Annotated in this window: 50 protein-coding genes (1 of these 50 cut by a window edge); 17 read left to right on the top strand and 33 right to left on the bottom strand. The window is 68.3% G+C overall.

All coding sequences use genetic code 11. The annotated features are described in order from the left end of the window. From bcsP to IMZ29_RS10955, 7 genes are all read right to left on the bottom strand, one after another. The coding region (bcsP, locus tag IMZ29_RS10985) for a cellulose biosynthesis protein BcsP (protein WP_216183663.1) at positions 1–648 on the bottom strand (648 nt) is incomplete at its 3' end. A 47-nt stretch (positions 649–695) separates the two neighbouring features. Continuing rightward, positions 696–1157, bottom strand: a complete 462-nt coding sequence (gene bcsD, locus IMZ29_RS10980) for a cellulose biosynthesis protein BcsD (protein WP_216183661.1) — start codon at positions 1155–1157, stop codon at positions 696–698. Between the two features lie 156 nt (positions 1158–1313). Then, on the bottom strand, positions 1314–1805 hold the full coding sequence (locus IMZ29_RS10975) for a 2-amino-4-hydroxy-6-hydroxymethyldihydropteridine diphosphokinase (protein WP_216183659.1): 492 nt from the start codon (positions 1803–1805) through the stop codon (positions 1314–1316). Further along, on the bottom strand, positions 1802–2974 hold the full coding sequence (pcaDC, locus tag IMZ29_RS10970) for a bifunctional 3-oxoadipate enol-lactonase/4-carboxymuconolactone decarboxylase PcaDC (protein WP_216183657.1): 1173 nt from the start codon (positions 2972–2974) through the stop codon (positions 1802–1804). The genes IMZ29_RS10975 and pcaDC overlap by 4 nt, the downstream gene beginning before the upstream one ends. A 19-nt stretch (positions 2975–2993) precedes the next feature. Continuing rightward, on the bottom strand, positions 2994–4373 hold the full coding sequence (locus IMZ29_RS10965; protein ID WP_216183655.1) for a lyase family protein: 1380 nt from the start codon (positions 4371–4373) through the stop codon (positions 2994–2996). A 10-nt stretch (positions 4374–4383) separates the two neighbouring features. After that, positions 4384–5025 carry a 3-oxoacid CoA-transferase subunit B gene (locus IMZ29_RS10960; protein ID WP_216183654.1) on the bottom strand — a complete coding sequence of 214 codons (642 nt, stop codon included), beginning with the start codon at positions 5023–5025 and terminating at the stop codon, positions 4384–4386. A gap of 10 nt (positions 5026–5035) precedes the next feature. Continuing rightward, the gene (locus tag IMZ29_RS10955; protein WP_216183652.1) at positions 5036–5698 is read right to left on the bottom strand and encodes a 3-oxoacid CoA-transferase subunit A; all 663 of its coding nucleotides are present in this window, start codon (positions 5696–5698) and stop codon (positions 5036–5038) included. A gap of 183 nt (positions 5699–5881) precedes the next feature. Here IMZ29_RS10955 and ribBA point away from each other — a divergent pair, with 183 nt between their 5' ends. The 7 genes from ribBA to IMZ29_RS10920 all read left to right on the top strand — a co-directional run bounded on the left by ribBA (position 5882) and on the right by IMZ29_RS10920 (position 10763). After that, on the top strand, positions 5882–7081 hold the full coding sequence (gene ribBA / locus IMZ29_RS10950) for a bifunctional 3,4-dihydroxy-2-butanone-4-phosphate synthase/GTP cyclohydrolase II (RefSeq protein ID WP_216183650.1): 1200 nt from the start codon (positions 5882–5884) through the stop codon (positions 7079–7081). Then, positions 7078–7617, top strand: a complete 540-nt coding sequence (gene ribH, locus IMZ29_RS10945) for a 6,7-dimethyl-8-ribityllumazine synthase (protein WP_216183648.1) — start codon at positions 7078–7080, stop codon at positions 7615–7617. Before ribBA ends, ribH begins: the two co-directional genes overlap by 4 nt. Beyond that, on the top strand, positions 7614–8090 hold the full coding sequence (gene nusB / locus IMZ29_RS10940; protein WP_216183646.1) for a transcription antitermination factor NusB: 477 nt from the start codon (positions 7614–7616) through the stop codon (positions 8088–8090). Before ribH ends, nusB begins: the two co-directional genes overlap by 4 nt. Next, positions 8005–9135 carry a thiamine-phosphate kinase gene (gene thiL / locus IMZ29_RS10935; RefSeq protein WP_216183644.1) on the top strand — a complete coding sequence of 377 codons (1131 nt, stop codon included), beginning with the start codon at positions 8005–8007 and terminating at the stop codon, positions 9133–9135. Before nusB ends, thiL begins: the two co-directional genes overlap by 86 nt. 34 nt (positions 9136–9169) lie before the next feature. After that, positions 9170–9697 (top strand): phosphatidylglycerophosphatase A family protein, encoded by a 528-nt coding sequence (locus IMZ29_RS10930; RefSeq protein WP_216183642.1) that lies wholly within the window; start codon positions 9170–9172, stop codon positions 9695–9697. Between the two features lie 50 nt (positions 9698–9747). Continuing rightward, on the top strand, positions 9748–10266 hold the full coding sequence (locus IMZ29_RS10925; RefSeq protein ID WP_216183640.1) for a CinA family protein: 519 nt from the start codon (positions 9748–9750) through the stop codon (positions 10264–10266). A gap of 80 nt (positions 10267–10346) precedes the next feature. Further along, complete coding sequence (locus IMZ29_RS10920; protein ID WP_216183638.1) at positions 10347–10763, top strand: GNAT family N-acetyltransferase; 417 nt, start codon at positions 10347–10349, stop codon at positions 10761–10763. A gap of 46 nt (positions 10764–10809) precedes the next feature. Here IMZ29_RS10920 and IMZ29_RS10915 read toward each other — a convergent pair whose 3' ends face one another. Both IMZ29_RS10915 and pyrF read right to left on the bottom strand, forming a co-directional pair. Next, the gene (locus IMZ29_RS10915; protein WP_216183637.1) at positions 10810–11025 is read right to left on the bottom strand and encodes a hypothetical protein; all 216 of its coding nucleotides are present in this window, start codon (positions 11023–11025) and stop codon (positions 10810–10812) included. A 15-nt stretch (positions 11026–11040) separates the two neighbouring features. Further along, on the bottom strand, positions 11041–11874 hold the full coding sequence (pyrF, locus tag IMZ29_RS10910; RefSeq protein ID WP_216183636.1) for an orotidine-5'-phosphate decarboxylase: 834 nt from the start codon (positions 11872–11874) through the stop codon (positions 11041–11043). 149 nt (positions 11875–12023) lie between these two features. Here pyrF and IMZ29_RS10905 point away from each other — a divergent pair, with 149 nt between their 5' ends. Next, on the top strand, positions 12024–12716 hold the full coding sequence (locus tag IMZ29_RS10905) for a dienelactone hydrolase family protein (RefSeq protein ID WP_216183635.1): 693 nt from the start codon (positions 12024–12026) through the stop codon (positions 12714–12716). 43 nt (positions 12717–12759) lie between these two features. Here the strand turns inward: IMZ29_RS10905 and IMZ29_RS10900 are convergent, their stop codons facing one another. The 3 genes from IMZ29_RS10900 to IMZ29_RS10890 form a co-directional block, all read right to left on the bottom strand. Next, complete coding sequence (locus tag IMZ29_RS10900) at positions 12760–15348, bottom strand: ABC transporter permease (protein ID WP_216183634.1); 2589 nt, start codon at positions 15346–15348, stop codon at positions 12760–12762. Beyond that, positions 15345–16028: an ABC transporter ATP-binding protein gene (locus IMZ29_RS10895; RefSeq protein WP_216183632.1), complete on the bottom strand. Its 684-nt coding sequence runs from the start codon at positions 16026–16028 to the stop codon at positions 15345–15347. The genes IMZ29_RS10900 and IMZ29_RS10895 overlap by 4 nt, the downstream gene beginning before the upstream one ends. A gap of 111 nt (positions 16029–16139) precedes the next feature. Beyond that, positions 16140–17117: a Bug family tripartite tricarboxylate transporter substrate binding protein gene (locus IMZ29_RS10890; protein ID WP_216183630.1), complete on the bottom strand. Its 978-nt coding sequence runs from the start codon at positions 17115–17117 to the stop codon at positions 16140–16142. A 226-nt stretch (positions 17118–17343) separates the two neighbouring features. Here IMZ29_RS10890 and IMZ29_RS10885 point away from each other — a divergent pair, with 226 nt between their 5' ends. Further along, positions 17344–18147 (top strand): FecR family protein, encoded by an 804-nt coding sequence (locus IMZ29_RS10885; protein ID WP_216183629.1) that lies wholly within the window; start codon positions 17344–17346, stop codon positions 18145–18147. Between the two features lie 32 nt (positions 18148–18179). On the opposite strand, the gene IMZ29_RS10880 is transcribed toward IMZ29_RS10885, so the two are convergent. Next, positions 18180–19070, bottom strand: coding sequence for a LysR family transcriptional regulator (locus tag IMZ29_RS10880; protein ID WP_216183627.1), 891 nt, complete (start codon positions 19068–19070; stop codon positions 18180–18182). A 110-nt stretch (positions 19071–19180) separates the two neighbouring features. Here IMZ29_RS10880 and IMZ29_RS10875 point away from each other — a divergent pair, with 110 nt between their 5' ends. Further along, the gene (locus IMZ29_RS10875; protein ID WP_216183625.1) at positions 19181–20080 is read left to right on the top strand and encodes an alpha/beta fold hydrolase; all 900 of its coding nucleotides are present in this window, start codon (positions 19181–19183) and stop codon (positions 20078–20080) included. Positions 20081–20169: 89 nt separating this feature from the next. On the opposite strand, the gene groL is transcribed toward IMZ29_RS10875, so the two are convergent. The 4 genes from groL to IMZ29_RS10855 form a co-directional block, all read right to left on the bottom strand. After that, positions 20170–21825, bottom strand: a complete 1656-nt coding sequence (groL, locus tag IMZ29_RS10870) for a chaperonin GroEL (protein ID WP_216183623.1) — start codon at positions 21823–21825, stop codon at positions 20170–20172. Between the two features lie 96 nt (positions 21826–21921). After that, positions 21922–22209, bottom strand: coding sequence for a co-chaperone GroES (locus IMZ29_RS10865; RefSeq protein WP_216183621.1), 288 nt, complete (start codon positions 22207–22209; stop codon positions 21922–21924). Between the two features lie 163 nt (positions 22210–22372). Next, entirely contained in the window at positions 22373–22708 is a 336-nt protein-coding gene (locus IMZ29_RS10860; RefSeq protein WP_216183619.1) for a 5-carboxymethyl-2-hydroxymuconate Delta-isomerase, read from the bottom strand. 206 nt (positions 22709–22914) lie between these two features. Next, on the bottom strand, positions 22915–23748 hold the full coding sequence (locus tag IMZ29_RS10855) for an EamA family transporter (RefSeq protein WP_216183617.1): 834 nt from the start codon (positions 23746–23748) through the stop codon (positions 22915–22917). A gap of 274 nt (positions 23749–24022) precedes the next feature. On the opposite strand from IMZ29_RS10855, the gene IMZ29_RS10850 reads away from it, so the two are divergent. The 3 genes from IMZ29_RS10850 to IMZ29_RS10840 all read left to right on the top strand — a co-directional run bounded on the left by IMZ29_RS10850 (position 24023) and on the right by IMZ29_RS10840 (position 27343). Further along, positions 24023–25114, top strand: coding sequence for a bifunctional nicotinamide-nucleotide adenylyltransferase/Nudix hydroxylase (locus IMZ29_RS10850; protein ID WP_216183615.1), 1092 nt, complete (start codon positions 24023–24025; stop codon positions 25112–25114). 83 nt (positions 25115–25197) lie between these two features. Beyond that, on the top strand, positions 25198–26616 hold the full coding sequence (locus IMZ29_RS10845; protein ID WP_216183613.1) for a nicotinate phosphoribosyltransferase: 1419 nt from the start codon (positions 25198–25200) through the stop codon (positions 26614–26616). Positions 26617–26674: 58 nt separating this feature from the next. Then, positions 26675–27343, top strand: coding sequence for an alpha/beta hydrolase (locus IMZ29_RS10840; RefSeq protein ID WP_216183611.1), 669 nt, complete (start codon positions 26675–26677; stop codon positions 27341–27343). A 39-nt stretch (positions 27344–27382) separates the two neighbouring features. On the opposite strand, the gene IMZ29_RS10835 is transcribed toward IMZ29_RS10840, so the two are convergent. From IMZ29_RS10835 to IMZ29_RS10820, 4 genes are read right to left on the bottom strand one after another with little or no spacing between them, the layout of a single operon-like run. Continuing rightward, positions 27383–28714, bottom strand: coding sequence for a TRZ/ATZ family hydrolase (locus IMZ29_RS10835; RefSeq protein WP_216183609.1), 1332 nt, complete (start codon positions 28712–28714; stop codon positions 27383–27385). 23 nt (positions 28715–28737) lie between these two features. After that, a complete protein-coding gene (locus tag IMZ29_RS10830) occupies positions 28738–29364 on the bottom strand; it encodes a LysE family translocator (protein ID WP_216183607.1) in 627 nt (208 codons plus the stop codon). 7 nt (positions 29365–29371) lie between these two features. Continuing rightward, complete coding sequence (locus tag IMZ29_RS10825; protein WP_216183605.1) at positions 29372–30772, bottom strand: exonuclease domain-containing protein; 1401 nt, start codon at positions 30770–30772, stop codon at positions 29372–29374. A 47-nt stretch (positions 30773–30819) separates the two neighbouring features. Further along, positions 30820–31395 carry a tRNA-uridine aminocarboxypropyltransferase gene (locus IMZ29_RS10820; protein ID WP_216183603.1) on the bottom strand — a complete coding sequence of 192 codons (576 nt, stop codon included), beginning with the start codon at positions 31393–31395 and terminating at the stop codon, positions 30820–30822. Positions 31396–31461: 66 nt separating this feature from the next. Between IMZ29_RS10820 and IMZ29_RS10815 the strand changes: the two genes are divergently transcribed. The 3 genes from IMZ29_RS10815 (at position 31462) to IMZ29_RS10805 (ending at position 35156) form a co-directional block, all read left to right on the top strand. Beyond that, positions 31462–32478: an AraC family transcriptional regulator gene (locus IMZ29_RS10815; protein ID WP_216183601.1), complete on the top strand. Its 1017-nt coding sequence runs from the start codon at positions 31462–31464 to the stop codon at positions 32476–32478. A 125-nt stretch (positions 32479–32603) separates the two neighbouring features. After that, positions 32604–33596 (top strand): Bug family tripartite tricarboxylate transporter substrate binding protein, encoded by a 993-nt coding sequence (locus tag IMZ29_RS10810; protein WP_216183599.1) that lies wholly within the window; start codon positions 32604–32606, stop codon positions 33594–33596. 3 nt (positions 33597–33599) lie between these two features. Continuing rightward, on the top strand, positions 33600–35156 hold the full coding sequence (locus IMZ29_RS10805; protein WP_216183597.1) for a long-chain-fatty-acid--CoA ligase: 1557 nt from the start codon (positions 33600–33602) through the stop codon (positions 35154–35156). Between the two features lie 6 nt (positions 35157–35162). Here IMZ29_RS10805 and pbpC read toward each other — a convergent pair whose 3' ends face one another. Both pbpC and IMZ29_RS10795 read right to left on the bottom strand, forming a co-directional pair. Then, positions 35163–37505, bottom strand: coding sequence for a penicillin-binding protein 1C (gene pbpC / locus IMZ29_RS10800; protein ID WP_216183595.1), 2343 nt, complete (start codon positions 37503–37505; stop codon positions 35163–35165). Then, positions 37492–42687 carry an alpha-2-macroglobulin family protein gene (locus IMZ29_RS10795; RefSeq protein WP_216183593.1) on the bottom strand — a complete coding sequence of 1732 codons (5196 nt, stop codon included), beginning with the start codon at positions 42685–42687 and terminating at the stop codon, positions 37492–37494. The genes pbpC and IMZ29_RS10795 overlap by 14 nt, the downstream gene beginning before the upstream one ends. A gap of 112 nt (positions 42688–42799) precedes the next feature. Here IMZ29_RS10795 and purL point away from each other — a divergent pair, with 112 nt between their 5' ends. Then, a complete protein-coding gene (gene purL, locus IMZ29_RS10790) occupies positions 42800–46819 on the top strand; it encodes a phosphoribosylformylglycinamidine synthase (protein WP_371820226.1) in 4020 nt (1339 codons plus the stop codon). On the opposite strand, the gene IMZ29_RS10785 is transcribed toward purL, so the two are convergent. The 10 genes from IMZ29_RS10785 to IMZ29_RS10740 all read right to left on the bottom strand — a co-directional run. Continuing rightward, complete coding sequence (locus tag IMZ29_RS10785) at positions 46820–47755, bottom strand: EAL domain-containing protein (protein ID WP_216183589.1); 936 nt, start codon at positions 47753–47755, stop codon at positions 46820–46822. It abuts the gene before it with no gap. Then, the gene (locus tag IMZ29_RS10780) at positions 47752–48333 is read right to left on the bottom strand and encodes a CSS-motif domain-containing protein (protein WP_216183587.1); all 582 of its coding nucleotides are present in this window, start codon (positions 48331–48333) and stop codon (positions 47752–47754) included. Before IMZ29_RS10780 ends, IMZ29_RS10785 begins: the two co-directional genes overlap by 4 nt. A gap of 90 nt (positions 48334–48423) precedes the next feature. Then, a complete protein-coding gene (locus IMZ29_RS10775) occupies positions 48424–49458 on the bottom strand; it encodes a DctP family TRAP transporter solute-binding subunit (RefSeq protein ID WP_216183585.1) in 1035 nt (344 codons plus the stop codon). Between the two features lie 31 nt (positions 49459–49489). Further along, on the bottom strand, positions 49490–50791 hold the full coding sequence (locus IMZ29_RS10770; protein ID WP_216183583.1) for a TRAP transporter large permease: 1302 nt from the start codon (positions 50789–50791) through the stop codon (positions 49490–49492). Then, positions 50788–51318 carry a TRAP transporter small permease gene (locus IMZ29_RS10765; RefSeq protein ID WP_216183581.1) on the bottom strand — a complete coding sequence of 177 codons (531 nt, stop codon included), beginning with the start codon at positions 51316–51318 and terminating at the stop codon, positions 50788–50790. Before IMZ29_RS10765 ends, IMZ29_RS10770 begins: the two co-directional genes overlap by 4 nt. A 204-nt stretch (positions 51319–51522) precedes the next feature. Then, complete coding sequence (locus IMZ29_RS10760) at positions 51523–52293, bottom strand: peptidylprolyl isomerase (protein ID WP_216183579.1); 771 nt, start codon at positions 52291–52293, stop codon at positions 51523–51525. Continuing rightward, positions 52290–52589 (bottom strand): BolA family protein, encoded by a 300-nt coding sequence (locus IMZ29_RS10755; protein ID WP_216183577.1) that lies wholly within the window; start codon positions 52587–52589, stop codon positions 52290–52292. Before IMZ29_RS10755 ends, IMZ29_RS10760 begins: the two co-directional genes overlap by 4 nt. After that, a complete protein-coding gene (locus IMZ29_RS10750) occupies positions 52576–53133 on the bottom strand; it encodes a septation protein A (protein WP_216183574.1) in 558 nt (185 codons plus the stop codon). The genes IMZ29_RS10755 and IMZ29_RS10750 overlap by 14 nt, the downstream gene beginning before the upstream one ends. Further along, positions 53130–53537 (bottom strand): peptide-methionine (R)-S-oxide reductase MsrB, encoded by a 408-nt coding sequence (msrB, locus tag IMZ29_RS10745; protein ID WP_216183572.1) that lies wholly within the window; start codon positions 53535–53537, stop codon positions 53130–53132. Before msrB ends, IMZ29_RS10750 begins: the two co-directional genes overlap by 4 nt. A gap of 33 nt (positions 53538–53570) precedes the next feature. After that, a protein-coding gene (locus tag IMZ29_RS10740) for a protein adenylyltransferase SelO (protein ID WP_216183570.1) crosses the window boundary here: on the bottom strand, positions 53571–53599 show its 3' portion. The gene runs 1474 nt beyond the window's last position; only the last 29 of its 1503 coding nucleotides appear in the window; the start codon falls outside the window, past its right edge — the gene reads right to left on this strand; its stop codon occupies positions 53571–53573.

The raw sequence follows: 53599 nt of genomic DNA, 5'->3' as shown, positions 1-53599 counted from the left end.
CGAACCGCCAAGGCTCGGTGCCGGCGCGGCGTGCCCGGCCGCGCGCGTAGCTGCGACGGGTGCTGAGGGCGGCGCGGCCGTTGGCTGACTGGCGGACTGGGCAAAGCGGGTGAAAGCGGCGCCAGGCGCCGTAGACTCGGGCGTGGCAGCCGTCGATGTCATGGCACCAGCAGCAGGCTGGGGCGATGCCGCTGCCGCAGCCATCGCCGCCGGGGGCGCAGCGGCGCGCACTGTCGGGGCCGGACGTCCGAAACCGCGCTGGCGCGGCGCGATGAACTGCGACAGTGGTGCCGTGGCAGGCGCGGGCTCGGGTGCAGATTCGGTGGGCGCGACCGGGGCGAGAGGGGCACTGAAGGGAGCGTCGTCCAGCACGGGCGTCGCCGCGCCCCAGGGCAGTGTCGGCTCGGTACGGCCATCGTGGCGAGCCGCCGTCTCCGGCTGCGCGAAAGGCGACGGGCTGTGGCTCGCAGTCCTGGCCTGGCCATGTTGCACGGCAGGAGGATGGGCTGCCTGCGCGCCGACCGAGGACAGCAGTGGCCATCGAGATTCAGAGTCGCGCGCCTGGTCGGCGCGGGCGATCTCCTGGTAATGCTCAGGTTTGCCACCGAACCGGGCAAACAAATTGGCGATGTCGTTAGCACCACTCATACAGATACAGGCCTCGGGGGCAACGCGTAAGACCGCGCCAGTTCAGATTATTGGGCGAGGCGAAATTCCACGCAGCCGAACGCGTCAGCCTGCGTGCTTTGCTGCACGCGTAGCGTGGATCCCGACCCCATGCTGTGGAACCATTGCTGGTAGGCGCCTTCCAGGAAGGCGGGCGTCCATCGCAAGTGTTGTTCCCCGAACGCGGCGCGCAACGGTGAGCAGAAATGGCGTATGGCAAGGTGATCCGCATTCTCGTGCAGCTCGACCCACCCCCAGTCGCAGCTCATCCACAGGTCGCTCATGGCCTGCTGCATCTGCGGGACGGTATCGCAACGCGGCAGCGGCAATTGTCCGGCGAATCGGGCGCCGACGCGTTGCATCATGGCGCGAAGATCGGTATCCGCGAGTTGCTCACCGAACTCGGCCGCGAGTGCCGCCAGAAATTGCTTCCACTGCCGGCTGGCCTGGGCTTCGCTCACGTACTCGAAAATCGCCTTTTCCACTGTCATCCTTGTGTGACATGACCTGACGGCGCCCGGTGGCAGCGTCGCGCAATTCCTCGGGATTATAGGGGCCGAGCCGCAATCCTCATACATTCTGTCATAAGGTTTTCAGCGAAAACGTGCGCAAATGCGACGATTCGTGAGGGGCGGGACGACGCCGTGTCAGCCGGGTGGGACGGGCAGGCGCTCGATGCGCTGATCGAGCGCGGCCAGGAGCTCGCTGACGGTGCCGGCGGGTACCCGCAATGCCGGCGCGAGTTCGGCCAACGGCGCCAGCACGAAGGCCCGCTCGGTCATCCGGGGATGCGGCAGCGTGAGCCGGGGCGTATCTAGCTTGATGTCGCCGTAGAGCAACAGGTCGAGATCCAGGGTGCGCGGCGCATTGCGATACGGCCGCTCCCGACCATGCCGTGCCTCGATGGCTTGCAGCAGATCCAGAAGCGCCAGCGGGGCGAGCGTGGTGCTGGCCCGGACGACCGTGTTGATGAAGTCCGGGCCGCTCGCCTCGACGGGCGCGGATCGGTAGAGCGCTGCGCTCGTGACGGCCGACAGACCGGGCGCCGAGCGGAGCTCGGCGATCGCTGCACGCACAGTGGCCAGGGCATCGCCGAGGTTGCCGCCGATGCCGATGTAGACCTCGATCGGGGAGGTCAATCCGCGGCCTGGTGTTCGCGGATCAGCTCGCCGGCAATCTTGAAGCCGGTATTGGCCGCAGGCACGCCGGTGTAGACGGCCACTTGCGTCAAGAGCTCCTGCAGCGTCTCAGGCTCCACGCCGGCACGTAACGCCGCGCCGACGTGCAGTTCGAACTCTTCCCAGCGGCCCTGTGCTGCGGTCATGGCGAGCACGAGCAGACGGCGCTGCAGATCCGGGAAGCGGCTGGACGTCCAGATCTCGCCCCAGGCGTAGCGGGTGATGAACTGCTGGAAGCCGGCGTTGAACGGCGTGGCGTGCTTCAGGCTGCGCTCGACGTGAGCGTCGCCCAGCACCGACTTGCGGCGCACGAGACCCGCGGCGTAGCGCGACACGTCACTGTCCACGTCGGCGGGCGCGAGCCAATGCACGAGCGTGTCGCCATAAGCCGTCGGGATCTCGACGCACGGGATGTGGGCCGAGCGCAGGTTGACGTGCTCGCTGCCCGCGATGGCCTGCGCAAGTGCCTCGCCCACGGCGGGCGGCGTGGACAGATCGAATTCGCCGGTGACGACGAGGGTGGGCACCTGGATGCGTGCGAGCACGCCGCGCAAGTCCATGTCGCGGATGGCGGCGCAGCAGCCGATGTAGCCTTGCGGGTCGATGCCCAGCAAGGTGTTGCGCACGCGCTGAAAGCCCATGTCGCCGATGCGCACGAACTCTGGGGTGAAGAAGCGGGCAAGGCCGGCTTCGGCGATCGACGCCATGCCGCCTTGGCGCACGGCGTCGATGCGCGCGGCCCACAGCGCCGGGTCCGGGAACTTGGGACTCGTATTGGAAAGAATGAGACGCTGCAGCCCGGACGGCTGGCGCGAGGCGAGGTTCATGCCGACCATGCCGCCCAGCGAGATGCCGCAGTAGTGATACTGCGTGATGCCAGCAGCGGCGATCACCGCTTCGGCGTCATCGGTGAGTTGGTCCAGCGTGTAGTCGGCGGCCGGCGCGTCAGAGGCGCCGTGGCCGCGCATGTCGAAGCGCAGCACGTAGAAGTGGCGCAGCAGGCGGGGCAGCAGGATGTCCCACATCGAGAAATCCGTACCCAGCGAATTGCCGAGGACCAGGGCCGGCAGGGCCGGATCGCCATCGGTGCGCCAGTAGATGCGAGCGTCGTGGCTCAGGGCGTGCGGCATGAAATGTCTCCTTCAGCGTTCACAGAGCGCGCGCGCCATCGGCGGCAGCGAGCGCGGATTCGGTGGGTGTCCAGGCGTCGAGGACGGCCTCGCACATGGGCAGGGCACCTTCGAGCTGGGTGTCGGTGCGCAGGGCCGCTTCGAGTGCCTTGCCGTCGACCTGCGCCGTGAGGGCAGCGTCCTCGCGCAGGATGTCCAGGACCGGGCGAGCCTCAGCCATGGCGCGCTGGCTTGCCTGGCTCACGGTGGCCGTCGCCTTGGCCGGCCCCACGGCCCGGGCGATGACGCTGCCCAGGGCCTCGGAAAATACGACGCCGTGCATGCGGTCGATGTTGGCGCGCATGGCGTCAGCATCCACCGTGAGGCCTTCGGCCGTCTCGCGCGCGGCCGCTAAGCTGTTGGCAGCCAGCGCAAACAAGGTTTCGAGCGTGGGCAGGGCATTGGGCCAGGAGCCCAGGCCGCGCTCGTGCTCGGCAGGCAGCTCGCCCACCAGGATCTGCGCGAGTGCCGGCGCCCGGTATGCGGCGTCCAGCATGTGCATGGCGGCCACGGGGTTGCGCTTGTGCGGCATGGCCGATGAGCCGCCACGGCCTTCGCCAGAGGGCTCGAAGGCTTCGCCCACCTCGACCTGCATCAGAAGCGCGATGTCGCGGCCGAACTTGCCGACCACGCCGCACAGGAGGGCGAGTTCGCTGGCGAGGCGCGCCAGACGGTCGCGCGCGCCATGCCAGCTGATCGCGGGCGCCGCGAGGCCGAGCTGGCGCGCGAGCCTGGCGCTCACTTCTGCGCCACGCTCGCCATGCAGCAGCAGGGCGCCATTGGCGCCGCCCAGCTGCAGCGTGGCGGCTTCTTCGCCGGCGCGCATGAGCGCCTGCGTGCTGCGGTTGACGGCATCAAGCCAGCCCGCTGCCTTCCAGCCGAAGCTGATCGGCGCGGCCGGCTGCAGCAGCGTGCGGGCGAGCAGTGCCGTGCGTGCATGCGTGCGGACGAGTCCGGCCAGGGCGCGGCCCAGAGCGAGGAGATCCTGGCGCAGGAGCGCGAGCGAGTCGCGCGCGATCAAGACGAGCGCGGTGTCCGCGATGTCCTGGCTGGTGCTGCCATAGTGCACGTAGGCGGCCTGCGCGGAATCGGCCGCGGCCACAGCCGCCTTCAGCTGCTTGACGAGCGGAATGGCGAGCGTGCCTGCGCGCTGCGCTTCCAGGGCGAGCGGCAGCGGGTCGGGACGCACCGTCTGGCATACCGCCGCGATCGCCGGGCCGGCCTCGGCCGGGATCAGTCCACAGGCCGACTGCGCAAGTGCGAGCTCGGCTTCGAAACGCAGCATGGCGGCGAGCACGGCATCGTCGGACCACAAGGCCCGCATGGCGCTCGTGCTGGCGGTGGCGTTCAGGGCATCCATGGTGGCGGGCTCAGCGAGGAGGCAGGAGCGCAATGCCGCTCAGCTTCTGCAGTTCCTCGAAGGTGAGGCCTTCGACGTGTTCGACCACCCGCACGCCTTCCGGGGTGATGTCGAGCACGGCGAGGTCGGTATAGACGCGGCTCACGCAGCCGACACCCGTGAGCGGATAGGTGCACACGTCGACGATCTTGCTGTCGCCCTGCTTGGTCAGGTGCTCCATCATGACGAAGACCTGGCGCGCGCCGATGGCCAGATCCATCGCGCCGCCAACGGCGGGAATGGCGTCCTTGGCACCGGTGTGCCAGTTGGCAAGATCGCCTGTCGCCGAGACCTGGAAGGCACCGAGTACGCAGATGTCCAGGTGGCCGCCGCGCATCATGGAGAAGGAATCGGCGTGATGGAAGAAGGCCGCGCCGGGCAGGGCGGTGACCGGCTGCTTGCCGGCGTTGATGAGGTCCTCGTCCTCCTCGCCCTTGGCGGGCGCGGGACCCATGCCGAGAAGGCCGTTCTCGGTGTGGAGAATGATCTCGCGATCGGCGGGCAGGTGATTGGCCACGAGGGTGGGCAGGCCGATGCCGAGGTTCACATAGGCGCCGTCAGGGATGTCCTGGGCAACGCGGGCAGCCATCTGGTTGCGGTCGAGTTTCTGCATGGCGGGCTCCTCAGGCGACTTTGACGACACGTTGTACGAAGATGCCGGGGGTGACCACGGCTTCCGGATCGAGCTCGCCCAGTTCGACGATCTCCTTCACCTGGGCCACGGCCACCTTGGCCGCGCTCGCCATGATCGGCCCGAAGTTGCGCGCCGTCTTGCGATAGGTGAGGTTGCCCCAGCGGTCGGCCTTCAGCGCGCTGATGAGCGCGAGATCCGCGTGGATCGGATACTCGAGCACGTAGTTCCGGCCATTGATCTCGCGCGTTTCCTTGCCTTCGGCCAGCAGCGTGCCGTAGCCCGTGGGCGAGAAGAAGGCGCCCACACCAGCGCCGGCGGCGCGGATGCGTTCGGCCAGGTTGCCCTGCGGGACGAGTTCGAGGCCGATCTTGCCGGCGCGGTACAGGTCGTCGAACACCCAGGAATCCGCCTGGCGGGGGAAGGAGCAGACCACCTTGCGCACGCGGCCAGCCTTGAGCAGGGCCGCGAGGCCCGTGTCGCCGTTGCCGGCGTTGTTGCTCACCACCACCAGATCGCGCGCGCCTTGCTCGATCAGGCCGTCGATGAGTTGATGCGGCATGCCGGCATTGCCGAAGCCACCGATCAGCACAGTGGCGCCGTCTGCCACGTCGGCGAGCGCGGCGGCTACCGAATCGATGATTTTGTTCACCATGGGTGTCTGTCCCTTGTTCGAGTCGAAAAAAGCGCGGTCAACCCATGATCATATTCCATGGCGGTACCGCCCGCCGCGAAGGATGCGGCCGCGTCACAAACAAGCGGTAAACTACGCGGCCCGGCGCACGTTCGACTGTGCGCCGCGCGCCTGGCCTCATCAGAAGAATTCGGAGTCTCCCCCATGTCCGCGGTTGCATCCGCCCCGTCGCCCGCTTCCGGCGCCATCTCACCCGTCTCGGACATCATTGCCGAGCTGCGCGCCGGCCGCATGGTCATTTTGGTCGACGAGGAAGACCGCGAGAACGAGGGCGACCTCGTCATGGCGGCTGAATTCGTCACGCCCGAAGCCATCAATTTCATGGTGACCCACGCCCGGGGCCTGGTGTGCCTCACGCTCACCGAGGAGCGCTGCGCCCAACTGGGGCTCGCGCCCATGGTGCGCGCGAACGGCACGCGCTATGGCACCAACTTCACGGCCTCCATCGAGGCCGCCGAAGGCGTGAGCACGGGCATCTCGGCCGCTGACCGCGCGCGCACGGTGCGTACGGCCGTCGCGCGCGATGCCCGACCCGAGCACATCGTGCAGCCCGGCCATATTTTTCCGATCCAGGCGGTGCAGGGCGGCGTGCTCATGCGCGCAGGTCACACCGAAGCCGGCTGCGATCTCGCGGCCCTGGCCGGGCTCACCCCGGCCTCGGTGATCTGCGAGATCCTGAAGGAAGACGGCACGATGGCCCGGCTGCCGGATCTGATCACGTTCGCCGAAAAGCACGACATGAAGATCGGCACCATCGTCGATCTCATCCAGTATCGCAACGAGACCGAATCCATGGTGCAGCGCCTGGGCGAGCGCGAGCTCGTCACGGCCTTCGGCACCTTTCGCGCCATCGCCTATCGCGATACCCCGAGCGGCTCGCCGCACATCGCGCTCGTCAAGGGCGAGATCGATCCGTCGCGCGACGCCCTGGTGCGCGTGCACGAGCCCACCTCGCTGCTCGATCTGCTCGATACGCAGGTGAGCCTGCACAGCTGGAGCCTGCCGGATTCGCTCAAGGCCATCGCCGCGAGCGAGAGCGGCGTGGCTGTCCTGCTCAATTGCGCACCGGCTGCCGAGCAGTGGTTCGGCGCCTTCGTCGCCCTGGACGAGACCGCGCGCACGGGTGCCGTCCCGGCCCCGATCGATCGCTCTGCCAGCAAGGAGCTGCGTGCCCACGGCATCGGCGCACAGATCCTGAAGGACTTGAACGTGCAACGCATGCGGCTGCTCGGCCGCCCCAGAAAAATGCCCAGCATGACGGGCTTCGCGCTGACGGTGACGGGCTGGGAGCCCAGTCCCGCCGGCGTTTCCAACACCACCATCGCACAGGAAGAACCTCAATGAATCCCTACACTCTCACGCCTGACCTCAACGGCGAAGGGCTGCACATTGGCATCGTGCGCGCCCGCTTCAACGAGGAAATCGGCCTGGCCGAACTCGACGGCTGCCTGGAAGAACTCGGCAAGCTCGGCGTGGACGAGCGCGACATCATGGTCGTGACCGTGCCCGGCGCGCTCGAGATCGGCGTGGCCGCTGCCCAGTTGGCCGAAACGGGCGAGTTCGACGCCCTGATCGCGCTCGGCGCGGTCGTGCGCGGCGAGACCTACCACTTCGAAGTCGTGAGCAACGAAAGCGCTGCGGCCATCGGTCGCGTGGCCCAGGCCACCGGCGTGCCCGTGGCCAACGGCGTGCTCACCACCGAGTCCGACGAGCAAGCCGTCGAACGTGCTGAAGGCAAGGGCCGCGACTGCGCCCGCGCCGCCGTCGAGATGGCCAACCTGATGGCCGCCCTCGAGCCGGAAGAAGGCGACGAGGACGAGGAAGACGACGAGGACTTCGAGGACGAGGACGACAACGAGGGCAAGGGGCGTCTGCAATGACGGAACCCGTTGCTGCCCGTCCGTCCGGCCGCAGCGCGCGCCGCCGGGCACGCGAATTCGCGCTGCAGGGCACCTACGAGTGGCTCGTCAAGGGCGGCGTCGACCAGACCGACCTCACCGCCATCGATGCCAACGTGCGTGAGAACGAGGAGTTCGCCCAGGCGGATGCCGCGTTCTTTCGCACGCTGCTCTATGGCGTGACGCGCGAGGCCGCGACCCTGCGCGAGGCGTTCACCCCGTTCGTGGACCGTCCGCTCGCCGAGCTCTCGCCTGTCGAGCACGCGATCCTGCTCATCGGCACCTTCGAGCTGCTGCATCAGGTCGAAGTGCCGTACAAGGTCGTCATCAATGAGGCCGTCGAGCTCGCCAAGTCCTTCGGCGGCACGGATGGCTTCAAGTTCGTCAACGGGGTGCTCGACAAGCTCGCGCCGCAACTGCGCGCAGCTGAAGTCGAGGCCGCCCGCCGCCGCTAGCCACGCGGTGTCGGAGTTCGGCCTCATCGAGCGGCATTTCCAGCGGCCGGCGCCTGCCGGCCTGCTCGGCGTGGGCGACGATTGCGCGCTCCTGCCGGGCGGCATGACGGCCTGGGCCGTCAGCACCGATCTGCTGCTCGAAGGCCGACATTTCTTTCCGGACGTCAATCCCGAAGCACTCGGGCACAAGGCGCTTGCTGTCAATCTGTCGGATCTGGCCGCCATGGGCGCGCAGCCGCGAGGTTGCACGCTGGGGCTCGGCCTGCCGGCCGTGGACGACGCCTGGCTCGCCGCCTTTGCGCGCGGCTTTCATGCCTTGGCCGACGAGTGGCAATGCCCGCTGGTCGGCGGTGACACCACGCGCAGCAGTGCGGGTGTGACGATCAGCGTCACGGTTTTTGGTAGCGTCGGCGCGCGCCGTGCCCTGCGCCGCGACGCTGCGCGCGTGGGCGACGACATCTGGGTCTCGGGCACGTTGGGTGAGGCGGATGTCGCGCTGCGACTGCTGCTGCCTGCAGTCCCCGGCGCGCTGCCTCCGGATGACGCCAGCTCGCTCTTCGATGCCGACGGTCTGCAAGCCTGGCTGCGCACGCTGCCCTCGGCGGCGCAGACACGTCTGCTGGCGGCCACCCGCGGCCGGCTCGAGCGCCCGAGTCCGCGCGTCGGGCTGGGCCTGGCCCTCATCGGCGTGGCCCATGCCGCCATCGATGTCTCGGACGGTCTGCTGCAGGATCTCGGCCACGTCGTGCGGGCCAGCGGTGTCTCGGCCTGTCTGCAGGCCGACGCTTTGCCGCTCGGTGAGGCCCTGGGGGCACTGCCTCAGGGCGCCGGCCGCTGCGCCGCGCTGGGCGGAGGGGACGCCTATGAACTTTGCTTCACGGCAGCCGCCACACGGCGCGACGACGTCATCCGGGCCGGCGCACGCGCCGGTGTGCCCGTCACCCGCATCGGTGACATCGTGGCCGGCGCGAGTGCGATCACGGTCCTGGATGCCCACGGCGAGCCGCTGGCCGGCCTGCCGCGTGGTTTCGATCATTTTTCCTGACGCCGCCGAGCGGCCCACCTGCTGACGACGATTCATGAGCCCTGTCCCGCCTCGCACCTCCCGCTCGATCCAGCCCCTGGCCGTTCGCCCCACCGGAACCTGGATGGTGCAGCGGCTGGCGCGCATTGTCGCCTTCGGCTTCGGTTCGGGTCTGTTGCGACCTGCGCCGGGCACGTGGGGCACCCTGGCCGGGTGGGGTTTGTGGGTCCTCTTGCTCGCGCATCTGCCCTCCTGGGGCGTGGCCGCCGTGCTCGTCCTGGGTTTTGCCTACGGGTGCTGGGCCTGTGGCGTCGTAGGGCGTGACCTGGGCGTGCCCGATCACGGGGGCATGGTCTGGGATGAGATCATCGCTTTCTGGCTCGTGCTGTGGCTCGTGCCCGGCGATCTCTTCTCGCAGGCGCTGGCCTTCGTGCTCTTTCGGGCGTTCGACGTGGTCAAGCCCGCACCCATCCGATACTTCGACCGGCGCTTCAAGAGCGGCTTCGGGGTGATGATCGACGACGTGATCGCGGCCATGTACGCGCTGATCGTCTTCGGCGTCATCGCCTGGCTGGCCGGCTGAGACCGACACCGCTGCGGCTTCGCGCAGCGGGCATACCACGAGGAGACGCCATGTTCGACGACGACACTCTCCGCCTGGCCGAGACGCTCGGGCGCATCTTGCAGGCGCGCGGCGAACGCGTCACCTGCGCGGAATCCTGCACCGGCGGCTTGCTGGCCGCGGCGATCACGGCTGTGCCAGGCTCGAGCGCCTGGTTCCATGGCAGCCTTGTCACCTACGACAACGCCGTCAAGCGCTCTCTCCTGGGTGTGCCTGACGAGACGCTGCGTGAGGACGGCGCGGTGAGCGAACGCACGGTGCGCGAGATGGCGCAGGGCGTGCTGCGCCAGGTGCCGTCGCACTGGTCCCTGTCGGTGAGCGGGATCGCCGGCCCGGAGGGTGGCGTCCCGGGCAAGCCGGTGGGTACCGTGTGGTTCGGGCTGGGTCGGGCGCTCGAGGGCGGCATGGTCGACACGCAGGCGCAGATGCAGCTGCTGTCGGGCTCTCGTGCCGACGTTCGTCTCGCCTCCGTGCGCTTTGCGCTTGCCTGGCTGCTGCAGACGCTCGAGCGGGACCGTCTTCTCGCCTGAGCCGCGCAGACAAACATGCGCTGTCATGCGATGCCGCGAGAAGATGCGGTATCGTTGCAACTCGAGGCAGGCAGGAGACGATGGTGATCCGCAGGGCTGTACCGGACGATGTCCAAGGCGTGCGCGAATGCGCCGAAAAGGCTTACCAGCGCTACGTGGCGCGCCTGGGGCGTACCCCCGTGCCCGTCACGGCGGATTTTGCTGCGCAGATCGCGGCAGGCCATGTCTACGTCGATGCGGACGAGGCGGGCGAGGTGCAGGGCTTCATCGTGTTCTATCCCAAGGAACGGCACATGTTCCTGGAGAACGTGGCGGTGCTGCCCGAAGTAGGTGGGCAGGGGATCGGGCGCGGCCTGATCGAGTACTGCGAGGCCGCCGCCCGCCGCACTGGCATGGCTGCCGTGCACCTCTACACCAACGAGGTCATGACCGAGAATCTGGAGATGTACCCGCACATGGGCTACATCGAGTTCGCGCGCGGCCGGACGACGGGTTAACCGCGTCTACTTCGAGAAGCGGCTGGACTGACGCGCGTCCGTCCGGCTAGACCTGCGTGTCGAAGTCACGCAGGAGATCCCGCGCGAGGGCTTCCTGCGCCGGATCCACCATCAGCGTCATCACATTGAATTCGTCCTGCAGGGCAGGGAACATCGTTCCCGCCACGCCGCCCTGCACGTGGTGACGCACGCCATAGGCATTCATGAGGGCAGTGAGCACCGGCACTTCGTTCGCAGATTGAAGACGGTAGACCGGAATCATGAAGCCCTCCTTGGGTCAGCGGGGTGCGGCGCCAGTACGAGCCGCCTGGATGGCGTCGCGCGTGGCTTGCGCGGCCTTGGCAGCGGCGGCCCGCCAATCCGCGCCCGGTGCGTACAGGATGGCGCGAGACGAGTTGATGAGCAAGCCATCGCCGCCTGCGCCCACCACCGCCTGGATGTCGCCCCCCTGTGCGCCGATGCCCGGCACGAGGATCGGCACGTTCGGGCCCACGCGCGCGCGTACGGCCGCCAGCTCGTCCGGGAAGGTGGCGCCAACCACCAGGCCGATCTGGCCCTCCGGCGCGTTGGCGCGCTCGCGCCAAGTGCGGGCCACGTAATCGGCCACGCGCAGGTACAGCGGTTCGCCCTCGGTCTGCAGGAATTGCAGGTCGGAGCCGCCCGGGTTGGATGTGCGGCAGAGCACGAAGATGCCGCGATCGCGCCAGGCGAGATAGGGCGCAATGGAGTCAAAGCCCATGTAGGGATTCACCGTCACCGCGTCGGCGCCGTAGCGTTCGAAGGCTTCGCGCGCGTATTGCTCGGCGGTGGAGCCGATGTCGCCGCGCTTGGCATCGAGCACCAGGGCCAAGTGGGGATGGCGTTCACGGATGTGGGCGCAGAGCGCCTCGAGCTGGTCTTCGGCGCGGCAGGCGGCGAAGTAGGCGATCTGGGGCTTGAAGGCGCAGGCGTACGCTGCCGTCGCATCCACCACCTCGCGGCAGAACGCGAAGATCGCGTCGGGCCGGCCGTCGAATTCCGCGGGGAAGCGGGCGGGGTCCGGATCCAGGCCGATGGTGAGGAGGGAACCGGTGCGTTCCCAGGCGGAACGCAGTTTGGTGGTGAAAGACATGAGAGCGCAGGCGCGGACCGCGGGCGGTCCGATGAGTCAGGACAGTCCGCATGTTAAACGACATGGCGGCTGCCCCCCGTTCGAGGCGTCATCCCCGCGTGTCATACTGGTCCTCCCATTCTCAACCCTGAGCACGAGGAGTCGTATCGATGACGATGGTTTCCATTCCCAGCAAGGACGGCAAGACGTTCCACGCCTACCTGGCCGAGGCGCCGCAGGCCGATGCGCCCGGCATCGTCCTGATCCAGGAGATCTTCGGCGTGAACCCGGCGCTGCGCGAGGCGGCCGATCAGTGGGCCGCGCTGGGCTTTCACGTCGTGGTGCCGGACCTCTTCTGGCGTCAGGAGCCGGACGTCGTTCTCGATCCCACGGTGGAGGCCGAGTTCCAGCGCGGGTTCGCCATGATGCAGGCGATGAAGGGCGACGAAACGTTGGCGGATCTGGAATCCGCGCGCGCGTGGCTCGCGCAGCGCCTGGGCCATGATCGCATCGCCGCGCTGGGCTACTGCCTTGGCGGCAAGCTGGCTGTGGAAGTCGCCGCGAGCTCGCCGCTCAAGGCGTCGGTGAGCTACTACGGCGTCGGCCTGGAAGCCCTGGTGCCCCAGGTGCCCGCCAGTGCTGCGCCGCTGCTGCTGCACATCGCCGCCGAGGATCGCTTCTCGGATGCCGACAAGCGCGAAGCCACGGTGCGTGCGGCCGAGGGCAAGACCAACGTCACGGCCTACGTCTATGAAGGCTGCGATCACGCCTTCGCCCGTCCTGGGGGTGAACACTTCGATGCGGCAGCCGCCAAGCTGGCGCAGGAACGTTCGCTCGCCTTCCTGGGCCAGCACCTGGGCTGATCCTGTCCGGGGCGGCCCGCTCAGGGCCGTCCGCGGGCTGTCGTCAAGCCTCCGAGCGCAGCAGCTGCGCGGGGGACACCCGCAAGCGCCGCACCACGTGGTGCGCCCCCACCGCGAGACTGACCCCGCTCACGGCAGCCGCCACCACGGTGCCCGCCAGATACAGGCCTTGCGGATCCAGCGCCATGCGCAGCTGCAGCAAGGGCGCCGCGAGCAGGGCGCCCAGCATGCCCGCGAACACCGTCGTGATCAGCCCAAGTACCGCGTACTCGCACGCGATCATGCGCCGTACCGTGGCGAGTCTCAAGCCCAATGTGTGCAGCACGGTGGCGTCGTAGGCCTGACGCGCGCGGCTGGCCGCGACGACGCCGGCCAGCACCAGCAGGCTCGCCGCCAGGCAGATGGCGGCGATCACGGCCACGCCGGCGCCCGCGCGGCCCATGAGACTGCGCGTCTCGTCCAGCAACGCCCCGGTACGTACGCTCACCACGTTGGGTGCGATGGCGGCCAGGGCATCCTGGGCGGCGATGGCCGCGGCATCAGGCAGGTAGGCCGCGCCCACGTAGCGCGTGATGTGCGCATCGAGCGCGCCATCGTTCAGCACGCCTTCGAGCCAGAGCCGGGCCTGCATGCCACGCTGCGCGTAGATCGCGGCAACAGTCGCCGTGAGCGACGTCCCCGAGATCTCGAAGCGCACCGTATCGCCCACGGTCAGGCCGAAGCGCTCGGCCTCGCGGTCTTCCAGCGCCACCATCGGCGTCCCCTGGTAATCCGCGGGCCACCAGGCGCCGGCCGTCAGCACCACGTCGTCGATGTTGCCCGCGCGCGTGCTGAGCTTCTGGTCGCTGCGGGCACGATTGACCATGCTCGCATCGGCGCTGTCACGCAGCGCCTGCCCCTTGACTTCCACGATGCGGCCCAGGACGAAGGGGGCGAGTTGAAGCCGATCAAAGCCCGGCGCCTGCGCCAGACTCGTCTGCACGGCCTGGCGCTGGTCGGGCTGGATGTCGTACATGACCAAGGCCGGCGCGTTCTCCGGGACGGTCGTGTCCAGCGTGCGCAGCAGGGTGAGCACGATGATCGTGCAGCTCGCGATCAGCGTGAGCGCGGTGCCCAGGGACAGCAGCGCCGCCCGCAGGGACGCGTCGCGTCGCTGGAGGTTCGCCAACGCGAGGCGCAGCGGGAGCGAGAGCCGCGCACCGGGTCGGGACAGGACACGTCGCGCGCCCCGGCGCAGCAACGCCAGCACGCCCTCCAGCACGACGAGGAGCGCTGCCACGGCGGCCAGGAAGGCCACGGCGAGCAGGCGATCGGGCAGCACGAGAATGACCAGGACGGCGCCCAGCCCGGCGCTGCCGGCCGTGAGCCAGCGCGCGGCGCTCGGCACCGGCCCATCCATGGCGCCGCCTGCGTTGCCGCGAAGCAGAACGGCGGGGCTCGTGCCGACCGCTCGGCCGATCGGGGGCGTGGCAAAGGCCAGGGCGGTGAGCACGCCGAACACCACGGCCAGGCCGAGGGGGGCGATCATGGGCGCGAGGCCCATGGCCACGGGCAGATTCGCGGCAACGCGTGCGGCCCCTGCAGCGGCCAGCAGACCGCCCGCGACCGCACCGACGAGGCTCGCTCCCAGGCCCAGCGTGAGCACCTGGATCAGGACGAGTCCGGCCACGGCACGCTCGCGCAGACCCAGCGCGCGCAGCGTGGCCAGGTGCGCGAGGCGGCCCTGCAGGTACGCGCGCACGCTGTTGTACACGCCCAGCCCGCCGATGAAGAGAGCCGAGAGGCCAATCACCATCAGCCCTGTGCCCACCTGGGCCAAGACCTCGGCGATGCGCTCGCTGCGTTCGCTGAAAGTGCGCACGCGGCCGGGCGAATCAGGAAATGCCGACAGATAGTCCGCGCGCCAGGCATCGGCGCTCCCGTCGTCCAGGCGCAGCCGGTAATCGTGGTCGATGCGGCTCAGGGGTTGCACGAGACCCGAGGCGCGCAGCGCGTCCTCGGTGAGCAGCACCGGCGCGCCGGCCCAGTCCGCCCGCAGGCTGCGATCGGGCTGGCGCACGATGGTGGCACGCACCACGTACTGGCTGTCGCCGATCTCCACCGGATCTCCCAGCCCCACGCCCAACCGCTGCGCGAGCACCGGGTCCAGCGCCACGCCCCACACGCCCTCGCGCTGCGCGAGCGCCTCGCCCAGCGACTGCGCGGGTGCCAGCTCGACCTCGCCGTACAGGGGGTAGGTGTCGTCCACGCTCTGCAGCACCGACAACTGCGTCTCACCTTGCGGATTGGCCAGCATGGTCCGCATCTCGAGCGAGCGCGACAGCGTGCCGCGCTCGGCCATCCATGCCGTCTGCTCGGCCGGCAATGGCTCGCTCGCGCGCACAACCACGTCGCCGCCGAAGAGTGACCGAGCCTCGTTCTGCAGGCCCACGTTTACCTGCTGGTACAGCGCACCGCCTGCCGCGATCAGGCACACGCCCAGGGCAAGGCAGGTGCACAGCACCCACAGCGATCGGCCATAGCCGCGCAGATCCCGCCAGGCGAGGCTGACCAGACGGCCGAAGGCGATGCCCGGCGCGCGGGCGCGGTGGGTCGTGGCGCGGGCGTCGGAAGCTTTCGCCGACGTGCTCATGCTGTCGCCTGTGCCGGCGTCGTCTCCTGCAGCCGGCCTTCATGCAGCCGGAACACGCGGTCGCAGCGGGCCGCCAGTGCCGGATCGTGCGTGACGAGGAACAGCGTTGTGCCGCTGCGCCGTTGCAGATCGAAGAGCAAGTCCTGCACGTGCGCGCCGGTCTCCTCGTCCAGATTGCCGGTGGGCTCATCGGCCAGCAGCAGGCGTGGGCGATGCACGGTGGCACGCGCGATCGCCACGCGCTGCTGCTCGCCGCCGGACAGCTGCGCCGGGTAGTGGTCGGCGCGTTCGGCCAATCCGACGTGGGCGAGCTGTTCGCGGGCGCGGGCGAAGGCGTCGTCGTGCCCCGCGATCTGCAGCGGCACCGCCACGTTCTCCAGGGCGGTCAGGCTGGGCAGTAGATGGAATTGCTGGAAGACGATGCCCAGGATGTCCCGGCGCAGGTCGGCGAGCCGATCCGCATCCAGCCCGTCCAGGCCGACGCCGTCCACGGTGACCTCGCCGGCGGAGGGCCGCTCGAGACCCGCCAGCAGGAGCAGCAGCGACGATTTGCCGGAGCCCGAGGGCCCCACGAGCGCCACGCTCTGACCGGCTTGGACATGCAGATCGACCGAGCGCAGGACATGGATGGTGGTGTGGGGCAGGGCGTATTGCAGACTGAGCTGCGAGAGACGGATCATGCGAGACTCGGGGAGGGGCCGGCGGATCGGCCCGGATCCCACTGGACTCCTCTCCGTGCGGAAGGTTCCGCGTGCCGCGCGTGGCGTGTCTGCCCGCCCGCCCCGGGGGGGTCAATCCAGACGAATGTCGTTATCGCGGATGATCGCGCCCCAGCGCTGTTTGTCGGCCTCGACATATCGAGGAATCTGGTCGGCCGCCATGGGCTTTTGCACGAACAATCCCTGCGCGTTGAACGTGTCCTGAAACGTGCTGTCCCCGAGTGCCTGGTGGGCTGCGTCCCGCAGGCGGGCGCTGACCTCGGGCGGCGTGCCCGCCGGCACGACCAGGCCGAACCACGTGGCCGCTTGATAGCCGGGGTAGCCGCTCTCGGCCAGGGTGGGCACGTCGGGCAGGGCAGGCAGGCGTTCTGCCGAGGCCACCGCCAGCGCCTTGAGCTTGCCCCCCTGGATGAGGGGCAGCGACGTACTCACCACATCCATCATGAACTGCACGTCGTTGCCCATGAGGCCCGTCAACGCGGGTGCGCTGCCGTTGTAGGGCACATGCTGCGCCGTCATCTGCGCACGGGTCTTGAGCATCTCGGCAGCGAGGTGAATCGGATTGCCCTTGCCGACCGAGGCGAAGTTCAGCTTGCCGGGGTTGGCCTTGTCATAGGCCACGAGTTCGGCCACGGAGTTCACGGGCAGGCTGGGGTTGACCACCAGCACCAGTGGCACCTCCGCCAGGATGGCGACCGTGCGCAATTGGGCATCTGGGTCATAGGAAAGCTGCCGGTAGAGCATCGGGTTGAGCACCATGCTCGCAATGCTGCCCATGAAGACGGTGTAACCGTCGGCCGGCGCGCGCGCCACGTGGCTCGCGCCGATCATCGTATTGCCGCCGGGCTTGTTCTCCACCACGACGGGCTGGCCCATGGCCTGTCCCATGTGTTGGGCGAGTGATCGGGCGAGGTTGTCGGTCGATCCGCCCGGCGCATAGGGTACGACGAGCGTGACCGGCCGGTCGGGAAAGGTTGCCGCCTGTGGCGCGGCGGCCGCGGCCGCGAGCGCGACGCCTGCGAGAAGGCGCGAGTACGAGAATCGAGTCATGGGGTCTCCGGGGGCTCGGCCGTGTCCGTTGCAAGGCCGTGAGCCATTCTCACCGTGTGCGCGAGGCTTTGGAATGGGACTTCGGGTAGTCCCTGAGCAGCGCATGGGCCGCAGTGCCCAGGCGTATGACGAGGAGCGCGCTGGCGGCGTGCCCAGACATGCTAGGGTTCAGCCTGTCGCGGCGTGTCCGCCCGGCCGTCCTGTCTCTTCCTGCGAGTCTGTCGTCATGTCTTCTGTGCGTCCCCCGGACGAATCCACCTTCGATCCCGCCGAGCCTCCCAAGCGTGCGCGCTGGGTCGCCTGGTGCATCGTGATCTTTGCCGCCATCGGCACCCTGGGCGGTGTCTGGGTGGGCTGGACATACTGGCGCTCCGTGGGCACGGGCGAATATCTCACCACGCCGCGTGGCGCCACGCGCACGGTCGAACTGCCCGACGGCACCACGCTGCAACTGGATTCGTCGACGCTCGTGGAGCGTCGGTACTCCAGTGGCCGGCGGGAAGTCGTGCTCACCGAAGGCCAGCTCGCGCTGGACGTGCCCCCCGATGCGCAGGCACGCGAATTCCACGTGGTGGCTGGCGACGTGCGCCTGCGTCTCACCGAGGGGCAGCTGTCGGTGCGGCACACGCGCGGCGGGCTGGATGCCGGCATGGTCCGTGTCGAGGTCGCGCAAGGGCAGGTGTGGGTGGCGCCGCCCGGGGCCGGGCGGGTGACGCTGGAGCCCGGCCAGCAGGTGGTGGCAGGCCCTGGGCGTTTAGGTGCGGTCGCACCTCTGCCAGCCGAGGCCTATGCGGTGTGGCGCCGTGGCCAGGTCGAGTTCGCCAACGCGCCGCTTGCGCAAGCCTTGGACGAGTTCGAACGCTATGGGCCGACGAACGTGATCATCCGCGACAACGCGGTGGCCCAGATGCCGGTGAGCGGCCGGTATGCGGTGAGCGACGCCCAGGGCTTCACGGCCAGCCTGCCGCAACAGTTCGACGTGCATCTGAACCGGACCGAGGCGGGCATCGAGATTCTGCCCGGACGCTAGGCCACGGCGGTGTGGGTGGAGCGTGTGCTGACTCAGCCACACGCCGCGGCAAGAAACGTCACGAACACCCGAACCCGCGGGGACAGGTGGCGCGATTGCGGATAGAGGATAGCGATCGGATCCGGCGCAGGCGCGACATCGTCCAGGACCGAGACGAGACGGCCGGCTGCGAGATCGTCCGCCACGATGTAGTCGTGGATCTGGGCGAGTCCGATGCCGCTCAGCACGGCGGCATGGAGCGCCGTCCCGTCGTTGAACGTGACCGATCCCGCAGGCACGATCCGGCAGGGCGAGCCGGCCTCGCTGAAGACCCAGGGGCGCACTCGCCCCGTCTCGTGATGGCTGAGCGTGATGCAGTTGTGCCGGGCAAGCTCGGACAGGGCCGTCGGCCGGGGGTGCCGGCCGAGATAGGCGGGCGTTGCGACCACGCGGCGTCGCGCCGGGGCCAGCGGTCGTGCAATGAGCCGCGAATCGTCCAGCGGACCGAAGCGCACGGCGACGTCGATGCCTTCGTCGACCAGATGCACATAGCGGTCCGTGATGCTGATCGCGAGATCGATCTTCGGAAAGCGTGACTGGAACGTCGAAAGCAGCGGCACCACCTTCACGCGCCCGAAGGACACGGGCAGGCTCACGCGCAGTGTGCCGGACGGCTGGCGTCGGGCGCGGGTCAGCACCTGCGTGGCCTCATCCAGATCTGCGAGCACCTGCCGGCAGCGGTGATAGAACGCCTCGCCGTCGACCGTGAGATGCACGCTTCGCGTCGTTCGCGCCAAGAGGCTCGTGTCCAGCTGGCCTTCGAGCCGCTTGATGGCGTTGCTCACCCCAGAGGGCGTCATGTCCAGCGCCTCGGCCGCGTGTGCGAAGCTCTGGCGCTCAGCCACCTTGACGAAGATGGCCAGCGTTCTCAGGTCCAGGTCCATGCTGCTCTTCCAATTCATCACGCTGAGTGATGAATGATATGACGCCCGGGCGATCGATCGGCAGCGGTGCGGCGCCTAGCATGAAAGCCCCTTTCCTGGAGAGCCCTGCCATGAGTCCCCATTCCTCCGACGACGCGGCATTCGCCGCCGTGTTCGAGCACCGCATGCAAGGCCAGCCCGGCCAGCGTCTTCACTATGTCATCGGCGGGCAGGGAGAACCCGTCCTTCTGGTGCCGGGCTGGCCGCAGACCTGGTATGCCTGGCGTAAGGTCATGCCGGCTCTGGCCCGGCACTACACCGTCGTGGCGGTGGATCCGCCCGGGCTGGGCGATTCGGACAAACCGTTCGATGGCTATGACACGAATGCCGTCGCTGACCGCCTGCACGCTTTCACGCAGGCGCTCGGGTGGGATCGTTTTCATTATGTGGGACAGGACGTCGGCGTGTGGATCGGCTTTCCCTACGCCCATCGACATCCCGACACCCTGCGCAAGCTCGTGTTGATCGACGCCACAGTGCCGGGCATCGTGCCGCCCGAAGCCTACGCCTTCGAGGCGCAGCGCATCCACAAGAACTGGCACTTCTTCTTTCTCGCGCTGCCCGATCTGGCCGAGAGCCTGTTGCCAGGGCGCGAACGCGAATTCCTGACGTGGCTCTTCCAGAGCAAGAGCGAGAACATGCAGGGGATCGGCGCGCAGGCCCTGGCCGAGTATGTGCGCTGCTATGGCGCGCCTGGCGGCTGGCGTGCCGGCGCGGGTTACTACCGGGCACTTTTCGACGACATGGCGCAGAACCGAATCCACGCCAGGACGCGCCTGACGTTGCCCGTGTTGGCCATGGGCGGCGCCTCGGCGTTGGGCTCCATGATGGCCGACATGCTGCGCACCGTGGCTGACGATGTCACGGGCTTGGTGGCGCCCTGCGGGCACTACGTGCCGGAAGAGGCGCCGGCGTACCTCAGTGAGCAGCTGATCGCATTCCTTGGCAGGCCCGAGGCTGCCGCTGAATGACAAAGCCCCCGGGGCTTGCGCACCCGGGGGCTTCGTTTGACTGCGTTGCGTACCGGGTGCCAGGCACCCGGTGGGGCAGGGAGCGGGACTTAGAAGTCCATGCCGCCCATGCCACCCATGCCGCCCATACCGCCCGGGGGCATGCCGCCGCCGGCGGCCGGCTTGTCGTCGACCAGCTCGGCCACAGAGGCTTCGGTGGTGAGGATCAGGCTGGCAACAGACGCTGCGTTCTGCAGGGCCGTGCGGGTCACCTTGGTGGGATCCAGCACGCCTTGCTCGACCAGGTCACCGTACTCGCCCGTGGAGGCGTTGTAACCGAAGTTGCCTTCGCCACCGGCGACCTTGTTCACCACGACGCTGGCTTCGTCGCCGGCGTTCGAGACGATGGTGCGCAGGGGCTCTTCCACGGCGCGCAGGATCAGCTTGATGCCGGCTTCCTGGTCGGCGTTGTCGCCCTTGACGTTGGCGATGGCTTGCTTGACGCGGATGAGGGCCACGCCGCCGCCGGCGACGATACCTTCTTCAACGGCGGCACGGGTGGCGTGCAGCGCGTCTTCCACGCGGGCCTTCTTTTCCTTCATTTCGACTTCGGTGGCAGCACCGACGCGGATCACGGCAACGCCGCCGGCCAGCTTGGCCACGCGCTCTTGCAGCTTTTCACGGTCGTAGTCGGAGGAGGCTTCCTCGATCTGCGCGCGGATTTGCTTCACGCGCGCTTCGATGGCCTTGCCGTCGCCGGCGCCGTCGATGATCGTGGTGTTTTCCTTGGCGACTTCGATGCGCTTGGCTTGGCCCAGCTCAGCCAGGGTGGCCTTCTCGAGCGACAGGCCGGTCTCTTCCGAGATCACGGTACCGCCGGTCAGGATGGCGATGTCTTCGAGCATGGCCTTGCGACGATCGCCGAAGCCCGGGGCCTTGACGGCGGTGGTCTTCAGGATGCCACGGATGTTGTTCACCACCAGGGTCGCGAGGGCTTCGCCTTCGACGTCTTCGGCGATGATCAGCAGCGGACGGCTGGACTTGGCGACTTGCTCGAGCACGGGCAGCAGATCACGGATGTTGCTGATCTTCTTGTCGTGGATGAGGACGAACGGGTCGTCGAGCGCCGAGACTTGCTTGTCCGGGTTGTTGATGAAGTAGGGCGACAGGTAGCCGCGGTCGAACTGCATGCCTTCGACGACGTCGAGTTCGTTGTCGAGCGACTTGCCGTCTTCGACGGTGATGACGCCTTCCTTGCCAACCTTGTCCATCGCGTCAGCGATGATCTGGCCGATCGACTTGTCGCTGTTGGCCGAGATCGAGCCGACTTCGGCGATCTGCTTGCTGGTGGTGCAAGGCTTGGACAGCTTCTTGAGCTCTTCCGTGGCGGCGAAGACGGCCTTGTCGATGCCGCGCTTCAGGTCCATCGGGTTGATGCCGGCGGCCACGTACTTCATGCCTTCGACGACGATCGACTGGGCCAGCACCGTGGCGGTGGTGGTGCCGTCACCGGCGTTGTCGCTGGTCTTGGAAGCGACTTCCTTGACGAGCTGGGCGCCCATGTTCTCGAACTTGTCCTTCAGTTCGATTTCCTTGGCGACGGACACGCCGTCCTTGGTCACCGTCGGGGCGCCGAACGAGCGCTCGAGCACGACGTTGCGACCCTTGGGGCCGAGGGTGGTCTTGACAGCGTTGGCGAGGACGTTGACGCCGCGGACGATGCGGGCACGGGCTTCGTCGCCGAACTGGACTTGCTTTGCAGCCATTGTGAATTCCTTGATGAATGAGGTTGAAGCGGGCCGTGGGAGAAGAACGGGCGCAGCGGCGCAGCCTCAGGGCCATCGCCGCGCGACACGCAGGTCTTACTCGATGACAGCCAGGATTTCGTCTTCGCGGATGACCAGGACTTCGTCGCCGTCGACCTTGACGCTTTGGCCGGCGTACTTGCCGAACAGAACCTTGTCACCTGCCTTCACGCCGACCGGCTGCAGATTGCCGTCATCCGAGCGCTTGCCCGGGCCGACTGCAACCACTTCGCCTTGATCGGGCTTTTCGGCGGCGCTTTCCGGAATCACGATGCCAGAGGCGGTCTTGCGTTCGTTGTCCAGGCGCTTGACGATCACGCGATCATGGAGGGGACGGAGGGCCATACAGACTCCTGTGAAGAGAGTATTGTTGAATGCGTCGATTGCCGCGGCAGGGTGTTAGCACTCACCGCAGTCGAGTGCTAATTATAAGGACGCTATTCGCAGGTTCAAGGGGCGCTCGAAGAATTTTTTGTTGCTGCGCTGGGATGCACGCGAACGCCGTCGCTCAGCCCGCCCGCTTGGCGTAGCTCGGGCGGTCCATGTCGGTGGCTTCCACGGTGATGGACACCCCCGGCAGCCCCTGGGCGGCCAGGCGCTCCAACACCGCTGCGGTGACGGTCTTCTTCTGGGCTTCCGTCCGGCCCGACAGCAGCCGCACCTGCACATGCACGAAGCCCGCGTGCTTGCCGCCAGTGAGGTAGCTGTCGTAGGTCAGCGAGCGCACCTTGATGTCGCTGCCATCGGCCGAGAAGAGGCCCGAAGCGAGGGCGCCAGCGTGCACGAGGGGCACGAGCGTGCGCCCGTCGATGTCGGCGGAGTGCTCAATGATGCAGTGGGGCATGGCGATTCGGGGTGTGAAGTCAGTGGGCGCACACTGTAGCGCGCCGACGTGACGGATAGTGTGCGGTCAGATCACTCACTGCTGCCACGCACACCGCGACCTTCAGGTAAAAAGACGAACCCGTGCCCATGGCGAGCCCGGCAACGACTGCCGCGCTGCCAAACGATGAGCTCAGCGAACTGATCGCGTTCGGTCGAGCCGCCTGATCAGGCTAGCCGCAGCAGCGCCGCGCCTGCGGCGATGATCGCCACCGCCATGAGCCGGGCCCGGGTGACGTGTTCGCTAAGCACCAGCGCGGAGATTGCCACCCCGAAGAGGATGGCCGTCTCGCGTAACGCGGCCACCATGGCCACGGGCGCCTGCGTCATAGCCCAGAGCGTGAGGGCGTAGGAAATGATGGTGGCAATGCCACCCACGAGCCCGAGCCGCCAGTGTGCCGCAAGATAGCTGCCGAAATCGCGGCGTCGCGCGAGCAGCGCCCAGACAAGAAAGGGTGGACCGGTCAGGACGAAGATCCAGAGGGTATAGGACAGCGGAGCCCCCGAGCGCCGCACGCCGAGCCCGTCGATGATCGTGAAGCTGGCGATGACGGCTGCGGCGGACAATGCATACACCAAGCCCCGACGATTGGCACGCCGGGCGTCGGCCGCCATGCCGAAGATGCCGAGGCAGATGACAGCGATGCCCACCCAGGCCATGGCAGGCATGGGCTCGCCGATCCAGGCAAGGCTGACCAGCGCGACTACCAAGGGTGCGGTGCCGCGCATGATGGGGTACACCTGGCTCATGTCCGCCACGCGGTACGCGTTGGCCACGAAGACGAAATACACCGTCTGCAGCAGGGTAGAGATGCCCAGGAACGGCCAGCTCTCGCGGGCAGGCGGCTCCAGCCAGGGCAGGATGAGCAATGCCACGACAGCCCCAGCCAGCGTCACGAGCATCGTGCTGCCCAGCTTGTCCGGACTTGCCTTGACGATCGCGTTCCACAGTGCGTTGCTCAGGGCGGCGCACAGCACGATGACGAAGACGGCGGTGGACATGGCGAAAGACAGGAAGGCAGGTTCGCCATCATAGCTCGTGCCGGCAAGTGCCCTCCGGCACCAGTGAAGACGCCGGCAGAAATGACCCGACAATCTGTGTGGACCGCGTGGCATGTGGCATATCGCCAACGATGCACGCCCGGTTTCGCCCGGATGGGGCGGGCTGCCGAGGCCACCTTGCGTTGAGGCGGTGCTGGGCGGATTCTTCCCGCTGTGATAAGGTCCTACCATGGTCAGGCGACAGACGCCCGACTCCTCACCGTGAGGGATTCTCATGGCATTCGATTACCTCGTCTTCATCGGACGATTCCAGCCTTTTCATCAGGGTCACGCGGCGGTTGCCCGCGCTGGCCTGGCACGCGCCGGCAAGCTCATCGTGCTCGTTGGGTCCGCCGATACGCCGCGTACCATCCGCAATCCCTGGAGCGTGGCCGAACGTGCCATCATGATCGAGTCCGCCTTGCCGGATGCGCGCGAGCGCCTGCTCGTGCGGCCCTTGCACGATCATCTCTACAACGAGGATCTCTGGGTGGCCGACGTGCAGCGCACGGTGGCCCAGGCGCTCGCCGACGATGGTGCTGCCGCCGACGCAAAGGTGGGCATCATCGGCATGGAGAAGGACGCCACCAGCTACTACCTGCGGCAATTCCCGCAGTGGCCGCTCGTGGACGTGATGCACACCGAGACCATGTCCGCCACGGACCTGCGGCGGTATTTCTTCGCGGCCGGCAGCACCGACGGCAAGGCCGGCAAGCGGGCGTCGATCAAGACGAAGGACGATAGCGATGCCGGCGGCCTCATGCTGCTGCGGGCCAATGTGCCCGAGCCCGTCTGGCAGATGCTGGACGCGTTCCGCCAGCAATCGCCGGCCTACGGCGCGCTCGTGGACGAGTTCCACTTCATCGAACAGTATCGTGCCGCCTGGGCCGTTGCGCCATACCCGCCGACGTTCGTCACGGCCGACGCGGTGGTGGTGCATTCGGGCCACGTGCTGCTCGTGCGACGCCGCGCCGCGCCCGGCAAGGGCCTGTGGGCGTTGCCCGGGGGCTTCGTCGGGCAGGACGAGACCGTGCTCGACGCGTGCCTGCGCGAATTGCGCGAAGAGACGCGACTCAAGCTGCCCGTGCCCGTGCTGAAAGGCTCGATCCGCGCGCAGCGCGTGTTCGATCACCCCGATCGCAGCCTGCGCGGGCGCACGATCACCCACGCATTCCACTTCGCCTTCCCGAGCGGCCCACTGCCGCCCGTGCGCAGCGGCGACGATGCCGACAAAACCCGCTGGGTGCCCGTGAGCGAAGCGCTGGCCATGTCGCCGCAGCTCTTCGAGGACCACTGGCACATCCTCACGTATTTCCTGGGCGGCTGAGCGAGCTCCGTCAGGGGGCGTGGGGGTCAACAACTTTCTGGCCGATAGACGGCCGGTTCACTCGACGAGAAGGAGCTTCCGTCATGCAGTCACTCGATAATCTCATCCTCGACACCGATAGCTACAAGGCGAGCCACTGGCTGCAGTATCCGCCACGTACCGACGGCGCCTTCTTCTATCTCGAATCGCGCGGCGGGCAGTATCCGCACACGGTTTTCTTCGGGCTCCAGGCGATCCTGAAGACAGCCTTGGCGCGTCCCGTCACACACGCGGACGTCGACGCCGCGCACGCCGTGCTCGCCGCCCACGGCGTGCCCTTCAACGCCGAAGGCTGGCGCGACATCGTGGATCGCCTGGGTGGGCGGCTGCCGGTGCGCATCCGTGCAGTGCCAGAAGGCCTTGCCGTGCCCGCGCATCACGCCTTGATGACGATCGAATCCACCGATCCCGCGGGCTTCTGGCTGCCGTCGTATCTCGAGACGCTGCTGCTGCGGGTGTGGTATCCCACGACGGTGGCCACCATCAGTTGGCACATCCGGCAGACGCTTGCCGACTATCTGACACGCACGAGCGACGACGCGGCCGCGCAGCTGCCCTTCAAGCTGCATGATTTCGGCGCGCGCGGCGTCTCCAGCCGCGAATCCGCGGCGCTGGGCGGGTTGGCGCATCTCGTGAACTTCCAGGGCACCGACACGGTGTCCGCCCTGTTGCTGGGGCAGGCCTGCTATCACGAGCCCATGGCGGCGTTCTCGATCCCGGCGGCCGAGCACAGCACGATCACGAGCTGGGGTCGTGAGCACGAGGTCGACGCCTACCGGAACATGCTGCGGCAGTTCGGCAAGCCCGGCACCATCCTCGCCGTGGTTTCGGACAGCTATGACATCTACCACGCTATTCGCGAACACTGGGGCCGCACGCTGCGCGAAGACGTGATCCGCAGTGGTGCCACGCTGGTGATCCGGCCGGATTCGGGCGACCCCGTGACGGTGGTGCCGCAGTGTCTGCGTTTGCTGGACGAGTCCTTCGGCCACACGGTCAACGGCAAGGGCTACAAGGTGCTCAACCACGTGCGCGTGATCCAGGGCGACGGCGTGGATCCGGACAGCATCGTGGCGATTCTCGAGGCGGTGGTGGGCGCGGGCTTCTCCGCCGAGAACCTCACCTTCGGCATGGGCGGCGGCCTCTTGCAACGGGTGCATCGCGACACGCAGCGCTTTGCGTTGAAGTGCTCGGCGGTGCGGGTGGATGGGCGGTGGCGCGAGGTCTACAAGGATCCCATCACTGACCCTGGCAAGCGCAGCAAGCGCGGGCGGCTCGCCACGCAGCGGCACGCCCTGACGGGCGCCTGGCGCACCGTGGCCGTCGACGATGGCGCGCCCGAGGCTGCCGGGCCTTGGCGGGACGCCATGGTGACGGTCTGGGAGGACGGCGCGTTGCAGGCGGACTGGACGCTCGCCCAGGTTCGGGAACGGGCGGCGGCGCCGGCAAGCGCCGCGGGCTGAGGCGCTGGCGCGCCCCGGCGGTATCATCCGGGGCTCATCTGCCTTCGCTTTGCCTTTCATGTCCGACACCGCTGCCGTCTTCACCGCCACCCAGGTCGCCACTCTTGCAGGCCCTGTCGGACGCATCGAAGTCCGGGTCGATCTGCCGACGGCAGCGCCGCGCGGGCTGGCCGTGGTCCTGCATCCGCAACCCCTGCTGGGCGGCTCGCCGCGCCATCCGATCCCACATCGTTGGGCGCAGGGGCTCTGCCAGGATGGGTGGCTCGTGGTGCGGCCGAGCTTCCGGGGGGTGGGTGGCACCGAGGGTACGTATGACCACGGGGAGGGTGAGACCGAGGACATGCGCATCGTGTGCGCGCAGCTCGTCGACGCTTGGCCAAGTCTGCCGCTTGCCTTGTTCGGATTCTCCTTCGGGGCGTATGTGGCAGCGCGCGTGGCTGCAGGTCTCGCAGAGGCGGGTACGCCTGCGGCGAGCCTGCTGCTGGCAGGGGTTCCCGTGGGAGACGTGCCGGCAGGTCGCCATTACGCGACGCCGTCCGTGGCCCCCGAGACGCTGCTGCTGCATGGGGAACGCGATGCTGAGGCCCCGCTTGCCAATGTGCTGACATGGGCGAGGCCGCAGGGAGTTCCCGTCACCGTGCTGCCGGGTGCCGACCATGTCTTCGCCGGCCATCACCCCTGGCTGCTCAGGCAAGTGATCGCACACGCTCGTCAGGCACAGCGCTGACGCGCTGAAGACAGCGGGCAGCGCGACCCCCACAGGAGATCAGGCGCCCGACGCGCCCAGCCGCATGCGCATGCCCCAGTCGCGCACCGTCGCGATCAAGGCGGCTTCGTCCACCTGCGTGAGTTCGCCATCGGCCAACAGCGCGCGGCCATCCACCCACACATGACGGATGCACTCGCGGCCCGTGGCATAGATGAGCTGTGACACCGGATCGTAGACCGGCTGCTGCGCCAGGCCGGACAGATCCACGCCGACGAGGTCCGCGGCCTTGCCGACTTCGAGCGAGCCGGTGAGGGCATCCAGCCCGAGCGCCCTGGCACCGTTGAGCGTGGCCATGCGCAGCGCACGGTGGGCGTCCAGCGCCGTGGCCGAACCTGCGACGGCCTTGGCGAGCAGGGCGGCGGTGCGCGTTTCCCCGAGCAAGTCCAGGTCGTTGTTGCTGGCGGCGCCATCCGTGCCGACGGCGACGTTCACGCCGGCCTGCCACAGCCGTTCGACCGGGCAGAAGCCGCTCGCGAGCTTCAGATTCGATTCCGGGCAGTGCAGGACGTGGGTGCCGGTGGCGGCAAGCGTGGCCATGTCCTCGTCATTGACCTGGGTGACGTGCACGGCCTGAAAGTGCGGGCCCAGGGCGCCGGCTCGAGCCAGGCGGGCGAGGGGGCGTTCGCCGTGCAGCGAGACGGCTTCCTCGACCTCGTGTGCGGTCTCATGCACGTGCATCTGGATGCGGATGTCCCATTCACGGGCCAGCGCCATCGTCTCTTGCAGGCTGTCGGCACCCACGGTGTAGGGCGCATGCGGACCGAAGGCGAGGCGCACCCGGGGCAGGCCCGGCAACGCTTCGCGCAGCGCGCGGCCCGCCGCGATGGCATCGGCGCGCGTCTTGGCGCCGGGTACCGGGAAGTCGATGATGGGGATGCACACCTGCGCGCGCACACCCTGCTCATGGGCGACCTGTGCCGCGACTTCCGGGAAGAAGTACATGTCCGAAAAGCTCGTCACGCCCCCGCGCACCTGCTCGGCGGCGGCAAGCGCGGTGCCGTCGCGCACGAAGGCCTCGCTCACCCAGCGCGCCTCGAGCGGCCAGATGTGCTGCTGCAGCCAGGTCATGAGCGGCAGATCGTCCGCAAAGCCGCGAAACAGACTCATGGCCGCGTGCCCATGCGCATTGACCAAGCCAGGGATCAGCACCGTGTCCGGCAACTCGCGGGTCTGGCGCGCGGGTTCGCGCAGCGCGGCTTCGCGCGGGGCGATGAGGGCGATGCGGCCATCGCGGATGCCGAGCGCATGGTGCTCGAGCACCACGCCGGCCGGTTCGACCGGCACGATCCAGCGGGGAAGGAGAAGCAGATCAAGGGGAGCGTCGGACATGGCAGCCGCCTGACAGGGAGGGTTCAGCGTTGGGCGGTGACCAGGCGCACGGCCAGGCCGATGAAGAGCACGCCCGTGATGCGGTTCAAGCCGCGCGAGAGCCGGGGCGAACGCGCGAGGTGCTGCCCCAGGCGCGCGGCGCCCAGGGCGATGCCGGTGAAGACCAGCGCCGCGGCGAGGATGAAGAGGCCGCCCAGCTGCAGGATCTGCAGGGCGACGCTACCCCGCTCGGGGCTGGCGAATTGCGGCAGGAAGGCCAGGAAGAAGAGCGAGACCTTCGGATTGGTGAGGCTCATCAGCACGCCGCGGCGATACAGCGCACCGTGCGCGATGGCAGGCAGGGCGGCGCCGTCGGGGGCCGTGGCGGGCGCTCGCCATGCTTGCCAACCCAGATAGGCGAGGTAGATCGCGCCTGCCACCTTGAGCACGGTGAAGGCCGTGGCGGAGGCCGCCAGCAGCGTGGCCAGGCCGGCGGCGACCGCCAGGGTGTGACCGAGTACCCCCGTGCACAAGCCCGCGATCACGGCAAGGCCGGCACGCAGGCCCGAACGCGCGGATTGCGTGAGCACGAAGAGATTGTCCGGCCCTGGCGCCAGCGCCAGGGCCACGGCGATGCCGAAGAAGGCGAGGGCGACGTCCAGGGTCAGCATGGCGTTCCTAAGCGGCCGCGGGCTCTTCTTGGGCGGGCTCGGCAGCCCTGGCCTGCGCGCCGCGCAAGATCCGGTAGATGTCGGCGTCGAAGGCCGGTGGCGTCTGGCGGCCCAGCGCCTCGGCCTCGTCGGCATTGGCAGCCGCGCCCACATACGCCCAACGGTTGAGCACGTGCAACATGCCGGCGCCGGGCAGCGTGAGCGCCCCGGCGTGCGGCCACAAGGCCACCGCATGTGGCTCCAGAGCCTGCATCAGACGTTCGAAGTGTGCATGCGTGCTCTCGTGACCCGTGCAGGCGCCGAGACAACGATGCAGTTGGCGCGCGAAGCACGGCTTGCCGGGCGACTGCTTCTCTACGCCGGTATGCACCGCGCAAAGGCCGTGCTCGTCGACGAGATGACGCAGCCAGCTGCGTGCGCGGGCGCGCGTGCTGAAGATGCCGTAGAAATCGGGCGAGGCGCCCAGGCGCGGGTCGTTGGGCGCGCTCAACACGAGGCGGCCCGAGACCAAGTCAGGGATCACCTGCCAGGCAAAGACGTCTTCGTGCTTGCGCAACTGGCGGTTGTAGAGCGGCGATTGCGCCTTGACCTGGCCGGCTTCGACGAGGAGTGCTTCGAGTTCGGTGGTCGTGGCCGTCCAGGTGACGGCACGGACTTGGCGCGACAATTCCATGCTGGTGGCGCGGGCGTGGTCGCCCGAAAAGTGAGACAGGACACGGCGGCGCAGATCCACCGCCTTGCCGATGTAGAGCGGGGCGTCGTTCACGCCCGCGAAACGATAGACCCCAGGCGTGCGGGGAAGCTGGTCCGGCAGTTCGGCGGGCAGGCCGGGCGGCAGGCTGGGCAGGGCGCAGAGCTTGGTGACGGCGGCCCGCAGCGTCTCAGCGTCGATATCCGTCTGCAGGTGCTGCCAGAACGCAACCAGCGCCCGGGTGTCGCCCAACGCGCGGTGGCGGCCGGCGGCGGCTTCTCCGATGTCCAGTCCATGACGGCGGATGACCGCATCCAGGCCATGGCCTTTCACGTCCGGATAGAGGCGACGGGACAGGCGCACCGTGCACAGTACGCGCGGCCGGAAATCCACGTCCAGTCTGGCGAAAGCGTTCTTCAGGAAGCCGTGGTCGAAGCGCGCGTTATGGGCGACGAAAACGTGGCCCGCCAGGCGTTGGCGGACTTCGTCGGCGATATCGTCGAAGACAGGCGCATCGGCCACCATGGCATCGTTGATACCGGTGAGCGACTGGATGGGGCGAGGGATCGGACGGCCAGGATTGACCAGGGTGCTCCATTCGTCCACGCCATCGGGCGTGAACCGCAGGATAGCGATCTCGGTGATGCGATCGGACTGCGCGGAGCCGCCCGTGGTTTCGAGATCGACGAAGGCAAGCGGAGGGTACGGCCGGGACATGGCGTATTGTAATCGCAGACGCCCGTCCTGGGGCCTTGCGGCGACGCTCAGTCGGGTGTCGCAGCAGCACGTGCGGTGGCATCCAATTGGGCCTGCACCATTGCGGCGAAGGGGCGTAGCAGCGGCGTCGCATCCATCGGCGCATCCAGGGCCTGCAGGGTGGCGGCGATCGCCTCGATGGTGGCCAGCGCGCCCGGCTCAGCGGCCCGGCGCACGGTGTAGGCCGAGGCCGCGCCTGGCGCGGGCGCGCAGCGCGGCAGCGTGAGCAGCGACGGATTCGTGCGCAGCAGCCGACGGGCATGGCGCCACGTCCCGTCTGGTACGACGAGCTGCGCCGGCGGGTCCGCCGGCCGCATGCCCGGCGAGAGCACGCAGGCGTCGTCGCCCGGAAACAGCAACCAGCTGGGCGTGTCCAGCCACAGCCGCGCATCGAAGGCCTCGCCCACGTGCAGATCGGCGTTGGCCAGGCCCAGCACGGCAAGCCGGGCCGTGTTCAACGGGTGGCGCGCTTCGTCGGGGTGTTGTAGAACGAGGACGCGGGTACGATTGCGCAGGCGGGGGATGTGCGCACAGACGCAATAGCCTGCCGGGCGCGTGCACCGCGCGCAGCGCGAACGCGCCATCGTCAGGCTCCCCGGGGCTCGGGCTGGCGCGGCAGGATCACGATCAACAGCAGGAATGAGACAGGCATGACGCAGCATACCGTGGCAATCACTCTCGTGCGTGAAGTCCTGCGCGGGCCGCGGGCACAGGGCATGGACGTGGATGGCATGCTGCGTCGTGCCAACATCAGCACGGAGCTGCTCGCCGCCGATCAGGCGCGGGTGTCCCGCACGCAATGCGCGGCCATCATGCGCACGGTCAAGCGCTGCATGCGCGACGAGTTCTGGGGCGTGTCAGCGGGCCGCCTGCCGCCAGGCACCTTTGCCCAGCTCTGTCGTCTCGTCGTGCACTGCCCGGATCTCGGCCAGGCGCTGCGCGCCGGATTCGATTTTCTGCACCTCTTCCTGCCCGACTTGCGCGCGCGGCTTCGACGCGAGGGCGACACCGCCGTGCTGAGTGTGGAGCGGCGTGGTCAGCCGGTTGGCGGCCCCTACGATTTCGGCGTCGCCACCATTCTCTTCGAGGCCTTGCAGATCCTGCATTGGCTGTCCGGGCGCCGCATCGAGCCGCGCGTGGTGGCCTATCGTTGCGCGCAGCCTTCGCACGTGGCCGACTCGGTGCGTTTGATGACGCACCATCTGCGCTTTGGCCAGACGGACAACCGGCTCGTGCTCGATGCCACGGTGCTGGAGATGCCGGTGGTGCGTGATGCCGATGCCGTCAAACCGTTCCTGGCCACCGCGCCGGCGGGGCTGCTGTTGCCGTATCGGGTCTATGCCCGATTGTGTGATCTGGTGCGCAGCCATCTGCGTCGCCATCCGCTGCATGCGCTGCCCACGCTCGAGGAATGTGCGAGCGCGTTGGCGCTGACGCCGCAGACGCTGCGCCGGCGTCTGCGTGACGAAGGCACGGGCTTTCGCACGCTCGTTGCCGACCTGCGCCGCGATGCAGCGATCCATCTGCTGGCGCGTCCGGATCTGTCGCTGCAGCAGATTGCCGGGATGGTGGGGTTTTCCGAGAGCAGCACGTTTCATCGAGCCTTCAAGAAATCCACGGGGGTCGCACCCGGGGAGTACAGGCGTCACCGTCTCGCGGGCGGCTGACGGCGCGCGCGTGCGCTCGGCGCTTGATCGTTTAGGTCAACCCAAGCGCGCGTTGCGGTCATTGTTGTCGTGTAGGCAAGCATGAATAATGGGTCTCATCACATACACAACAATGAGGAGACACCATGACTGGCTACCACCATACCGCCGGCACCCTGACCCGCCTGGCCCTGGCTGCGGCCTGCACCTTCGCTGCCATGGCGCCCGGCCTGGCCAGCGCCGCCTGGCCCGAGCGGCCCGTCACGCTGGTCGTGCCGTTCCCTGCCGGTGGCTCGGTGGATGCCATGGCACGGACCATGGGCGCACGCCTGTCGCAAACGTGGGGACAACCGGTGCTCGTGGACAATCGTCCGGGCGCTGGCACCATGATCGGCTCCGAAGCCGTGGGCCGTGCCGATCCGGATGGCTACACGTTGCTGCTGAACGTGACCTCGCTGATCCAGGCGCCGCACCTGCGCAAGAGCATCACCTTCGATCCGGTCAAGCAGCTCACCCCGATCAACATGGCGGCCACGACGCAGCTCATCCTGGTCGTCAACGACAAGGTGCCGGCCACCACGCCCGCCGAGCTCGCCGATCTCGCTCGCGCCAACCCCAAGGATTACTCCTATGGCTCGTATGGCGCGGGCTCGAGCGGCCATCTCTACATGCACATCTTCAACGAGCAGAACAAGCTCAACATGGTGCACGTGGCGTACCGCGGCGAAGCGCCATCGGTGACGGACTTGCTGGGCGGCCAGATCCAGGCCGTCATCATGTCGGGCCAGGGGGCCGTGCCGCACATGAAGACAGGCAAGATGCGTGCACTGGCCGTGACCGGCCCAGAGCGTGCGCCGTTCCTGCCGGACGTGCCGACGTTCAAGGAGCTGGGTTACACGGGCATGGCCGAGTCGGGATGGTATGGTGTGTTCGGTCCCGCCGGGATGGATCCTGCCCTGGTCAAGAAGATCTCCGACGACGTGAACGCGGTCATCAAGGACAAGCAGGTCATCGACCAGCTCGCCCCGGCCGGGCTCATCATGCTGGGCAGCGAGCCTGCGCAGTTCGCCGAGATCGTCCAGCGCGACAACCAGAAGTGGGGCGACGTGATCCGCAAGTCCGGCATTCAACTGGATTGATCGATGTCTCTGACACAAAGCATTCACCGGGCCGTGCAGCAAGGCCCGGATCGCCTGGCCACCGTATGCGGCACGCGCCGCCAGACGTATCGTGAGCTGGCCGCGCGCGCCGCGCGGCTTGCCGGTGCGCTGCGGGCTCTCGGTGTGGCCGAGGGGGATCGCGTGGCCTTGATGGCGGTGAACTCCGCCGAGTACGCCGAGTTCATCGTGGGCACCTGGTGGGCGGGGGCCGTGGCCAATCCGGTCAACAACCGTTGGTCCGCGCCGGAAGTGGCGTACTCGCTGCGCGATTGCGAAACCGAAGTGCTCATCGTCGACGATGAGCATCTGGATCGTGTGCCCGCGATTCTTGCCGAGGCCCCTGGCGTGCGTACCGTGGTGCACATCGGTACTCGTGCAACGCCCGAAGGCATGCTCGCCTACGAGCCATGGCTCGCGGCGGCCGAGCCCGTGGCGGACGCGGCCCGGCCGTGGGATTCGCTGGCGGTCATCCTCTATACGGGCGGCACCACCGGCTTCCCCAAGGGCGTGATGCTCTCGCATCTGAACCTCTGGTCGTCGGCGGTGGGGCGCATGGCGGAATTCCCCGCGCTGCGCGACAGCGTCACGTTGCTCGTGCCGCCGCTCTTTCATACGGCGGCGCTCGGCAAGATGATCACGCAGTTCATCACGGGCGGCGCCTCCGTGATGGCGCCCACGTTCCGCACGGGCGCCGTGATGCAGGCCATCCAGGACGAGAAGGTCAACGACATCATGCTCGTGCCGAGCATGATTCAGATGCTGCTGGACGACCCGACTTTCAATGATTACGACATGCGCTCGCTGCGGCGTATCACGTACGGGGCGTCGCCCATCTCGGCCAGCGTGCTCGAACGCGCCATGATCTGCTGGCCCGGCACCGAATTCTTCCAGGCGTACGGCATGACGGAGACGGCGCCCGTCATCAGCATCAGCGGGCCCGAGGATCATGGCCCCGAGGCGCGCGAAAGCGGGCGGTACCGTTCGGCGGGGCGCTCGTGCTTCGGCGTGGAAGTGCGCATCGTCGATGACGCGGGCAACGAGCTGCCGCGCGGCACCGTGGGCGAGATCATCGCGCGCGGGCCCAACGTCATGATGGGCTACTGGAAGCTGCCGGAGGCCACTGCCGAGGCGCTGCGCGGCGGCTGGATGCATACGGGAGACGGCGCCTACATGGACGAGGCCGGCTACATCTACATCGTGGACCGTCTGAAGGACATGATCGTCTCCGGTGGCGAGAACGTGTACAGCGCCGAGGTAGAGAATGTGCTGGCGCGCCACCCGGGCGTCCAGGCATGCGCAGTCATTGGCGTGCCGCACGAGAAGTGGGGCGAGGCCGTGCATGCCATCGTGGTGCCGCGCGCGGGCCATGCGCTGGAGGCCGCGCAGCTGCAGGCCTTCTGCCGCGAGCGTCTGGCGGGCTACAAGTGCCCAAAGACGGTGGACGTGGCCGAGGCCTTGCCGATGTCGCCCGCGGGCAAGGTGTTGAAGCAGGTGCTGCGCAAACCCTTCTGGGATGGGCGCGACCGCAAGGTCAGCTGATCGGCATCACGGCGCGGCGAAACCCGCGACCGTGAAGCTCACGCTGTCGTAGCGGCCGGTGGCATCCACGGCCGTGAGGGCATGCTCGCCGTTGCGGCGAAAGCGCAGCAGCGGCGGGCCGGCATCCCCCGCCACCGGTTGACCATCCAGCAGCCAGCGCAGGGGCGGCTCGCCACCCCGGATCTGGAGCTGCACCACCACCTGGCGCCCGCCCGCGGCAGGCCGCAACACCGCGGCGGGTTCGATGCCCTGGATCTTCAGCGTGGCTGCGTCCTGCACGGGGCCACAACCCGGCAGCCAGGCCGCAGGTGCCGTCGGTGGCGCCACACCGCGCAGCCCCAGCCACGGGCGCACAGCCACGGGCCAGGTCGCCACGCGCTGCGCATCGGCCAGGCCTGAGCAGGCCGGCGTCGTGCGCAGCCCCGAGGCGGGGTCCGTCCAGATCGTTTGCACGAGCGGGCCGCCCAGGCGGTCCGGCAGCGTGGGCGGTGCCGTGTCGTCGAGCAGCCAGGCGGTACGCCGCACCTGACATTGGCCGCTCGGCGTGTCGGATTCACGGGTGCCCAGGGGCCAACAGATGGTCGCGCGCGTCACGCCGGCCGGCACGGCGCGTGGCGCGGCGCGATGGGGCAGGGCTCGGGCGATGTCGGACAGCAGTGGCGCGGCCGCGTTGGCACCGAAGTAGCCCGGGTTGGGTGTGCCATCCGGTCGGCCCACCCATACACCCAGCGTGTACTGGTCCGTGACCCCAATGGCCCAGGCATCGCGAAAGCCGAAGCTCGTGCCCGTCTTCCAGGCCAGCGCCGGGCCTTGCCGCTGGAACGGCCGATCCGGGTGGCCGCCCGTCTCCAGGATGTCGCGTACGATGAAGGCGGCACCGGGGCTCATCAGACGCTGCTCCCGCACCGGATCCGTGGGAGACAGCCGGGGCGTGCCCGCCACGCCGTCACGGGCAAACGCCCGATAGGCGCCCACGAGCTCGGTGAGCGTCGTGCCACCGCCGCCGAGAATGAGGCTCAGGTTGGGTTCGGCGCCGTCCGGCAGCCGCAGCCGCAGGCCGGCCGCGCGCAAATGCACCGCAAAGCGCCGGGGCCCGACGTGATCGAGCAAATCGACCGCCGGGATGTTGAGCGAGCGCACCAGCGCCTCGGACAGACTCACGGGGCCCGTGAAGCCGGCCTGGAAGTTGCCCGGCCGGTAGCCGGCGAACGACTGCGGGGCATCCACCAGCAGGCTCTCGGAGTGCACCAGCCCGTCGTCCAGCGCCATGGCGTAGAGGAACGGCTTGAGGGTGGACCCGGGCGAGCGCGACGCGAGCGTCATGTCCACGAAGCCCGCGCGCTGGCGGTCGCCGTAGATGGCCGTGCCGGCGTGCGCCCGCACGGCGAGCGTGTCGTTGTCCATGACGATCGCCGCGAGCGAGACATGCGGGGGCAGCGTATGCGCACGGTCGCGCAGCAGCGTTTCGAGCATGGTCTGCAGGTTGGCATCCAGGGTGGAGTCGACCACGGCCTGGGTGCTGCCGCGCCGCAGGCGCTCTGCGGCCAGGGGCGCCAGCCAGCGCGCGCGCAACGGCGGCGCCAGCACGTTTTCCAGACGCGCGTCATCGACGTCGGCCTGAGACCAGATGCCGAGATCCGCCAGGCGTTGCAGGACCTTGTCGCGCGCCGCGATGGCTGACTCGGGGTGACGATCCAGGCGCAGCCGCGAGGGGGCCTGCGGCAGGGCCGCGAGCAGGGCGGCCTCGGCGTGGGTGAGCGCGGAGGCGGGCTTGCCGAGCCAGCTGCGGCTGGCCATTTCCACGCCTTCGACGATCCCGCCCATGGGCGCATGGTTGACGTAGAGCGTGAGGATCTCGTCTTTGGACAGATGCCATTCCAGCTGCAGCGCGCGCAGGATCTGGCGCAGCTTGGTCCTCGTGCTGCGCGTGTCTTCTTGCAGGGAAGGGTCCACCAGGCGCGCCACCTGCATGGTGAGCGTGCTGCCGCCGGAGACGATGCGGCCGTGGCGCAGCCATTGCCAGCCTGCGCGCGCGAGCGACCACGGATTGACGCCCGGGTGCCAGCGAAACGCGCGATCCTCGTAGCCCAGCAAGGCCTCGAGGTAATAGGGCGAGACGTCCTCCAGGGTGACCGGATAGCGCCAGACGCCATCGGGACTGGGCCAGGTGCGCAACGGGATGCCGTCTGCATCGACCACCACCAGCCCGCCCGGCGATTCGGGCAGGGGCAGGGGATGACGCCAGTCGGCCCACAGGGCCAGCAGGACCAGGCCCGCGATCGCCGCCGCCGCGAACCGCAGGCGTCGTCGACGCCCGGGCCGCGGCGGCGCTGGCTCAGCCTCGGCCATCGGTGACCTGGATGCGGCCCGCCGGCGCCCCGATGGCACGGATCTCCGGCCGGTACATGTCTTCGACGAAGGCGGGCGGAATGACGTAGCTGCCCGGGTTCGTGACCTGCACGCGGTAGAAGAGTGTGACGGCCCGATCCAGGCGCAGGGCGGCCACGAAGCGATCGTCGCGGTATTCCCGGTAATCCACGTTGGTGTTCTGCAGCGTGTCGCCCAGGCGATCGCCCCCCAGTTCCAGGCCGTTCATGGCGTCGTCCGGCGAGAGCGCGAGGTTCTCCACGTCGAAGCCGGCCGGCACGCGGTCGACGATCAAGGCGTTGGCCAGCGGCGTCTGGGGTGTGGCGCGCAGGCGGACGATGAGGGTGTCGCCCGTGTGCAGCGGCTCGCCGCTCCAGCGCCGGCCGTCCGGGAAGTACCACTGCCGTTCGATCGACACGCCGCGGGACACCGGGGCGGGCGGGGCCACCGGCACGCCGCGCACGTCCACCTCCACGAAGATCGGCGTGGTGCCCGTGTTGACCAGGCGTGATGTGGTGGCCTGGATGGCGTCCAGCGTCACCTGCTGTTCGCCCTGGGCGCTCAGCACGCGGCTGCCGGCGCCTTCGAGCGCCACGCGCCAGTCGGCCCCGCTGCGCACGGCCGTGGCCTGATGAGCACGCACGAGCGCGAGCTGCTCCTGCGTGGAGAGCCATTGCCGGCCATTCAGCGCACGGGCGAGCTCTTCCAGCAGCACTTCGCGACGCGGATGCTGCAGGTCGTTCTCGACCATCACGGCATAGGCCAGCGCACGGTCACGGATGGCGCTGCCGTAGTCGTCGAACCACTCCCCATAGGTGTGGCTGCCGGGCTGGATGCCGTATGGCCGGTTCAGCGCGGCGTCGAGCGCCGCGCGGGCGCGGGTGCGGTCACCCGTCAGCTGGAACGCGGCCGCCAGGTGCACCAGCGGCAACGGCGAACGCGCCCGCTCCGCATAGCCATCGTAGAGCTGGCGCAGCGAGGCCAGCGGTGCCTGGCGTTCGCGGGCAAGCACATAGCCGGCATAGGCCAGGCCGGCGAAGCGGCGATGGCTCTCGCGCAGGAGCGCATAGTCGTTGCTGTCGACGCGCTGACCGGGCACGAAGCGCTTGAGGGCCTCCGGCAACGCGGCAAAGCGCGTGGGGCCCTCACGCAGGCGGGCGAGCAGCCAGTTCTGGCCGCGGTCCACCGCGCTCTGCGGCACGGCATGGCCCGCACGGCGTGCATCCAGCAGGAAGCCCAGGGCATAGGACGAGAGCCACACGTCGCCCGTGTCGCCATCACCGCCCCAGAGCGAGAAGCTCCCGCTGGCCGACTGGCGCCCAGCGATGCGGCCGATAGCCCCCTGCACCCGACGATTGCGCTCCTCGACGCTCAAGTCGCGCATGCCGAGGGATTGGGCGAGCTCCCGGTCGATGACGAGATACGGGTAGGCGCCGCTTGCCGTCTGCTCCGTGCAGCCGTAGGGGTAATTGAGCAGGTCATTGACCAGCGCGCGCACGTCGTAGGGCGGCTTGTCGGACGCGGTCACGCCCACCGTGGCCGAGTCGGCATGCAGACCACGCACGGCATCCGCCCCCAGCGGGGCGGACTGGCCCGGCTCCAGGCGCAGGCGCTGTACGGTTCGCGAGGGCGGGGTGGCGGGCGTCACGGCCAGCAGCGACTGACGGCGGATGGCGATGGCTTCCGGCCCGCCCTTGCCATTGACCGTGAGCGTGAGCAGGGCGTCGCCTGCGCTGCCCGTGGCTCGCACGTCGATCGATACCGTGCGCCGCTCGTTGTTGGCCAACGAGAAGGACTGCGGCCCGCCTGGCACGGAGACCGGTGCCTCGGCCTGCAGACCGACGGTCACCTGCTGCGTATGGCCACTCAGGTTGGTGACGTCGAGCGCGAGGGCGGCCGTATCGCCAGGGGCCAGGAAGCGCGACGTGGAGAGCTCGGCCACGATGGGCGCGGCCAGGATCATCTCGCGTTCGGCCGTGCCGTAGCGATCCTCGGTGAAGGCCGTGGCCATGAGGCGCAGCGTGCCGTTGAAGTCCGGCAGCTCGAGCGGCACGCTGGCCTTGCCATCCGCCCCGATCTGCACCGGCCCGGAGAAGAGGTCGACCAGCTTTACCCGGGTGGGCATGCTCTGGGTGTCACGACGATCGGCATCGCCACCCCACTTCAGGCGACCGCGCTTGCCCTGCATCGCCTCGATGAGGCGGCCATACATGTCGAGCATCTGCGCGCCATAGCGCTGCTGACCGAAGAAGAAGTCGAAGGCGTCCGGCGTCACGAACCGCGTGATGTTGAGGATGCCGACATCCACGGCTGACAGCGTCACCCACGCCGTCTCGCCGGGCTTGGCGCCCTGCACGGTCAGCACCACCGGTTGCGTCTGTTCGGGGCGCGTGCGCGCGGGGGCATCGATGGCCACGTTCAGGCGTCGCTCCTGACGCGCAATCGGCAGATGCAGGAGCCCGACGGCGCGTGCCGGCGTGACGCGCGACTCGCCTTGCGCGCCCGGCCGGAACGCGATCACGGACACGTACAGATCGTGCCGCTGCCAGTCCGGATCGAACGGGATCTCGAGCGTGGTGCCGTTCTGGCTCACCGGGACGCGGGCGCTCCAGAGCACGCGGTCGCCCTCCACGGTGACGAGCGCATGGCCGTCGTGCGGGGGATTGAGTGCGAGGCGGATGGGATCGCGGCCGTTCAGTGGCGCATTCTCCAGGCGCATCTGGACGCGATCCGGGCGGTTGCCCATGGCCTCGGCATCCTGGGCGTCCCAGCCTGCATAGAAGCGGTACTTCAGCGTCTGCCCCGTGTCGCTGTCCGTGATCTCCAGGCGGTAGCGGCCCCAGTTCACCGGCACGTCGAGCGTGGTGCGCTCGCGCAGATCCAGCATGCGGGAGTCGACGAGTTCATCCGCCTCGGTGTAGCCGCTGTTCCAGCCGCCCTGGTCGTCGAAACGCCAGTAGTACTCGCGGCTCTCGCGATACAGCCGCACCTGGGCGTCGTCCTGCGGCGCGGCGGAGCCGTCGCGATTGACCCGCGCGACCTCGAAGGTGGCCCGCGTGCCTTCCTGGACCACGTCGTTGGTGAAGAGCGGACGCGCGCCGATCAGGGTGTCGGCCGGCCACACGATGGCCGTGGCCGTGCGCACCACGGGCCGTCCGCCCGATTCGAGCAGGGAGAGGCGCGTCTGCACCCGCATGGGCGAGCGCGCAGCACTCAGCTCCAGAGGCACGTCGATCTCGGCGCGGCCTTCGTCGTCGAGCGTCTGCTCGGGCAGTTCCTGCCATTGGCGGCGCTCGTCATCGGCGACGTCGCCGAAGATGAAGCCGGGCAAGGCTTCGGGCAGCGGGATGCGGGCGCGCTCGACGCCCAAGGTGCCCAGCAGCCGGTTGCCGCCGGCGGGCGCGCCGTACAGATACTCTCCCAACACGTCGATGCTGAGCGGCTCATCGGGCAGCAGCGAGGTGGCCGAGGGCGTCAGGACGAGCTTCATGCGTTCCGGGAGGAACTCCTCGACCTGGAAGCGCCAGGCCGTGTCCGGCGCATCGGCCGCGGGGTCCAGGCGCAGTTCAAGTGTCCAGGTGCCCGTGGCGGCGTCCTGGGGCAGGGCGACCGGCTGCTCCAGGTAGCCTGGCACGCCTTGCTGAGGCTGCCAGACTTCCGAGCGCACGATGCGTCCGTCCGGGCGCTTGAGGGTGGCCGTGAGCGGCGCCTGCGGCAGCATCTGCCCGTCGGCGCCGCGCAGAAGCACCGACAGTGTGAACGTCTCGCCAGGGCGATACAGGTCACGCCCCGCGTAGGCAAAGACCCGCGTGGTGGCCGAGGGGTGGCCCGTGGCCGCGAACTCCGACAGGTCCAGCGCGGGCTGTTGCAGCGGGATGAGCGTCTGCTCGTCGCCGCGTTGTGCGATCAGGAGGCGCGCCGTCGGGAAGCTGCCGCGAAAACTCGCCTGCCCGAGCGCGTTGGCGTCGGCCATGGCCAGGGACTTGCCATCGCCATCCATGAGCTGCAGCGTCACGCCCGACAGGGCCTGGCCCGAGGTGAGGGACGTGGTGAAGGCGTCGATCTGCGTGGGATGCCGATGGGCATGCACGCCGATGTCGCTCACATAGAAATAGGTGACCTGGTACTCGTACCGGAAACGCCCCGGCTCGCGCATCACGGCCACGTAGATGCCAGGGGCGTGCAGCGCCGGGATGTCTTCGACGGGCAGGAAGGTGGTGTGGCGGCGGTCGGGTGTCTCGTCGGCCATGAAACGGCCGGTGAAGGCGCTGTCACTGATGCGATTCAGGCGATCCAGATCCCACAGGCCGACGCTGCCCTGCAGGCTGCGGTTGCCCGCGTACCGCCAGTCGCTGTCTTCGTCCTCGTCCTCGCTCTCGGTGGTGTCGCGTCCGATGCCGAGCACCGTCTCGTAGAAGAAGGGGACGCGCTCGGGCTTGATGCGCAGGAACTCGACGTCGATCTCGGGGACGTTGACGGTGACCACCGGCAGGCCGCCATTCTGACCTGCCGGCAGCACGACGCCCCGGCTCGCGAAGTAGTAGGCGGGCGGCATGGCCTGGCTCGTCACCTCGCACGACACGGGCTCTGGCAGGCGTGCGCCATCGGACGCGCGCAGCTCGCCCTTGCCGGCGACGGTGTAACGACGCTGGGGCGAGACTTCGGGGAAGTAGACGACACGCGGATTGTCGGCCGCCACCCACGCGCCCGCGACAGGCTTGCCCACGACGGGCTTGGGCGCGGGCTTGGGCGTGCCCGCTTCGTCATCGCCCGATCGGCGGCGGACGGGGGCGGCCGGCGCGCCCAGATCGCTCACGCTCAGCAGCTGCGACAAGTCCTGGCCCGCGGCGAGGGGTTGCGTGAAGGTGAGGGCAAGCGCCGGCGCGTTCTCGAACAGCCGGGCGCTGCAATCGAGCAGGGCGAAGGCATCGGCGTTGGGGCTCGGGGCTGCCGGCCGGGTGGCGATGGCCGTGACGGGGGTGCGCGAGCCGCTCGCAATGACCTTCACCGGCGCCGTGGAGGGCGCTGAGGCCGCGGGCTCGGTGGCCGAGGCGGGCGGCGCGCTGGCCCGGGTACTCGCCCACCAGCCGCCAGCGGCAGCCGCACACAACAACACGACGCCGGCGGCGATCTGCGCCGCGGTGGTTTCCTTGCTTCCCGCCATCCGAGTGTCTCCTGCGCCAGCCGGGCGTGGCCGGCCCGGCGACATTGTGCCAGCAAGCCGCGCGACGCACAGTAAAATGCGTGTTCTTTCCGCCTCTTGCACTGTCTGCTCCGTGCCCAATATCCTGCGTCTGCCCGGCTCCCAAGCCTTGTCCTCGTTCCGTCGTGAGCGCCTCCTGGCCCGTCTGCAAGCCCTCGGGGCGCCCGTTGCCGATGTCCAGGCGCAGTACGTGCACTTCGTGCATGCACCCGCCCTTGCCGCGGCCGAACGTGAACGGCTGGATGGTCTTCTCAATTACGGCGAGCCGGCGTCGGCCCCCGTGCAAGGCCTGCAGCTGCTCGTCATTCCGCGTCTGGGCACCATTTCGCCCTGGGCCAGCAAAGCCACGGACATCGCCCGCAATTGCGGCCTCGAGGGCGTGCTGCGCGTCGAACGCGGCGTGCTCTACACGCTCGTGCCGCAGCGCGGGTGGCTGGGCGAGAAGAAGATTCCCGCGGAGACGCTCGCCACCCTGGCCAGCGCACTGCACGACCGCATGACCGAAACGGTGGTGGAAGCCGGCTTCGATGGCGCGCCGCTCTTTGCCGACCTGCCGGGCAAGCCGCTTTCCACCGTGCCGGTACTGGCCGAGGGCCGCGCCGCGCTCGAAGCCGCCAACAGCGGCCTGGGCCTGGCACTCTCGACCGACGAAGTCGATTACCTGCACGAAGCCTTCACGCGCCTGCAGCGCGATCCGACCGACGTCGAGCTCATGATGTTCGCCCAGGCCAACAGCGAACACTGCCGCCACAAGATCTTCAATGCGCAGTGGAAGATCGACGGCGCGGAACAACCCAACACCCTTTTCGGCATGATCCGCCAGACCCACGCGGCGCAGCCGCGCGGCACGGTCGTGGCGTATTCGGACAATGCGGCCATCATGGAAGGCGGCCCGGCCGAGCGCTTCCATCCGGCGGCGGACGGTCACGTCTACGCGCCGCGTGATGCGATCGTGCACACGCTCATGAAGGTGGAGACGCACAATCACCCCACGGCCATCGCACCGTACCCGGGCGCCTCCACCGGCGCGGGCGGCGAGATCCGCGACGAAGGCGCCACGGGCCGTGGCTCCAAGCCCAAGGCTGGCCTCACAGGCTTCACCGTGTCGCACCTGCGCCTGCCCGACGCCACCCGCGGCTGGGAAGCCGACCACCACGGTCTGCCCGAGCGCATCGCCTCGCCGCTGTCGATCATGATCGAGGGCCCCATCGGTGGTGCTGCCTTCAACAATGAATTCGGCCGGCCCAACCTGCTGGGCTACTTCCGCGCGTATGAACAGACGGCAGGCGGCACGCGCTGGGGCTATCACAAGCCCATCATGATCGCGGGCGGCCTGGGCAGCATCGACGACGGCCTCACCCACAAGAATCCCTTGCCGCCGGGCTCGCTGCTGATCCAGCTGGGCGGGCCGGGCATGCGCATCGGCATGGGCGGCAGCGCCGCCTCCAGCATGGGCGTGGGCAGCAACACCGCCGAGCTCGACTTCGATTCCGTCCAGCGCGGCAATCCCGAGATCGAGCGGCGCGCGCAGGAAGTCATCGACCGCTGCTGGCAACTGGGCGAGCGCAACCCCATCCTGTCAATCCACGACGTGGGCGCGGGTGGCCTGTCCAATGCCTTCCCGGAAATCGTCAATGATGCGGGGCGCGGCGCCACCTTCGATCTGCGCGAAGTCAAGGTCGAGGAAACCGGGATGTCGCCAGCCGAGATCTGGTCCAACGAATCCCAGGAGCGCTACGTCCTCGCGATCTCGCCGCAGAGCTTGGCGCAGTTCGACGCGCTCGCCGCGCGCGAGCGCTGCCCCTATGCGGTCGTCGGCGTCGCAACCGAGGAGCGCCAGCTGCGCGTGGTGGACGCCGAAGGCCTGTCGCCGCTGCCGGGTGACACGCCGGATGCCGCGGCCCGTCCGCGTCCGGTCGATCTGCCGATCGACGTGATCCTCGGCAAGCCGCCGCGCATGTTGCGTGACGTCAAGCGTGAGCCCGGCGTGCGCGAGGCGCTGGACATTGCCGGCATCGACCTCGACCAAGTCGCCCTGGACGTGTTGCGCCACCCGACCGTGGCCAACAAGACCTTCCTGATCTCGATTGGTGACCGCACTGTGGGCGGCCTGTCCTCGCGTGACCAGATGGTGGGCCCCTGGCAGGTGCCGGTGGCCGATTGCGCCGTGACGTTGGCGGATTATCGCGGTGTGCGGGGCGAGGCCATGGCCATGGGCGAGCGCAGCCCGCTCGCCGTGATCGATGCCCCCGCGTCCGGCCGCATGGCCGTGGCCGAGGCCATCACCAACCTCATGGCCGCGCCCGTGGCCACGCTGGAAGACATCAAGCTCTCTGCCAACTGGATGGCCGCTTGCGGCGAACCCGGTCAGGATGCGGCGCTCTACGACACCGTGTCGGCCGTGAGCGCGTTCTGCCAGCAGGTCGGCCTGTCGATTCCAGTCGGCAAGGATTCGCTGTCCATGCGCACGAGCTGGCAGGAAGCGGGTGAAGATCGCAAGGTCGTGGCACCCGTCTCGCTGGTGGTGACGGCCTTCGCGCCCGTGGCCGACGTGCGCCAGGCGCTCACGCCGCAACTGCGCAAGGACGTGGGCGATACCGTGCTCATCCTCATCGACCTGGGCAAGGGTCGCAATCGTCTGGGCGGCTCGATCCTCGCGCAGGTGCTGAACCAGGTGGGCGACAGCGTGCCCGATCTGGAAGACGCCGAGTCCCTGCGCGCGGCGTTCGCCACGGTGCGTGCGCTGGCCGAGCAGGGGTCTGTGCTCGCCTACCACGATCGTTCCGATGGCGGGCTCTTTGCCGCCGTGTGCGAAATGGCCTTCGCGGGCCGCACGGGCGTGTCGCTGAACCTGGACATGCTCACCTTCGATGCCAACGCGGCCGATTGGGGCGATTACAAGATCCGCGCCGAGCAGGTGGCGGTGCAGCGGGGCGAAGCGGTGCTGCGCGCGCTCTTCAACGAAGAAGCCGGTGTCGTGTTGCAAGTGGCGGCGAACGAGCGTGATGCCGTCATGAGCGTGCTGCGCGCGGCAGGCCTCTCGGCGCACTCGCACGTGGTAGGCAAGCCCAACACCACCGACGAGATCGAGGTCTTCAGCGATGCCAAGCGCGTCTGGGGCCAGCCGCGGGTGGTGCTGGCGCGCGCCTGGAGCGAGGTCAGCCACCAGATCATGCGCCTGCGCGACAACCCCGCCTGCGCCGATGGCGAATACGACGTGTGGCTCGATGCCCGTGATCCGGGTCTGAATCCCCAGGTCGGCTTCGATCCGCAGGAAGACGTCGCGGCACCCTTCATCGCCCGCGGTGCGCGTCCACGCGTCGCCGTGCTGCGCGAGCAGGGCTGCAACAGCCACGTCGAGATGGCCCATACCTTCCACAAGGCGGGCTTCGAGGCGTGGGACGTGCACATGACGGATCTGCTCTCGGGCCGCGTCAAGCTCGACGACGGCTTCAAGGGTCTCGTGGCCGTGGGCGGCTTCAGCTACGGCGACGTGCTGGGCGCCGGCGAAGGCTGGGCCCGCACCATCCGCTATCACCAGGGCCTGGCCGATGCCTTCGCGGCCTGGTTCGGCCGCGACGACACCTTCGCCCTGGGCGTGTGCAACGGCTGCCAGATGATGGCCGCGCTCGCGCCGCTGATCCCCGGGGCGCAGGATTGGCCGATGTTCACCACCAACCGCTCGGAGAAGTTCGAAGCGCGTCTGTCGCTGGTCGAGATCCCCGAATCGCCGTCGATCTTCCTGGCCGGCATGGCTGGCACGCGCGCGCCCATCGTGGTCTCGCATGGCGAAGGCTTTGCGAACTTCGATCGTCAGGGCAAGGCCGACAAGGCGCTGGGTGCGATGTACTACGTGGACAACCACGGTGCACGCACCGAGGCCTATCCGGCCAACCCCAACGGCTCGCCGGGCGGTCTGGCGGGTGTGACGACGGCGGATGGCCGCTTCTCGGTCTTCATGCCGCACCCGGAGCGCGGCGTGCGCAACGTGCAGCTCTCGTGGGCGCCGGCGCGCTGGGGCGCGGCCGACGCTGGCGGTGACGATACGCCGTGGATGCGGATGTTCCGCAATGCCCGCGTCTGGGTGGGTTGATCAGCTGAACAGCTGATCAGCGGGCAGGGGTCGCGAAAAAAGCCACCCCTGTCCGAGCAGGTTGGGATCCAGGCTGGCCAGGTAGGCGGCCTGACCGTCCGTCTCCACGCCTTCGGCCACCAGCGCCACGCCCAGCACCTGACCCATCTGCACGATCTGCGGCACGATGTTGGCGGTGTGATCATCGCCCAGCGCGGTGATGAAGCTGCGGTCCAGCTTGATGCCATCGACCTGCAACTGCGACAGATACGACAGGCTGGAGTAATCCACACCGAAGTCATCGATAAAGACGCCGTGACCCGCCTGGCGCAGACGCTGGATGCCCTGGGCCATGGCCGCGCGCGCGGCTGTTGAGCGCTCGGTGATCTCGAAGCCGAGGCACGCGGGATTCAGGCCACGCCGCTGGAGCTCACGCGCGACGAAGCGTGCGAAGCCGGTGTCCAGCAGATCCGACGCGGAGATGTTGACGCTCACCTTGAAACCGATGTTCTCCACGAGCGCTGTCGCGAGGTCGTCCAGTACGCGCCGGACGACGAACCGGGTGAGCTCGCTCACGAAGCCATCCTGCTCGGCGATCGGCACGAACACCTCTGGGCTGATCGTGCGGCCCTGGGCATCGCGCCAGCGCAAGAGCGCCTCGGCGCCCACGCGCTGCCGATCCGCGATCCGCACGATGGGCTGGTAGACGACCTCGAGATCGCCCGCCGTGAGGGCCTTGCGCAACTGACGGCCCGGGGCGCGCAGGCGCGCTACCGCACCGTCGACGATGAGGCCCAGGCCCAGCCCCACCAGCGCGCCGGCGGCGAGCAGGCCCAGGAAGAGGGGCGAGGTATAGAGCGGCGCCGGACGGCGCACGGTGATGAACAGGCACCCGGACAGGGTGCATACCGTCTCGTAGCGACGGCCCGCTTGCTCCACCACGGCCCCGTTCGTCATGGGCAGCGTCTCGAGCGGTAGCGCGGGGCGACGCGGAGGAACTCGACACGGGTGGCGCCATCGTAGGCAACCACCACGTAGTCGAAGCTGGGTGGCACCAGATTCGCGTAGGTGCCGCGCGCCAGCGAGACGTTGGCGGAGCCTTGTTCGATCATGATGATGCGCGCATCGGCCCCTTCGGCGAGGGGCGCATCGGTAACGACGCGCCGTCCCCGCTGGGTGGCGTAATCCGGCGGTGGCAGTGGCGTGGGAGGATCGATGACGCCGTTCCAGGCATCGCACATCTGATGGCGGTCCGGCGAGATGCGTCCCGCATTCTTCAGGACCGCAGAGCTCAGGACCAGCGTGCGCTGGTGCGCGATGTCGGGCGCTGAGCAGGGGATGAAGGGGCTCGTGTCCACCCGGGTGAGCACGGACAGTGCTTCGGCGCTGTAGGCATCGGCGCGCACCGTGTATTGCCGCCCCTGCTCGCGGGTATCCTGACCGCGCTGGCGTTCAACGAGCCAGGCCCCGGCCGCGGCGCCGGCAACCATGCCGGCGAGCGCGAGCGACAGAACCCATGCGGTGGTGCGCAACATCCAAGACCCTAGCTGGCGAGGCGTCCGCCACGGCCAGGGATAGCCGTGAAGCGACACCGGATTCTAAACAGAATCCGGTGACCGCTGCGATCATCGCTTGCGTGCAGCGATGGCTTTTTCCGCTTCGTCCACGAGCGATTCGCCGATCTGCTTCTTCCACTTGTCGTAGACGGACTTGGTCGCAGCCACGAAGGCGTCGTGCTCGGCGGGCGTGAGCTCGGTGATCGTGACGCCGTTGGCCTGGATGCCCTCGAGCAGCGAGCGGTCGGCGCCGCTCATGCCCTTACGAGCGATCGCGATCTCCTGCTGGCCCGCGTCGATGGCGGCTTGGCGGACGATGGCTTGGTCTTCCGGCGTCCAGCTGTTCCACACGTCGCGGTTGACGACGAAGACGAGCGGATCGTTCACGTAGTTCCAGAGCGTCAGGTACTTCTGGCCAACGCTGTAGAGCTTGGAGCCGTTGTAGATCGAGACTGGATTCTCCTGGCCGTCGACGGCACCGCTTGCCAGCGCCGGTTGCGCGTCGGCCCAGCTCATCTGCGTGGGGTTTGCACCCAGGGCGGTGAACGTGTCGATGTAGAGGGGCGAGCCCACCACGCGCAGCTTCAAGCCCTTCAGGTCCTCAGGCTTGCGGATCTCGTGCTTGGCGTTGCTGAGCTGGCGGTAGCCGTTCTCGCCCCAGGCAAGCGGTACCACGCCGGCCTTCTCGATGAGCCCGAAGATCTGCTTGCCGACCTCGCCCTGCGTGAGGGCGTCCACCGCCGCGTAATCCGGCATCAGGAAGGGCATGGAAAAGAGGTTGAGCGCGCGCACCTGCGGCGACCAGTTGATCGTCGAGCCCACGGCCATGTCGATCACGCCCTGGCGGATGGCCGTGAATTCGCGGGTCTGGTCGCCCTGCACGAGCGAGGTGCCGGGATAGATCTTGATGTTGATGCGACCGGCGGTGCGCTCGCGCACGAGGTCCGACCAGATCGTGGCGCCTTGACCCCAGGGAAAGCTCGTGCCCACCACGATGGAGAGCTTGTATTCGGACTTGTAGGCGGGCGCCGCCAAGGCCTGGGGGGCCAGCGCGGCGGCCGAGATGGCCAGCAGGCCGGCACAGAACGATCGCAACAGCTTCATGAGGGGTGTCTCCTGCCTCGGTTGGAATGAATCATGAATAGCCCAGGCGCTGCGGCAGCCAGAGTGCGATCTGCGGCCAGATCACCACCAGCACCAGCGCCAGCATCATCGCGGCCACCAGCCACAGCACCCAGGGGACGGTGCGCTCCATCGGCACGCGCGCGATGCGGCACGCCACCATCAGGTTGACGGCCAGCGGCGGGGTGAACTGCCCGACCGCCACCATCAGCGTGAGGATCACGCCGAACCACACCAGATCCCAGTCAAAGAGCATGGCGATCGGCAGCAGCAGCGGTACGAAGATGAGAAAGAGCGAGATGCCGTCGAGAAACATCCCGAGGATCATCAGCATGATCACGATGAGGCTGAGCACCGCCCATTCGCTCAGCCCGGAGTTGCCGATCGCCTGCGTGATGGGATCGATGATGCTGAGGGTCGACAGCGACCAGGCGAAGACACCCGCCAGCGACACGACGATGAGGATGACGGCGGAGAGCTCGGCAGCTTCGCGAAAGATCGTGAAGAGATCGCGCAATCCGATCGTGCGATGCACCACCATGCCGACGAAGAGCCCGTAGAACACGGCAACGACGGCGGCCTCGGTGGGCGTGAACCAGCCCAGCCGCATGCCGCCCAGGATGAGCACGGGGGCGGCCAGGCCCCAGGAAGCCGCGCCCAGGCTGCGCCAGAAGGGCGGGCGGGGAAGTTCACGTTCCGCGGCGCCCATGCCATGCCGGCGGGCCAGCCACACGGCCGGGATGGCGAGTGCGACGCCCGCCAGCAAGCCCGGGAACATGCCCGCGGCGAAGAGTGCCGGGACGGTCGCCTGGGGCACCAGGATCGAGTAGATGATGAAGGCCACCGAGGGCGGGATCAGGATGTCGGTGGCAGCGCCCGCCGCCACGACACTGGCGGCGAAGGGTGGCGGGTAGCCGGCGCGGCGCATGGCCGCGATCATGACCCCGCCTACCGCGGCCGCCGTGGCCGGTCCCGATCCGGAGATGCCGCCCAGGAGGATGGCTACCGTGATCGTCACCAACGCAAGCATGCCGGGCCCGCGGCCCACGATGGCAATGGCGAAGGTGACGAGGCGCTGGGCCACGCCGGAGCGATCGAAGATCGAGCCGACCAGCACGAACATCGGAATGGCGAGCAGGGGATACTTGGCCAGGCTCGCGTAGATGTTCTGGGGCACGGCGAGCAGGCCCCACCATTGCACATCGAAGTTGGCCAGCGCGATCGCGATCGCACCCGCGCCAGCGAGGGCCACGCCCACCGGGACACCGGCCAGCATGAGGCCGATGAAAAGCACGAAGAGCAGCGTGGCGATCATGCGCGCCGCCAGACGCCGACGGCACGCAGTGCGATGGCCAGCATGAAGACAGGCATCCAGATGGAATACCACCACTCGGGCACGCCGATCGCGGGCGAAGTGTCGCCGTAGACGTACTGGTCCCAGGTGAGCCGTGCACTCAGCACGGCGAGCAGCCAGAAGAGCAACGCGGTGCAGCCTGCCGCAAAGCGCGTGAAGCGGCGGCGGCGTTCAGGTGTCCCCCGGTCCGACAGCAACTCGATGCGAATGTGGCGATTGCGCGCTACCGCAGCGCTGGCTGCGGCCAGCGTCATCACGATCATGAGGACGATGGAGATCTCCTCCGTCCAGGCAAACGACTGGTTGGAGAAGTAACGCACCAGCACGTTGGCCATGGTGAGCACCGCCAGCACTGCGAGCAGGATGGCCGACAGCCAGTCTTCCATGGCGAGCGGGACCCGGACGCGGGGTTCTACATCCTGGGCGATCAGGGTGGGGACGTCCGGCGCCTGGGTGCCGGGCAGGGGTGACGCGGGAGGCTGCTGCATGAAGGCCGCGCGTATGACCGCGCATGTGACGAAACGTGAAGCCGCCAGATGCTACCAGTGGTCAGACAACCTAGCACTCCGGGGAAACCCGTGCGGTGCCAAGCCGCGTCACGTACCACGGTCGGCCAGACGTCACGACGCCCGCGCCAGACAAGCTGGAACGCGGGCGTCGGGGCAGGGCGCGCGTGAGGCGCCCGGCGGGGCTTACTGGACCTTGGCGGCCTTGCGCAGGTCTTCCTGGTACTTGGCCAGGGCCTGTTGACGCAGCATTTCCTCGAGCTGAGGCTTGACCTGCTCCAGCGGCGGGAATTCCGCCGTGCGCGTGTCGTCCAGACGGATCACGTGCCAGCCGAAGGACGACTGCACCGGGGCTTGCGTGGTCTCACCCTTCTTCAGTTTGGCGAGCGCTTCGCCGAAGGGCTGCACGTAGCTGTCGGCGCTCGCCCAGCCCAGGTCGCCGCCGTTGGCGCCGGAACCCGGATCCTGCGACTTCTCCTTCGCGATCGCCGCGAAGTTCTCGCCCTTCTTCAGGCGGGCGATGATGTCCTGGGCTTCCTTCTCTTCCTTCACGAGGATGTGGGCCGCCTTGTACTCCTCTTGCTGATTGGAGTCCTTGATCTTGTCGTACTCGGCCTTCAACTGCGCATCGGTGACCGGATGCTTGGCGAGGAAGTCGTTGAAGAGGCCGCGAATCAGCACGCTCTGGCGGGCCAGTTCGAGCTCGGTCTGGACTTCGGGGTTCTTCGCGATGTCGGCCTTTTCTGCAGCCTGGACCATGACGATGCGGTTGATCAGTTCTTCGCGCACCTGTTCACGCAGCTTGGGCGAATCCTGCGCGCCCTGCTGGGTCATCATCTTGACGAACTCTTCGACCTGGGCGTCGGGGATGGCCTGGCCGTTGACCACGGCCGCGTTCTGCGCGAAGGCCGGGGCCGCGATGGCGCAGGCCGCCATGAACGTCATGATGCGTTTCATAGATCAGGTGACTCCTGTTGCTTGCTAGGGGATTCCGGCAGGCTGGCGTGAATCGCCAGCGCATGGATTTCATGGGGGATGAGATCGGCGAGCCGATCATACACCAGCCGGTGTCGGGCCACCGGGGACTGCCCGCGGAAGCACTCGGCGCAAATGTGCACGCGATAGTGGCCCGCGCCACCGCGCGCACCTTCGTGCCCGGCGTGCAGGTGGGACTCGTCCTCGATGCGCAGCGAGGCCGGCGAGAGCGCGGCCAGGCGGGACTCGATGAGCGCGGCGCGATCAGGGTTGGTCATCGGCCGCCTCGTCCTTCATGTGGCGCGCGAGAAAGAGCGACTGCAGCACCACGAACACCAGCAACAGGCCGAAGAGGCCGAAGACCTTGAACGTGACCCATTCGGATTCGGTGAACCAGCCGCTGAAAGCCACGAAGAGGTTCAACGCGCCGGCCACGAGAAAGAAGCCCGCCCACGACCACGCCATGCGCGTCCAGGCGGGCTCGGGCAGGGTGATCTGCGAACCCATCATGCTGCGCAGCACGTTGCGCTTGAAGAAGACCTGCGCGCCGATGATCACGCCACCGAAGAGCCAGTAGAGCACCGTGGGCTTCCACTTGATGAAGGCATCGTTCTGCAGGAAAAGCGTGGCGCCCCCGAAGACGACGATGATGGCCAGGTTCACCCAGTGCATCGGCTCGATGCGCCGGCGCATGGCCTTCAACCAGGCGATCTGCAGGACGCCGGCTGCCATGGCGACGCCGGTGGCGACGTAGATGTCTGCCAGCCGGTACGCCACAAAGAACAGGACCAGCGGGAACAGATCGAACAACAGCTTTTTCACGGCTCGATTTCCTCGAACGTCAACGAGAGCGAATTGATGCAATATCGCAGGCCGGTGGGCGGCGGGCCGTCCGGGAACACGTGGCCGAGGTGAGCGTCGCACACATTGCACAGCACCTCGGTACGCACCATGCCGTGCGATCGGTCGGTTTCTTCGCGCACCAGTGCCGGGTCGATGGGTTCGAAGTAGCTGGGCCAGCCGCAACCCGCATCGAACTTGGTGTCCGAGGCGAAGAGCTCCGTGCCACAGCCCACGCACCGATAGATGCCACGGGCGCGCGTGTCCCAGTATCGACCGGTGAAGGCACGTTCGGTTCCTTTCTCGCGCGTGACGTAGTACTCCTCGGGCGAGAGCTGGGCGCGCCACTCGGCGTCGGTCTTGCGGATCTTGGTCGGTTCAGTCATGTCGACTCCTGCGAGGATGATCAGTGAATGGGGTCAGGACGAGCAGCTCACTTCGAGCGAGG

The sequence above is a fragment of the Verticiella alkaliphila genome, assembly GCF_018904615.1.
Lineage (GTDB): Bacteria > Pseudomonadota > Gammaproteobacteria > Burkholderiales > Burkholderiaceae_B > Verticiella > Verticiella alkaliphila.
This window is presented reverse-complemented; position numbering and strand designations above follow the sequence as displayed.

What these genes read in the sequence shown, in the direction of transcription:
- bcsD (WP_216183661.1), bottom strand. Translation starts at nt 1,157, where the DNA reads ATGACAGTGGAAAAGGCGATTTTCGAGTACGTGAGCGAAGCCCAGGCC.
- pcaDC (WP_216183657.1), bottom strand. Translation starts at nt 2,974, where the DNA reads ATGCCGCACGCCCTGAGCCACGACGCTCGCATCTACTGGCGCACCGAT.
- IMZ29_RS10965 (WP_216183655.1), bottom strand. Translation starts at nt 4,373, where the DNA reads ATGGATGCCCTGAACGCCACCGCCAGCACGAGCGCCATGCGGGCCTTG.
- IMZ29_RS10960 (WP_216183654.1), bottom strand. Translation starts at nt 5,025, where the DNA reads ATGCAGAAACTCGACCGCAACCAGATGGCTGCCCGCGTTGCCCAGGAC.
- IMZ29_RS10955 (WP_216183652.1), bottom strand. Translation starts at nt 5,698, where the DNA reads ATGGTGAACAAAATCATCGATTCGGTAGCCGCCGCGCTCGCCGACGTG.
- ribBA (WP_216183650.1), top strand. Translation starts at nt 5,882, where the DNA reads ATGTCCGCGGTTGCATCCGCCCCGTCGCCCGCTTCCGGCGCCATCTCA.
- ribH (WP_216183648.1), top strand. Translation starts at nt 7,078, where the DNA reads ATGAATCCCTACACTCTCACGCCTGACCTCAACGGCGAAGGGCTGCAC.
- nusB (WP_216183646.1), top strand. Translation starts at nt 7,614, where the DNA reads ATGACGGAACCCGTTGCTGCCCGTCCGTCCGGCCGCAGCGCGCGCCGC.
- thiL (WP_216183644.1), top strand. Translation starts at nt 8,005, where the DNA reads ATGGCTTCAAGTTCGTCAACGGGGTGCTCGACAAGCTCGCGCCGCAAC.
- IMZ29_RS10930 (WP_216183642.1), top strand. Translation starts at nt 9,170, where the DNA reads ATGAGCCCTGTCCCGCCTCGCACCTCCCGCTCGATCCAGCCCCTGGCC.
- IMZ29_RS10925 (WP_216183640.1), top strand. Translation starts at nt 9,748, where the DNA reads ATGTTCGACGACGACACTCTCCGCCTGGCCGAGACGCTCGGGCGCATC.
- IMZ29_RS10920 (WP_216183638.1), top strand. Translation starts at nt 10,347, where the DNA reads ATGGTGATCCGCAGGGCTGTACCGGACGATGTCCAAGGCGTGCGCGAA.
- IMZ29_RS10915 (WP_216183637.1), bottom strand. Translation starts at nt 11,025, where the DNA reads ATGATTCCGGTCTACCGTCTTCAATCTGCGAACGAAGTGCCGGTGCTC.
- pyrF (WP_216183636.1), bottom strand. Translation starts at nt 11,874, where the DNA reads ATGTCTTTCACCACCAAACTGCGTTCCGCCTGGGAACGCACCGGTTCC.
- IMZ29_RS10905 (WP_216183635.1), top strand. Translation starts at nt 12,024, where the DNA reads ATGACGATGGTTTCCATTCCCAGCAAGGACGGCAAGACGTTCCACGCC.
- IMZ29_RS10900 (WP_216183634.1), bottom strand. Translation starts at nt 15,348, where the DNA reads ATGAGCACGTCGGCGAAAGCTTCCGACGCCCGCGCCACGACCCACCGC.
- IMZ29_RS10895 (WP_216183632.1), bottom strand. Translation starts at nt 16,028, where the DNA reads ATGATCCGTCTCTCGCAGCTCAGTCTGCAATACGCCCTGCCCCACACC.
- IMZ29_RS10890 (WP_216183630.1), bottom strand. Translation starts at nt 17,117, where the DNA reads ATGACTCGATTCTCGTACTCGCGCCTTCTCGCAGGCGTCGCGCTCGCG.
- IMZ29_RS10885 (WP_216183629.1), top strand. Translation starts at nt 17,344, where the DNA reads ATGTCTTCTGTGCGTCCCCCGGACGAATCCACCTTCGATCCCGCCGAG.
- IMZ29_RS10880 (WP_216183627.1), bottom strand. Translation starts at nt 19,070, where the DNA reads ATGGACCTGGACCTGAGAACGCTGGCCATCTTCGTCAAGGTGGCTGAG.
- IMZ29_RS10875 (WP_216183625.1), top strand. Translation starts at nt 19,181, where the DNA reads ATGAGTCCCCATTCCTCCGACGACGCGGCATTCGCCGCCGTGTTCGAG.
- groL (WP_216183623.1), bottom strand. Translation starts at nt 21,825, where the DNA reads ATGGCTGCAAAGCAAGTCCAGTTCGGCGACGAAGCCCGTGCCCGCATC.
- IMZ29_RS10865 (WP_216183621.1), bottom strand. Translation starts at nt 22,209, where the DNA reads ATGGCCCTCCGTCCCCTCCATGATCGCGTGATCGTCAAGCGCCTGGAC.
- IMZ29_RS10860 (WP_216183619.1), bottom strand. Translation starts at nt 22,708, where the DNA reads ATGCCCCACTGCATCATTGAGCACTCCGCCGACATCGACGGGCGCACG.
- IMZ29_RS10855 (WP_216183617.1), bottom strand. Translation starts at nt 23,748, where the DNA reads ATGTCCACCGCCGTCTTCGTCATCGTGCTGTGCGCCGCCCTGAGCAAC.
- IMZ29_RS10850 (WP_216183615.1), top strand. Translation starts at nt 24,023, where the DNA reads ATGGCATTCGATTACCTCGTCTTCATCGGACGATTCCAGCCTTTTCAT.
- IMZ29_RS10845 (WP_216183613.1), top strand. Translation starts at nt 25,198, where the DNA reads ATGCAGTCACTCGATAATCTCATCCTCGACACCGATAGCTACAAGGCG.
- IMZ29_RS10840 (WP_216183611.1), top strand. Translation starts at nt 26,675, where the DNA reads ATGTCCGACACCGCTGCCGTCTTCACCGCCACCCAGGTCGCCACTCTT.
- IMZ29_RS10835 (WP_216183609.1), bottom strand. Translation starts at nt 28,714, where the DNA reads ATGTCCGACGCTCCCCTTGATCTGCTTCTCCTTCCCCGCTGGATCGTG.
- IMZ29_RS10830 (WP_216183607.1), bottom strand. Translation starts at nt 29,364, where the DNA reads ATGCTGACCCTGGACGTCGCCCTCGCCTTCTTCGGCATCGCCGTGGCC.
- IMZ29_RS10825 (WP_216183605.1), bottom strand. Translation starts at nt 30,772, where the DNA reads ATGTCCCGGCCGTACCCTCCGCTTGCCTTCGTCGATCTCGAAACCACG.
- IMZ29_RS10820 (WP_216183603.1), bottom strand. Translation starts at nt 31,395, where the DNA reads ATGGCGCGTTCGCGCTGCGCGCGGTGCACGCGCCCGGCAGGCTATTGC.
- IMZ29_RS10815 (WP_216183601.1), top strand. Translation starts at nt 31,462, where the DNA reads ATGACGCAGCATACCGTGGCAATCACTCTCGTGCGTGAAGTCCTGCGC.
- IMZ29_RS10810 (WP_216183599.1), top strand. Translation starts at nt 32,604, where the DNA reads ATGACTGGCTACCACCATACCGCCGGCACCCTGACCCGCCTGGCCCTG.
- IMZ29_RS10805 (WP_216183597.1), top strand. Translation starts at nt 33,600, where the DNA reads ATGTCTCTGACACAAAGCATTCACCGGGCCGTGCAGCAAGGCCCGGAT.
- pbpC (WP_216183595.1), bottom strand. Translation starts at nt 37,505, where the DNA reads ATGGCCGAGGCTGAGCCAGCGCCGCCGCGGCCCGGGCGTCGACGACGC.
- IMZ29_RS10795 (WP_216183593.1), bottom strand. Translation starts at nt 42,687, where the DNA reads ATGGCGGGAAGCAAGGAAACCACCGCGGCGCAGATCGCCGCCGGCGTC.
- IMZ29_RS10785 (WP_216183589.1), bottom strand. Translation starts at nt 47,755, where the DNA reads ATGACGAACGGGGCCGTGGTGGAGCAAGCGGGCCGTCGCTACGAGACG.
- IMZ29_RS10780 (WP_216183587.1), bottom strand. Translation starts at nt 48,333, where the DNA reads ATGTTGCGCACCACCGCATGGGTTCTGTCGCTCGCGCTCGCCGGCATG.
- IMZ29_RS10775 (WP_216183585.1), bottom strand. Translation starts at nt 49,458, where the DNA reads ATGAAGCTGTTGCGATCGTTCTGTGCCGGCCTGCTGGCCATCTCGGCC.
- IMZ29_RS10770 (WP_216183583.1), bottom strand. Translation starts at nt 50,791, where the DNA reads ATGATCGCCACGCTGCTCTTCGTGCTTTTCATCGGCCTCATGCTGGCC.
- IMZ29_RS10765 (WP_216183581.1), bottom strand. Translation starts at nt 51,318, where the DNA reads ATGCAGCAGCCTCCCGCGTCACCCCTGCCCGGCACCCAGGCGCCGGAC.
- IMZ29_RS10760 (WP_216183579.1), bottom strand. Translation starts at nt 52,293, where the DNA reads ATGAAACGCATCATGACGTTCATGGCGGCCTGCGCCATCGCGGCCCCG.
- IMZ29_RS10755 (WP_216183577.1), bottom strand. Translation starts at nt 52,589, where the DNA reads ATGACCAACCCTGATCGCGCCGCGCTCATCGAGTCCCGCCTGGCCGCG.
- msrB (WP_216183572.1), bottom strand. Translation starts at nt 53,537, where the DNA reads ATGACTGAACCGACCAAGATCCGCAAGACCGACGCCGAGTGGCGCGCC.